At 31.9% G+C, this 57671-nt stretch carries 53 protein-coding genes, 1 tRNA gene and 1 other RNA gene (1 of these 55 running past the window's edge); 29 read left to right on the top strand and 26 right to left on the bottom strand.

Going from position 1 to position 57671, the window contains the following annotated elements; all coding sequences use genetic code 11:
• Window positions 1-627, bottom strand: partial view of a hypothetical protein gene (locus ACVCZW_RS07975; RefSeq protein ID WP_452232113.1) — the start only. 1119 nt of this gene lie to the left of the window's left edge; 627 of the gene's 1746 nt are visible here — the first part of the coding sequence; the start codon lies at window positions 625-627; its stop codon lies off the left edge, out of view.
• Between the two features lie 254 nt (window positions 628-881).
• On the opposite strand from ACVCZW_RS07975, the gene ACVCZW_RS07970 reads away from it, so the two are divergent.
• Window positions 882-1913, top strand: a complete 1032-nt coding sequence (locus ACVCZW_RS07970; protein ID WP_452228560.1) for a T9SS type A sorting domain-containing protein — start codon at window positions 882-884, stop codon at window positions 1911-1913.
• A gap of 84 nt (window positions 1914-1997) precedes the next feature.
• Here the strand turns inward: ACVCZW_RS07970 and ACVCZW_RS07965 are convergent, their stop codons facing one another.
• From ACVCZW_RS07965 to ACVCZW_RS07925, 9 genes are all read right to left on the bottom strand, one after another.
• Window positions 1998-2738: a LytR/AlgR family response regulator transcription factor gene (locus tag ACVCZW_RS07965; RefSeq protein ID WP_452228559.1), complete on the bottom strand. Its 741-nt coding sequence runs from the start codon at window positions 2736-2738 to the stop codon at window positions 1998-2000.
• Entirely contained in the window at window positions 2738-5677 is a 2940-nt protein-coding gene (locus tag ACVCZW_RS07960; RefSeq protein ID WP_452232112.1) for a histidine kinase, read from the bottom strand. The genes ACVCZW_RS07965 and ACVCZW_RS07960 overlap by 1 nt, the downstream gene beginning before the upstream one ends.
• A 312-nt stretch (window positions 5678-5989) precedes the next feature.
• Window positions 5990-6919 (bottom strand): CPBP family glutamic-type intramembrane protease, encoded by a 930-nt coding sequence (locus ACVCZW_RS07955; RefSeq protein ID WP_452232111.1) that lies wholly within the window; start codon window positions 6917-6919, stop codon window positions 5990-5992.
• 206 nt (window positions 6920-7125) lie between these two features.
• On the bottom strand, window positions 7126-7824 hold the full coding sequence (locus tag ACVCZW_RS07950; protein WP_452228556.1) for a putative metal-binding motif-containing protein: 699 nt from the start codon (window positions 7822-7824) through the stop codon (window positions 7126-7128).
• Window positions 7825-7828: 4 nt separating this feature from the next.
• Window positions 7829-8629 carry a prolipoprotein diacylglyceryl transferase gene (locus tag ACVCZW_RS07945; protein ID WP_452232110.1) on the bottom strand — a complete coding sequence of 267 codons (801 nt, stop codon included), beginning with the start codon at window positions 8627-8629 and terminating at the stop codon, window positions 7829-7831.
• 25 nt (window positions 8630-8654) lie between these two features.
• Window positions 8655-8975, bottom strand: a complete 321-nt coding sequence (locus ACVCZW_RS07940; protein WP_452228554.1) for a hypothetical protein — start codon at window positions 8973-8975, stop codon at window positions 8655-8657.
• An 11-nt stretch (window positions 8976-8986) separates the two neighbouring features.
• A complete protein-coding gene (locus tag ACVCZW_RS07935; RefSeq protein ID WP_452228553.1) occupies window positions 8987-9433 on the bottom strand; it encodes a hypothetical protein in 447 nt (148 codons plus the stop codon).
• Window positions 9434-9473: 40 nt separating this feature from the next.
• Complete coding sequence (locus ACVCZW_RS07930) at window positions 9474-10505, bottom strand: hypothetical protein (RefSeq protein WP_452228552.1); 1032 nt, start codon at window positions 10503-10505, stop codon at window positions 9474-9476.
• 4 nt (window positions 10506-10509) lie between these two features.
• Complete coding sequence (locus ACVCZW_RS07925) at window positions 10510-13062, bottom strand: DUF7619 domain-containing protein (protein ID WP_452232109.1); 2553 nt, start codon at window positions 13060-13062, stop codon at window positions 10510-10512.
• Window positions 13063-13370: 308 nt separating this feature from the next.
• Between ACVCZW_RS07925 and ACVCZW_RS07920 the strand changes: the two genes are divergently transcribed.
• Window positions 13371-13889, top strand: coding sequence for a DUF7935 family protein (locus tag ACVCZW_RS07920; RefSeq protein ID WP_452228550.1), 519 nt, complete (start codon window positions 13371-13373; stop codon window positions 13887-13889).
• 21 nt (window positions 13890-13910) lie between these two features.
• On the opposite strand, the gene ACVCZW_RS07915 is transcribed toward ACVCZW_RS07920, so the two are convergent.
• Both ACVCZW_RS07915 and ACVCZW_RS07910 read right to left on the bottom strand, forming a co-directional pair.
• Entirely contained in the window at window positions 13911-14822 is a 912-nt protein-coding gene (locus ACVCZW_RS07915; RefSeq protein ID WP_452228549.1) for a patatin-like phospholipase family protein, read from the bottom strand.
• 9 nt (window positions 14823-14831) lie between these two features.
• The gene (locus ACVCZW_RS07910; protein ID WP_452232108.1) at window positions 14832-16808 is read right to left on the bottom strand and encodes a M1 family metallopeptidase; all 1977 of its coding nucleotides are present in this window, start codon (window positions 16806-16808) and stop codon (window positions 14832-14834) included.
• A 135-nt stretch (window positions 16809-16943) separates the two neighbouring features.
• On the opposite strand from ACVCZW_RS07910, the gene recG reads away from it, so the two are divergent.
• From recG to ACVCZW_RS07895, 3 genes are all read left to right on the top strand, one after another.
• Window positions 16944-19046 carry an ATP-dependent DNA helicase RecG gene (recG, locus tag ACVCZW_RS07905; protein ID WP_452232107.1) on the top strand — a complete coding sequence of 701 codons (2103 nt, stop codon included), beginning with the start codon at window positions 16944-16946 and terminating at the stop codon, window positions 19044-19046.
• Window positions 19047-19595: 549 nt separating this feature from the next.
• Window positions 19596-22022: a phenylalanine--tRNA ligase subunit beta gene (pheT, locus tag ACVCZW_RS07900; RefSeq protein WP_452232106.1), complete on the top strand. Its 2427-nt coding sequence runs from the start codon at window positions 19596-19598 to the stop codon at window positions 22020-22022.
• Window positions 22023-22031: 9 nt separating this feature from the next.
• Window positions 22032-22220 (top strand): hypothetical protein, encoded by a 189-nt coding sequence (locus ACVCZW_RS07895; RefSeq protein WP_452228545.1) that lies wholly within the window; start codon window positions 22032-22034, stop codon window positions 22218-22220.
• Between the two features lie 109 nt (window positions 22221-22329).
• Here the strand turns inward: ACVCZW_RS07895 and ACVCZW_RS07890 are convergent, their stop codons facing one another.
• Entirely contained in the window at window positions 22330-22524 is a 195-nt protein-coding gene (locus tag ACVCZW_RS07890; protein ID WP_055442230.1) for a cold-shock protein, read from the bottom strand.
• Between the two features lie 217 nt (window positions 22525-22741).
• Here ACVCZW_RS07890 and ACVCZW_RS07885 point away from each other — a divergent pair, with 217 nt between their 5' ends.
• Window positions 22742-22978, top strand: a complete 237-nt coding sequence (locus ACVCZW_RS07885; RefSeq protein ID WP_452228544.1) for a DUF2007 domain-containing protein — start codon at window positions 22742-22744, stop codon at window positions 22976-22978.
• Between the two features lie 101 nt (window positions 22979-23079).
• Here the strand turns inward: ACVCZW_RS07885 and ACVCZW_RS07880 are convergent, their stop codons facing one another.
• A complete protein-coding gene (locus ACVCZW_RS07880) occupies window positions 23080-24705 on the bottom strand; it encodes an ABC-F family ATP-binding cassette domain-containing protein (protein ID WP_452228543.1) in 1626 nt (541 codons plus the stop codon).
• A 280-nt stretch (window positions 24706-24985) separates the two neighbouring features.
• On the opposite strand from ACVCZW_RS07880, the gene ACVCZW_RS07875 reads away from it, so the two are divergent.
• Entirely contained in the window at window positions 24986-26422 is a 1437-nt protein-coding gene (locus tag ACVCZW_RS07875; protein ID WP_452228542.1) for a TlpA family protein disulfide reductase, read from the top strand.
• Between the two features lie 36 nt (window positions 26423-26458).
• On the opposite strand, the gene ACVCZW_RS07870 is transcribed toward ACVCZW_RS07875, so the two are convergent.
• The 4 genes from ACVCZW_RS07870 to ffs all read right to left on the bottom strand — a co-directional run bounded on the left by ACVCZW_RS07870 (window position 26459) and on the right by ffs (window position 30428).
• The gene (locus tag ACVCZW_RS07870; protein WP_452232105.1) at window positions 26459-26890 is read right to left on the bottom strand and encodes a hypothetical protein; all 432 of its coding nucleotides are present in this window, start codon (window positions 26888-26890) and stop codon (window positions 26459-26461) included.
• Window positions 26891-26918: 28 nt separating this feature from the next.
• On the bottom strand, window positions 26919-29354 hold the full coding sequence (locus ACVCZW_RS07865; RefSeq protein ID WP_452232104.1) for a choice-of-anchor L domain-containing protein: 2436 nt from the start codon (window positions 29352-29354) through the stop codon (window positions 26919-26921).
• Window positions 29355-29402: 48 nt separating this feature from the next.
• Window positions 29403-30206, bottom strand: coding sequence for an SDR family oxidoreductase (locus ACVCZW_RS07860; protein ID WP_452228539.1), 804 nt, complete (start codon window positions 30204-30206; stop codon window positions 29403-29405).
• Window positions 30207-30330: 124 nt separating this feature from the next.
• Window positions 30331-30428, bottom strand: an RNA gene (ffs, locus tag ACVCZW_RS07855) — signal recognition particle sRNA small type.
• A gap of 88 nt (window positions 30429-30516) precedes the next feature.
• Here ffs and ACVCZW_RS07850 point away from each other — a divergent pair.
• From ACVCZW_RS07850 to ACVCZW_RS07835, 4 genes are all read left to right on the top strand, one after another.
• A complete protein-coding gene (locus ACVCZW_RS07850) occupies window positions 30517-31551 on the top strand; it encodes a glutaminyl-peptide cyclotransferase (protein ID WP_452228538.1) in 1035 nt (344 codons plus the stop codon).
• Window positions 31552-31554: 3 nt separating this feature from the next.
• Window positions 31555-31944 carry an acyl-CoA thioesterase gene (locus ACVCZW_RS07845; protein WP_452228537.1) on the top strand — a complete coding sequence of 130 codons (390 nt, stop codon included), beginning with the start codon at window positions 31555-31557 and terminating at the stop codon, window positions 31942-31944.
• A gap of 272 nt (window positions 31945-32216) precedes the next feature.
• Window positions 32217-32606: an acyl-CoA thioesterase gene (locus ACVCZW_RS07840; RefSeq protein ID WP_452232103.1), complete on the top strand. Its 390-nt coding sequence runs from the start codon at window positions 32217-32219 to the stop codon at window positions 32604-32606.
• Between the two features lie 98 nt (window positions 32607-32704).
• Complete coding sequence (locus ACVCZW_RS07835; RefSeq protein WP_452228535.1) at window positions 32705-34258, top strand: hypothetical protein; 1554 nt, start codon at window positions 32705-32707, stop codon at window positions 34256-34258.
• 376 nt (window positions 34259-34634) lie between these two features.
• Here ACVCZW_RS07835 and glyA read toward each other — a convergent pair whose 3' ends face one another.
• Window positions 34635-35909, bottom strand: coding sequence for a serine hydroxymethyltransferase (glyA, locus tag ACVCZW_RS07830; protein WP_452228534.1), 1275 nt, complete (start codon window positions 35907-35909; stop codon window positions 34635-34637).
• Window positions 35910-36139: 230 nt separating this feature from the next.
• Here glyA and fahA point away from each other — a divergent pair, with 230 nt between their 5' ends.
• The gene (gene fahA / locus ACVCZW_RS07825; RefSeq protein ID WP_452228533.1) at window positions 36140-37432 is read left to right on the top strand and encodes a fumarylacetoacetase; all 1293 of its coding nucleotides are present in this window, start codon (window positions 36140-36142) and stop codon (window positions 37430-37432) included.
• 68 nt (window positions 37433-37500) lie between these two features.
• Here fahA and ACVCZW_RS07820 read toward each other — a convergent pair whose 3' ends face one another.
• Window positions 37501-38346: a DUF2911 domain-containing protein gene (locus tag ACVCZW_RS07820; protein ID WP_452228532.1), complete on the bottom strand. Its 846-nt coding sequence runs from the start codon at window positions 38344-38346 to the stop codon at window positions 37501-37503.
• 303 nt (window positions 38347-38649) lie between these two features.
• Here ACVCZW_RS07820 and ACVCZW_RS07815 point away from each other — a divergent pair, with 303 nt between their 5' ends.
• From ACVCZW_RS07815 to ACVCZW_RS07765, 11 genes are all read left to right on the top strand, one after another.
• Window positions 38650-39960, top strand: coding sequence for an ABC1 kinase family protein (locus tag ACVCZW_RS07815; RefSeq protein WP_452228531.1), 1311 nt, complete (start codon window positions 38650-38652; stop codon window positions 39958-39960).
• Window positions 39961-39963: 3 nt separating this feature from the next.
• A complete protein-coding gene (locus tag ACVCZW_RS07810; protein WP_452232102.1) occupies window positions 39964-41385 on the top strand; it encodes an SDR family oxidoreductase in 1422 nt (473 codons plus the stop codon).
• Between the two features lie 228 nt (window positions 41386-41613).
• Window positions 41614-42312 carry a GTP cyclohydrolase I FolE gene (gene folE / locus ACVCZW_RS07805; RefSeq protein WP_452228529.1) on the top strand — a complete coding sequence of 233 codons (699 nt, stop codon included), beginning with the start codon at window positions 41614-41616 and terminating at the stop codon, window positions 42310-42312.
• 3 nt (window positions 42313-42315) lie between these two features.
• On the top strand, window positions 42316-42540 hold the full coding sequence (locus ACVCZW_RS07800; protein ID WP_452228528.1) for a hypothetical protein: 225 nt from the start codon (window positions 42316-42318) through the stop codon (window positions 42538-42540).
• A gap of 1 nt (window position 42541) precedes the next feature.
• A complete protein-coding gene (locus ACVCZW_RS07795) occupies window positions 42542-43225 on the top strand; it encodes an SDR family NAD(P)-dependent oxidoreductase (protein ID WP_452228527.1) in 684 nt (227 codons plus the stop codon).
• Window positions 43226-43255: 30 nt separating this feature from the next.
• Window positions 43256-43771, top strand: coding sequence for a glutathione peroxidase (locus tag ACVCZW_RS07790; protein WP_452232101.1), 516 nt, complete (start codon window positions 43256-43258; stop codon window positions 43769-43771).
• 6 nt (window positions 43772-43777) lie between these two features.
• Window positions 43778-43948: a Lacal_2735 family protein gene (locus ACVCZW_RS07785; RefSeq protein ID WP_452228525.1), complete on the top strand. Its 171-nt coding sequence runs from the start codon at window positions 43778-43780 to the stop codon at window positions 43946-43948.
• Between the two features lies 1 nt (window position 43949).
• Window positions 43950-44405 carry a TspO/MBR family protein gene (locus ACVCZW_RS07780; RefSeq protein ID WP_452228524.1) on the top strand — a complete coding sequence of 152 codons (456 nt, stop codon included), beginning with the start codon at window positions 43950-43952 and terminating at the stop codon, window positions 44403-44405.
• Window positions 44405-44869, top strand: coding sequence for an SRPBCC family protein (locus ACVCZW_RS07775; RefSeq protein ID WP_452228523.1), 465 nt, complete (start codon window positions 44405-44407; stop codon window positions 44867-44869). The genes ACVCZW_RS07780 and ACVCZW_RS07775 overlap by 1 nt, the downstream gene beginning before the upstream one ends.
• Window positions 44869-46179, top strand: coding sequence for a cryptochrome/photolyase family protein (locus tag ACVCZW_RS07770; RefSeq protein WP_452228522.1), 1311 nt, complete (start codon window positions 44869-44871; stop codon window positions 46177-46179). Before ACVCZW_RS07775 ends, ACVCZW_RS07770 begins: the two co-directional genes overlap by 1 nt.
• Before the next feature lie 58 nt (window positions 46180-46237).
• The gene (locus tag ACVCZW_RS07765; RefSeq protein ID WP_452228521.1) at window positions 46238-46600 is read left to right on the top strand and encodes a SnoaL-like domain-containing protein; all 363 of its coding nucleotides are present in this window, start codon (window positions 46238-46240) and stop codon (window positions 46598-46600) included.
• Between the two features lie 73 nt (window positions 46601-46673).
• On the opposite strand, the gene murA is transcribed toward ACVCZW_RS07765, so the two are convergent.
• The 3 genes from murA to ACVCZW_RS07750 form a co-directional block, all read right to left on the bottom strand.
• Window positions 46674-47990 carry a UDP-N-acetylglucosamine 1-carboxyvinyltransferase gene (gene murA, locus ACVCZW_RS07760; protein ID WP_452228520.1) on the bottom strand — a complete coding sequence of 439 codons (1317 nt, stop codon included), beginning with the start codon at window positions 47988-47990 and terminating at the stop codon, window positions 46674-46676.
• 6 nt (window positions 47991-47996) lie between these two features.
• The gene (locus ACVCZW_RS07755) at window positions 47997-48671 is read right to left on the bottom strand and encodes a DUF4290 domain-containing protein (RefSeq protein WP_452228519.1); all 675 of its coding nucleotides are present in this window, start codon (window positions 48669-48671) and stop codon (window positions 47997-47999) included.
• Between the two features lie 319 nt (window positions 48672-48990).
• Window positions 48991-49284, bottom strand: a complete 294-nt coding sequence (locus ACVCZW_RS07750) for a DUF493 family protein (RefSeq protein WP_452228518.1) — start codon at window positions 49282-49284, stop codon at window positions 48991-48993.
• A gap of 250 nt (window positions 49285-49534) precedes the next feature.
• On the opposite strand from ACVCZW_RS07750, the gene ACVCZW_RS07745 reads away from it, so the two are divergent.
• The 5 genes from ACVCZW_RS07745 to ACVCZW_RS07725 all read left to right on the top strand — a co-directional run bounded on the left by ACVCZW_RS07745 (window position 49535) and on the right by ACVCZW_RS07725 (window position 54073).
• Entirely contained in the window at window positions 49535-50077 is a 543-nt protein-coding gene (locus ACVCZW_RS07745; protein ID WP_452232100.1) for an AAA family ATPase, read from the top strand.
• Complete coding sequence (locus tag ACVCZW_RS07740; protein ID WP_452232099.1) at window positions 50077-51978, top strand: RecQ family ATP-dependent DNA helicase; 1902 nt, start codon at window positions 50077-50079, stop codon at window positions 51976-51978. Before ACVCZW_RS07745 ends, ACVCZW_RS07740 begins: the two co-directional genes overlap by 1 nt.
• The gene (fmt, locus tag ACVCZW_RS07735) at window positions 51978-52925 is read left to right on the top strand and encodes a methionyl-tRNA formyltransferase (protein WP_452232098.1); all 948 of its coding nucleotides are present in this window, start codon (window positions 51978-51980) and stop codon (window positions 52923-52925) included. The genes ACVCZW_RS07740 and fmt overlap by 1 nt, the downstream gene beginning before the upstream one ends.
• A 190-nt stretch (window positions 52926-53115) precedes the next feature.
• Window positions 53116-53388 (top strand): HU family DNA-binding protein, encoded by a 273-nt coding sequence (locus ACVCZW_RS07730; RefSeq protein WP_055442264.1) that lies wholly within the window; start codon window positions 53116-53118, stop codon window positions 53386-53388.
• Between the two features lie 124 nt (window positions 53389-53512).
• Window positions 53513-54073 carry a YqgE/AlgH family protein gene (locus ACVCZW_RS07725; RefSeq protein ID WP_452228514.1) on the top strand — a complete coding sequence of 187 codons (561 nt, stop codon included), beginning with the start codon at window positions 53513-53515 and terminating at the stop codon, window positions 54071-54073.
• On the opposite strand, the gene ACVCZW_RS07720 is transcribed toward ACVCZW_RS07725, so the two are convergent.
• Together ACVCZW_RS07720 and ACVCZW_RS07715 are read right to left on the bottom strand one after the other, a co-directional pair.
• The gene (locus ACVCZW_RS07720; RefSeq protein WP_452232097.1) at window positions 54066-54911 is read right to left on the bottom strand and encodes an aminotransferase class IV; all 846 of its coding nucleotides are present in this window, start codon (window positions 54909-54911) and stop codon (window positions 54066-54068) included. The genes ACVCZW_RS07725 and ACVCZW_RS07720 overlap by 8 nt on opposite strands.
• 58 nt (window positions 54912-54969) lie before the next feature.
• Entirely contained in the window at window positions 54970-55356 is a 387-nt protein-coding gene (locus ACVCZW_RS07715; protein WP_452228512.1) for an START-like domain-containing protein, read from the bottom strand.
• A gap of 126 nt (window positions 55357-55482) precedes the next feature.
• On the opposite strand from ACVCZW_RS07715, the gene ACVCZW_RS07710 reads away from it, so the two are divergent.
• Window positions 55483-55556 (top strand) — tRNA-Met (locus ACVCZW_RS07710).
• Window positions 55557-56021: 465 nt separating this feature from the next.
• On the opposite strand, the gene ACVCZW_RS07705 is transcribed toward ACVCZW_RS07710, so the two are convergent.
• Window positions 56022-57671 (bottom strand): T9SS type B sorting domain-containing protein (locus ACVCZW_RS07705; RefSeq protein ID WP_452232096.1); only part of this gene is annotated, 1650 nt, incomplete at its 5' end.

Raw genomic sequence — 57671 nt, 5'->3', positions numbered from 1 at the left:
CATGCCGTAAGACTCCAGAATACGTTCTTCGCCATTAGTATTTTCGGCTTGTAAATTACCAGGCATTATAGCATCAATATCCGGATTTGAAGGATCCAAATGATACAGGATAACATCTACATTTCCGGAATAGGCATTTCCGTTTTCATCTTTAAACGCTCCGTCAAACTTCACGGTAGTTCCATTTGGTAAGTTTACTTGACTATCTCCTCCAGAGGAAACCGTTGCAATTACATTTAGAGGAACCAACATTAAACGCACCGTATTTGTACCTTGCGTAGGCACTAGACTTTGCATTCCTTTTAGGTAACCAGGTTTTTCTGCTACAATAAATGCTTGTCTTTTTTTAACATTCGCATTACTAATAATAAACATCCCATTAGCATCTGTAGACTCCATTTTTGATCCGATAGAAACCATTACGTTTTCTATTGGAGCATTGGACTCATCCACAATTCGACCCATAAAATCATGTTGTACGCTTTGTCCTAGGTCTAAACCTATTTCGTTATTTTCTCCTGGATCATAAGACTCATTATCCTCGTTTGGATCACAGGATGTAAATAATGTACCCATTGCAATCATAAGGCTAAGTAACAATTTGAATTTGGTGTTTCTAATTTTCATAATTTATAGTTTTAAACGTTCAAAATTTATAGTTTATAGTTTTATATAAACCTATTTAAACTTTTGTTACCCTATTTTTCCGAATTTAACTTTAACCACGTAAAAAACAAAAAGCACTTATATTATGGATTAATCCTCAAATAAATAGGTGTAAAATCTGTAATTAAACAACTTTAAAACTCTTTTATTAAAAACTTTAGCTTCTTATTTCTTTTTTTTTAAATTTGATTTTAATCTATTAAAAATCAAAAAATATGAAAACAAAACTACTTTTAATTTTAACCTTATCCATTGCTCTATTCTCATTTGCTCAAAATGATATTTTATTAGTCACCGACAATGATTTTGACACTGCAGATAATACCACGTTTTACAATTCTATATTAACAACCTCTTACACCAGTGTAACAGTACACGACGCTACTATTAGTGGACTTCCTACTAGTACGCAATTAGAGAGCTATGATCTAGTTATTTGGTTTAGTGGTGACGATGGCTATGGCCTTAATTTTTGGACTGCTGGACAAGCAGGAAACCCAGTACTTACCAATTATTTAGATAACGGAGGGAAACTATGGATGATTGGTAGTGACTTAATATATGAATCTTATGGAGCAGCTCCAATCAATTTTACAGCAGGAGACTTCATGTATGATTATGCTTGGTTAGCATCTTATAACATGCAAACTTATGTGGACGATGGTGGTTTGGGTGTTCCACAATTAGACAGAAACAGTACTACGAACACAGATTATCCTAGTCCGCTTACGTGGATCTTTTCGACCTTATACTACATCGACGGTGTAACACCAAGAACTAATGGTTTAAGCATCTATGAATTTGGGCCTGCATCCTATCCTAATGCAGGAGAAACCACCATGACTTTTTACGAAAACAGTACTTTTAGTGTAATGGCATCTTTATTTAATCCTACAAGTATAAACACCTCTGTAACTACAGGAAAACTAACACCTAATAATAATTTAGATTTTTTCATTGAAGCTACTTTAGATCAAATATTTGCTAGCTCTTTATCTGTTCAAGACAACAACTATAGCCATAATACATTTAATACCTACCCAAACCCGAGTACAGATTATTTTAATATTGTTTTTAATACTGATCAATTATTAAATGATAATTATGAAGTATATTCTATTTTGGGTAAGCTTGTCTTAAAAGGAAACCTTACAAATTTCACTACTATGGTTTCTACTAAAAACCTATCTAAAGGAACTTACTTCTTAAAAGTTGGCAGTATTACTAAGAAAATTATCAAGTACTAAAATATTTGCTTTATGTAATAGAATAGCTCTTTAAAATATTTTAAAGAGCTATTTTTTTTAAAACAAAGTCGTTTTATATTCTAGTTAACTAAACAAACTTAAAAATGCCTTTTTATTGGTTTTAGATATGGGTACGCGATATTCATTATTTAAAACCACATAGCCTTCATTTTCAAAATGACGTACTTTTTCTAAATTAATAATATGCGATTTATGGCATTTAAAAAACTTGGTATTTAGTAGTTTTTCAAATTTACCCAAATTGTAGGAACTTGTAATTGTGGTATTATTTATTAAGTGGATTTTAGTATAGCCTTCATAACCCTCTAAATGTAGCACCTCATCTTGTGGTATAAAAGAAATTCCTTTTTGCGTTGGTACCACTATTTTATTTTTTTTAGAAATATTTTCTTCTAACAAGCCTACTAGTTTAGCGTTAGTTTCACTCTCCTTTTTTAATTTAATAATTTCTAGTGCCTTATTTATAGCTGCAACCAAATCATCATTATCTATAGGTTTTAATATGTAATCTATTGCCGATTTTTTAAATGCTTCCAAAGCATATTCACTGTAAGCAGTTACAAAAATGACTTGAAAGTTAACGTCTTTCAAGTTGGTAAGTAACTCAAAGCCGTTAATTCTAGGCATTTCAATATCTAAAAACAGAATATTTGGTTGCTGTTCCTTAATTGCTGCTATGGCATCTTCTGGTTTTTGATACGCTCCCGATATTTGAATATTAGGAAACAAATTTTCAATCTTTCGTTGCAAGCCTTTTAAGTTTGCAATCTCATCATCTACTAATATTGCGTTTATACTATTCATTAATTGTTTGTCTTGATTAAAAATACCGATTTATTACCTCTATCTGCTCGATCTGGATGTACTTCTTCTTCTTTATACGTTATTTCCCATTTTTCAGAATAATTTAAAAAATGTAATCTATCTTTTAAAACATTCGAAGATTTAACCTTTTTACTTTGTCTCTTTTTCGTATTTGCAAAACCTACGCCATCATCTATAATTTCTACTTTAAATGTTTGTGCATCTACATGTAAGAAATTGAGAGTTACCAAGCCGTTTTCTAATTTATTAAAAACACCATGATTTACAGCATTCTCGACTATTGGCTGCAATAACATGGTTGGTATTCTTGTTCTCTTCGTATTTAAACTAGGATCTACATGAATGCTAAAGTTTAGTTTTTCTTTAAAACGAAGTTTTTCAATTTCTAAATAATTATGAAGCAAACTAACCTCTGTAGCTAACGTGATTTCATTTTCTTTGGAAAGCTCAAAAAATTGACGAATTAATTTTGAAAACTTAACCAAGTACAACTCAGAAGCTTCAAAATCATTTTCACCAATATAATATTGTATTGCAGATAGCGAGTTAAATACAAAATGCGGATTCATTTGAGACCGTAACGCCTTTAGCTGTAATTCACTTAAGCGTTTGTCTTCAAATATTTTTTGATTTTTTTTAAATTGAGAACGTTTTACAAAAAATCTAGATATTAATGCTACAAGAAAAACACCAAACAACACAATAAATACTTTAAATGAAACGGTTTGCCACCACAAAGGTTTTATTGTAAAACTCAGCTCTTTTTTTAGGCTATTGGCAGCAATATGTAATGTGTATTCTCCTGGTTCCAGGTTATTAAAACTAAAATTGTTAGTTGTGGTGATGGTCCAATCTTTATGGATAGGTTCTAATTTATAAGCATAAGAGAAACCTACATTTTTATCTGAAAAATCGATATTAGATATGGTGAAATTTAAATTATTATTTTTTTGATATTTAAAGACAGCATTATTTATCGAAATATCTTGATTGTCATATTGCGCCTTATCGATATAAACATCTAATAATTGGGATTTACTTTTTACCTCTTTTGGAAAAATGGCTATTCCGTTATTGGTACCTACCATTAAGTTATCTTGATAAACAAAAACATCATTAACATGATTGGAAGGCAATCCATTGCTTTTATCTATCTGCATTTGCACCGTATATACCTCTTTTACTTTTGTATACTTTAATATACCAGATTCTGTTGCTAACCAAATGTTATTATTTTCAACAAAAGCATTATTTACAATTAGAAATTCGGAACCTGGAAGTTGCTTAATGGTTTTTAAATCGGTGATATAAGCCCCAAAGCCATCTGTATTTATTAAAAGCTCTTTTTCTGAAACTTTTTTTAGATTTAAAATGGATTTATTAAACTCTTGATTGGTAAATGCTATAGGTTTAAATTTTTCGTCTTTAAACTCTTTTAACCCACTAAATGTAGCTACTAAAAATCGATCATTAAATGGTAGTAATTGATTAATTCCGAGTTGATGATACTCTTTTTCGATTTCAAAATTATTTGGATTTATTTTATTTACTCCAAACGAGTATTCACCATATAAAGAATTATTAGCTACTACTAATTGTCTTGTTTTGTAATGAATATCATTGGAATCACTTAATAAACCTATCTCTTCTATTTTACCATTTTTTACTGTTCTTGAATTTAATTTAGACAGATAAAATTCTGTGTTTAATTCTTTAATATAAGAAGCGTCAAAAAGATATTCTTCTTCTTCTATAAATAATACAAACTTTTTTTTAGCATCATCATATTTATAAAATCCCTTATTAAAAACATTTGCAATAATTTTATTATTTACAGAACCAATGTTCGTTACTGTTTCTGTTGGTAAACAGTATTTAATATTTTGTTTTTCTTTTGGCAAATGGTAAATACCATCTGTAAAAGTACTTACCCAAACAGACCCTAAGCTATCAAAAAAACCAAAATGCGCATTTAAATACTCTGGTATATAGTATGTATTTGTAATGTGTAAATCTTTATCTAAAACACCTACAAATCCCTTTCCAGAAATTTGTATTTGATTATTTACTAGATTTAATCGTACATATTTTGATTGCTCTATACCTATTTCGTCTTTAAAGTATTTTTTATGCAGCTTTAAAGTATTTAAATTAAGAATATTGTATTGTTTATCATTTACCCAATAAAACAGGCTATCTGTAATTTGACCTCTTATGTGATTTTTTTTAAGTACATCCCCAAAACCAAAGGTCTTAACTGTTTTATTTGTTTTATCTTGTATTACTACAGAATCTAATAAACTAGAAGTTTTGTAATTTAAAACCGTAGGATGTTTTATATAATTATACGCTAAAGAATCTTTTGGGTGCCATCCATTTAATACTCTCCATTTCTTATTTTTTAAAACATGAAATCTATTGGAACTTGCAAGAATCAAATCATTACCAACTTGACTTGTTAAAAGAGGACTAAAAATCTCTCCTTTTATTTCACTTTCAAAAGCATAAACACTATCGTTTTTAATATAACCCAATTTTGAAGTTTTAGACAAATACCATAGTTTACCATCTGGCGTTGGAAAAATCCCCCAAACATCATTCGTTGCTAAACCATTTTTAGTAGTAAAGGTTTTCATGGTATTACCATTATACTTCACCAAACCTTTATCTGTAGCAAACCATAAAAACCCTTTCTGGTCTTGCCCTATTTTATATACAAGATTGCTTGGCAAACCATCTTTAGTTGTATAGTTTGTAAATTGTTGGGAAAATGAAATAGCAAAAGTAAAAAGTAAAATAACTAGTAAACATTTCTTCTTTGCTATTCTTTCGGGCTTATTAACTAAAATATGGGAATCAGAAAAAAAACGCCATATCCATAAGGTAATAATTGTGATATGGAGTTTTTGGTGTTTCAAGGTTTCTGTTTTTATAAAACTAATGTAATATTTTTAAATAATTAATCTGTAACCACATAATTTTCAGTACAGATCAATGTGTTTTTAGCTGTAATATTTCTATTAAAACATACGTAAATTAGTCTAGTTTTTATTGGTGTTACGTACCGTACTTACTGTGAAAAATAAGATAAAGAGTGCCATTTTCAAAATAGTTTTCATAATTATTTAGTTAAACAAACATAGCTTTTATATTAGCGAAAAAGAAGACCTATTGAAACAAACGTGTATTTGATACAAGGAACGGTCCTTTTTATTTAACGATAATAAATTTTAAAAATAAATATCAAATTTTTGAATAATTGCCATTAAATCCATTAAAAAAGCAACTCCCATATGAATAATAATTCCGCCAATAATAGATCTACTATGCAAAGAAATAATTCCTAAAAGATAACCACCAAATATGGAGCCTATAATTTCTCCAGTAGGTTTTCCTATATGAAAAAAAACATATAATGCTACCATTGGTAAAATAGCCTTTGAGCCCAAAATTTTAACCATACTTAAAACAAGAAACCCTCTAAAAAACCATTCTATAGAAATAAAATCTAATAAATACACAGGTTCATAAATAGCTAAAGCATGTAACTTATTTATAGCGTTACCTGTATTACCAATTAAAGGATATTGATTTAAAAAACTAGGCTGAAAGGATGCAATACCAATAAAAGGAATAACGATTAACAAGAGTAAAAAATATGGTTTCCAACTCACATTTTTTGTTGAAAAACCATAAAAGTTGGTGTTATATTTTTCAAATAGATAATAGAAAAATAAAATTCCGAACGAAAAAATAATGGTACGCATTGCTCTGGCGGCAATTTTAGTATAAAAAAAAGCTTTTTCTGGTGCAATATTTTCATAAATCCATTTGTAGTGTTCTAAAAACCCTAATCGTAAACTTACTAATAGAATAGCAAATATACTTGTAAACCAAAAACCACTCGATTTTATAAAGCTATAATCTGATTTTGTAAAAACTATTATTGCTATTGTTGTGTAATAAGCAAATCCAAAAAACAAAAAATAAGACAATACAAGTAACGGTGAATTTATATTATTACTTAAGAAATTTACGGCAAAATTTGTAACATGATGTATATAGATAAAAACACTTAAAAACAATAAAAAAAATAAGTATGTAGCCGTTTTATAATCTTCTTTTAGATGTGTTCTTATATATTTTACTATGGTTTTCATTTTGAAATGGATATTAAGATATATTCGTTTTATAAACTTTCACCTATCCTGTTAACAAACCTAATTTCTGTATATGTGGTTACTTGGTAAAAAAGTAGCTATTAGATAATTGGTAAATTATTGAGAAAAAGAAAAACTCCATATCAATAGTAAATAAATTGTGATATGGAGTTTTAGAGGTTTTAAAGTTTCGTTTGCGCTATTTTCTAGGTATTATCTGCACCATCACAATTACTGTCTATACCATCATTTAAAAATTCTCTAGTATATGGGTGTATATTAGCATTGGTATCATCACAATCTAAATTATTATGCACACCAGCTGCTGGTGGTGGCAAAGCAGCACCTGCACCATAACCATCTCCATCTGCGTCTGTGTAATATTCTATAATATCTGTTTCACCATCGCAATTATCATCCATTCCATTCCCTAAAACTTCATCTGCTAAAGGATTTGTGTTTGCATCATTATCGTTACAATCTCCTGCATAATAAGAATAACCACTAGGTATGCTTTCACCTACCAATAAATCTACAACTTCTGTTGTGTTTGGATTACCAAAACCATCTCCATCTGCATCTACAAATAAAGTGATAGATATGTAACCATTACAATCCTCATCAATTGCATTATCAGGAATTTCTGTTGCTCCTGGATATGCGGTTGCATCGTTGTCATTACAATCGGTGTTATCCATTACGTAATTTGCAGGAGCATCATTAGCTGTGTAAGAAGTAGGAGATACAGATGCATCGCCATAGCCATCTTGATCTATGTCTGGCCAATAATTTTCGTAGTCTTGTGGTGTGTTAACTATACCATCTCCACAGCCAGAACCTATTACAAATACTGCTGTTATTAAAAGCATTACTGGTAAAATTCTTTTTAAAAATTGTTTTTTCATAATTTTAAGTATTAATTAAGTTAGTATTCCTTTGTTTATAAAATTTAAAATAAAAATAAGCTGCAATTGCTATGAGACAAAGCCCTATAAATTGCGAATGAGACAATATGTTATCTATAATATAGCCTCTGTTATCTCCTCTAAAAAGTTCTAGAATTCCTCTACCAAAAGCATATAGCATTAAATAGATTAAGAAGATTTGTCCGTTGAATTGTTTGTTTTTTTTAATCACCATTAGGAATAGCATTATGGCTACTAATAGCGTTACCTCGTATAACTGTGTTGGATGCACCGAAATACCATGCGTAGTTGGAAAAATTAATCCTATATTACTTTCTGTGGGAGCTCCATAACAACATCCTGCAGCAAAGCAACCTAATCTACCTATAGCATGAACAATGGTTGTAGTTATTGCAAATATGTCTAGCATTGGCAAAACGGGAATTTGATGTCTTCTTAAATACCATATTACATATGGAACAATCACAACAAAGGATCCATAAAACACAAAACCACCTGAAAAATTATCAGACATTAAGCTTGCGTTTTGCATGTATTTCAAAGGATCTTGTAAATAGTAAAACAACTTTCCGCCAACAAAACCTGCAACAAAAATCCAATAGAAAAAGGAATTAGGAAGGTTTGCAATTCCCAACTCTCTCTTTGCTGTCCTTTTAGTATATAGCGCTGCTATTAATGTACCTATTGCAATTAAAGTTGCATAGGTATAAACAGTAACTTGTTCTACACCAAAAAGGTTTGCCAACACATCAGGCAGAGAGAAATCGAATAATTTTGGAAACATATTCTGTTTAGTACTTTATAATAGATTATTTATTTTTATTAGCGTTATAATAATTAAAAGCTTCTGAAAACTTAAGACCAAAGAAAGCATCACCATCCTCGTAAAAAACTATTTTTACTCCATCTACAAAATCATTTAAAAAAATGATTTCATGAAAGTCTTTTTCGTCCATTTTTTTGCCATTAATCAAATAGTATTTTACTATTTCTCTTTTTTCGTCTTCACTTAACTTCTTGGCAGTTTCCGTTATAGTTGTATTTCCTAATTGTTCTGTTTTACTTTCGTTTTTACAATTAAAAACAAGCAAACTAATAGAAATAACGAAGTACTTAAATGGTGTTTTCATATTGCTTTATTTTATAAAACTTCATCTATAATAACACAGAACTCTACTTCTATACTACCGCTAACCACATCTAATCTAATTTCATCTCCTACTGCTGTTCCTGCACGTTGACATGTTACGGTTACCAATTCCTCCACGCCGCCATCAATAGTCATTCTTCCTTCTCCTATTTCATTTAACAGTATCACATTTGTAGTAAAAAATAATGTTGTTGCACCAGTAAAAGAAGCGATTTCAATTCCGGGCGCGCCATAAGGTCCATTACTCGCATTTGGAAAATATTGTGTGTTTAATTCAGATTCAGGTATAATGGTTTGATCATTACTATTTCCATCTAAATAGGAAAATCCTTGATAGCTACAAACATTAGTATTTGTCGCGTTGTTATCATCATTATCACAATTAAAGAAGGATAATGCTAATACGAGCACTACCGTTATTTTAAATATTGATTTCATAATTAGCGTTTTTTATTTTAGTTGTTTTTATTAAATAGGATTAATTTATAATATCTAAGCCATATAAATATTTACCATTTACAGGATATTCATGGACAGTATCACTTATAAGTTTAATTTCAAAAACTATAGAATTCATTGTAAAAGGATTGGTATAATTAAAATAGAAACTGTCATCACAAGCATCATAAGCTGCATTTATTTGTCTATCTCCACCAGGAGCTAAAAGCGCATTCGCACTCAAACTAAGGCTATTTGTTAAATCTTTTATTACAGAAACTTGCGGTACACTTCCACTAATATCTACTTTTAAAAGTTCTAGCGTATAACTACTAGAAATCGTCTCGTCCGATTTCAAAATATAAAGCGTATTATCATCAACATACTCTATACTTCTATAAAAAACCTTATTGGTGGTTTCGTTATACATCTCTAAAAGATCATCACTCCAAGTATCTGTTGTTTTATTGTAAGTAAGAAGTTTCGTGTTCGCTAAATAATATAGCTTGTCTTGGTTGTTTGATGTAGATTTGAATAGAAGTAATGTACTTGCTCCAGAATTACTAATATCTACATTTTGAATTGTTTGACCAACATCATTACCTGACTCATCGATTATGGTGTAATCCGATAATACACTAGAGCCAATATAGGTGTGTTTTATAGCATATAAACTATTCCCTAAATATTCATAATTATACCCACCATTAAAAGTACTTTGCGCTACCGTATTCGAATTGATATTATACTTAAATATCGCGGGATGATATGTAAATTGATATGTAATTTCTCCTGTATTCGGATTTATTGCAGATAGCATTTCACTTAACGGCCCTCCTGTAGCATTATTCAATGAATTCCCAGAAGTAAGCGCCATTGGTGTAGCGAGCACATTGGATTTTTCGTATTCAAAAATATCAAAAACACCAACCGATGAATCCGGAATATCTACTGCCATTGTGTAGAACTTGGCATCACAAACGGTTGTGGTGTCATTGTCTTCATCAGAATCACAACTACTAATAAAAGTTGCGATTAAAAGAGTCAGTAAGCCTGTTTTAATTGCTTTCATAGTATTACTGTTTTACAATTTTTTTAGTGGAAACACCTTCACTAGTTCGTACTTGTAAAAAGTATAAACCGTTAGATAGTTTTGAAACATTTAATATATTCTCTCCCGTTTGAAGCTGGCCGTTTTTAATTACCTGACCATTTACTGTGATTAAGCCATAGCTAGCTTCTGCCTGTATAGCAATGGTAAGGTAATTGCTTACAGGATTAGGGTACATACTAAAAGTTATCTGTGCAAACGCTGAAGTACTTAGTGTTGTACACTCTGCTTGATTGTTAACGTATGTTGAAGCAGCGTCTTTATTAAGCCAGTTCACTGTACTCCAAGCGGCATCATCAACCTCAATGCAAGTAAGGTTTGGGTTGTTAGTACTATCAAAATTAGTAAAATTTGTGTTGTTACCATTCTTAACATTTAAAGAAGTTAATTGGTTGTTAAATACGGTCAAACTTTTTAAGGAAGCCTTACCAGAAAAATCTAGCGCAGTTATATTATTTTGAAAACAATTAATTATTTCTAGATTTAAATTAGAACTAATATCTAAAACAGAAAGTTGATTGTTTTGACAATATAAATTCTTTAAAGCAGCATTTTGAGATACATCTAAATCTGCACTACTTAAATTGGAACTATGACAATATAAAGATTCCAACATGGTGTTTTGACTTACATCAAAAACAATATTATTATTACTACCAATATTAAGTATTAATAATTGTGTAAAATCTGCAATACCCGTTAGATCTAAAATGCTTTTTGAGCTTACATCTAAAATTGTAACCATATTTATATTAGCTGTAGCTACATAGTTGTCTAAAGCAATACCGTTCCCCATGCTGTTCGCTGCGCCAACAGCAACAACATTTCCGCTAGCATCATGTGTTTCTAGATAGTTTTCAAAATTATCATCTGGTACATACGTTAATGGAGTAACAATTGTAGTTGTATATGTATTTGTAATTACCGGTGCATTAAAATCAAAATAAATAGCTGCATTAGCATCAAAATCATCTCCAAGAATCACCGTGCTTTTTGGTTTTATTTTATAAAAAATCCAACCATGACTTTCAGGCTCGTTAGTAGTACTATCGTCTAAATTGATATTATTAAAGTTAAAAGTTAACTCGTTTCCATTTACCAATGAAGTTGTATATGCATGTGAAGCAGAAATTGGTTGTAAAGTGGCCCAATCTAAATCTGCATCTAAAGCTGTTTTAACCGAAATATTTACTGCAGATGCTGTTCCTGTGTTTTGAAAGCGAATTCTATAGGTTAAATCATCTCCTGTTTGTGAAGGTGCAATTTCATCGCCTTCTAAACATAACACATCATTAGGGTCATAAGCATTTACAACATCTTGATTTAATGAGGATGTATTATCTAAAGTATTAGCATCCCCAACTATTGGATCCGCTATTACATTAAACGTTAAAACATCACCACTATTAACTGTTGGCGGTGCATAAAGAGTAAAAAACACATCAATAAATCGAGTTTCAAAGAAATTTAAATTTGTATAATTCCATGTTAAAGAATTACCACTAAAACCATTATCTAAAGGTATGGAAGACGTATAACTGAGTTTCGTATTATCAAAACTTAATGTTACCACACCACTAGTATTAGGCACACCCAAATTAGTATAATAAATTCTATAAGCACTACCAAAACCCGGCCTAGCAAGACCTATTGGTACGATTTGAATATTTAAATCATGTTGCGTTGTTATTGTTGTTTGCGTACAAAAATCTTGATTTGTATATGCTTGAAAAGCAGATGTAAAAGTGTTTGTAATTGAGGTTGATGTTAAAGAAGGAGATTCAACACTTGTTACAACATTCCCTATTTCATAAAACTCTTGAAAATAATCGCCATTATTATCTGTATACGTATAATAAATGTTTCCAGAGGATTGCGCCACATTTTTTATTAAAATATTGTTTAACGGTGTTGCTGATGTCGTGCAATTATCTGCATTAACATCATATTTCACATTACCTGAAACAGAATGAGGAATAACGGCATTGATTTGCACATCTTTAAATGCATAAATTTCGCTTTGCGTAAACAGAAAACTTCTTCCTACTGCTCCAGAAAACTCTAAGTAATATGATCCGTCTGGAACAGAAATAACATTACTCTTATAATAATCCACTTCAGAAGCAGGAGCTGCGCCTAATGGCCAAGGCTGCACTGTTAAGGTTAACGTTTCCACAACTGCATTTGTACTCGCGTCTTTTAATACAATATTGGATAATTGAGATAATTGATTTCCACTAAAAGTATTATCATAATGTCCGTAAATAATATCTAAACTATATACTTCACTTTGTAATAAGTTAAACGCGGAAGAGGTTAAAGCAAAAGTTTCATTAACTGTTGTGCTATTATTGATAAACATATAATCACTAGCATAAGCACCTAAGCTAATATTATTACCTACTACATTCCAGTTAGCTGTTCCGCTTGCAAAAGCCCCATTAGGAACTTGAGAATAGGACATCATACTAAATAAAAGCAAAAAAAGGATTTGTATTCTTAGTACTATTTTCTTCATAATCTATATGTTTTAAATATTAAATAAGCTTATTTTTAATAGCTTTCTAATTCTATATCAACAAAGGAGTCTAAATGTTACCTCTTTTTAATAAAAAAAATCGCCAGCAAAATAGGCTGTTATTCTACTGACGATTAGTAATGTATTAATTAATAGCAAGCGCAAAATACGGTGTAATACAAAGACTACATGTGCCGAATCAAGGAATAGTCATTTTGATTTAAGGAAAAGTCAGTTTCATTCAACCAACGGATAATTTGTCCTATTATAAAAAACAGCTTATGTTTGTAATAGTATTTTTAAAAACTATGGAACAACAACTTATAAACCTTTTGATGTATATTATTCCTGCCTTGGTTACAGGAGCAATTGCTTTTCTATTTTTTAGAGAGCATATAGAAAATGAAAACAACCGAAGAACTTTTTTAATGCACAAAGAATTGCAGAAAGAATCCTTCCCTTTGCGCTTGCAAGCCTACGAACGTTTAACGCTATTTCTAGAACGCATCGTTCCTGCAAAATTACTTTTAAGAGTGCATCCAACTTCTTCAGAAAAAGAAAGTTACGAGTCTTTATTGATAGCGTCTATAGAACAAGAAATGGAGCATAATTTATCGCAACAAATATATGTTTCCGAAGAATGCTGGAATGTGGTTAACGCTTCCAAAAATGCGACTATTCAGTTAATACGAAAAGCTACTTTATTAGAAAAAACAAATTCAGCAAACAAACTTCGCGAAGTTATTTTAACCGAAATGATGGAAGGACATCCGCCAAGTCATGCCGGTTTATCTTATATTAGAGATGAAGTAAGTAAAATGTTTTAAAGTAGAAGTATAAAAAACAGCCTAATATTTCATAGCAACCGCGCTAGAGTCTTTACCATGCTTATTTTCTGCATACAAAAAGCCATCTAACCACCAAGCAGTCATTAGTTTTTTACTGAATATCAAAGAATTTTCCGTTAATTTAGTTGGTGTATAATACAGATTAAGCTTTACATTTCTGTGCTTTGCAGCCAATTTCCCTATAGCAATATCACTTTTCTCCACCTGATCTAACAAATGACCAAACAGGTTTAACATTAACGAAAAAGGATTTTTACCAAGTACTTTATTGTACTCCATATTTTCACTTTCTAAAATAATAGCATCTATTTCTGTAGCACCACGTAAAACCGCTTCACGAATTGGTACTACACAGCCAAAAGCACCATCTGCATACTCAAAACCATCTACTTTTGCCAAAGACATAAAGGGAATATAATTACATGAAATCCAAATCCAATTACAAAACTCTTCATAACTAAACTCTTTAATAGACTTGTACTCTACTCTATTTTTAGAAAGATTAGAAACGGTAACCACCACATCTTTTCCGCTTTTCCTAATCGCATTAAACTCTTGTTCGGTAAAATTTCGTTTTATATGTCTTCGTAAACTTTTACTCTCACCAAAAGTTCTTTTCCTTTTAATAAACTGCCAGATAGAATTCATATAGTTAATAGAAACATATTCTCTTCCATCTTTTTTATGCTGCACAAAAGGGTTTACACTAAAAATATTGTGCTGACTCACATTAGTAAACATATCATACAGCTTACCTATGTCATTTAAAGCTAAATGCGGAACCAATAAGCTTCCTGTAGATGTACCCAAATACATATCGTATTCGCGTTTTTCGTGTTCTATTAAATATTGTGCTACGCCACCTGCAAAAGCACCTTTGCTTCCTCCTCCAGATATTACTAATGCTCGCATTAAATTATTTTAGTTCGTTAGTTTTTCATTATTTCTTTCTGCAAAAGCTCTCGCAAACTTTTTTAATCGCCAATTATGATGCTGCTCCGCTTCTTTATAATGCTTTAAGATATCGCTGTTTATAATTTTTAAATTCTCTAAAAACGAAAACGCTTGCATCCTTATTTCAAAATTATATGCTGGTGACGTATATGCAATTAACTCCTTTAAACGCGCTTCCTTTAACGCCACATCATAATCTGGAGTCACCAAAGATAGCGTTAACCAAAGCAATCTAACGTTTTTATTAGGCAAGCCAAGAACATTTTTTGTTTTATCTAAATATCTATTTCTTTCTTCCGGAAAATTAGTCCAAAGATTATACAAAGCAGCCTCTGCAGTTACATAGGATTTATCTTCTAAAAGCGATTCATAATCCATCTTTAATTCGGAAGGAATCTCCACGATACTTTGCGCTATTGCTTGTCTTACTGGAATACTATTTTTAAATACTTCGGAAGTAATTCGCTCTGGTACTTGTGCAATCACTTTCCTTTTTGCTTCATCTGAAATACCCGAAGTCAGATAATAATCGCACTTTGCATTAGCTGCTTCACAATCTACCATGACATATTCCGTAATAAATTCGGATTGTCTTTGCAAAGAAGCTTCCACTTCTTCATAATAAAACGTTTTGTCTTGTAACCATTTAGCAACAAAAGCACTTAAATCTTGTTTGCTAGTTTGCGCAACTTCATCTATAAAATTCGAAGTCTCCACATTTTGAAATGCATACTTCTTTAAATAATTCTTAACTGCCGTTTTAAAAGCGATATCCCCAACTTTTTCATGCAACATATGCAAAACGATAGCTCCTTTCTTATAAAACGTTGCACTACTCGCTTTCGCATTCATAACCGCAGTACTTGTCCCTAAACGATCTTGAGCGGCTAATTCTTGCGCGTATTCATATAATTTAAAATAGTAATAATCGTCCCCAAAAACGTGTCGCTCTGCAAGTAATGCGTAATACGTTGCAAAGCCTTCCTGCAACCAATGATGTGTTCCCGACGTTTCGGTCACTAAATCACCAAACCATTGATGTGCCAACTCATGCGCGTTTACATTTACATAGTTTTTATCTATAAACGCGGTTTCGTCAATCATAAAAGCATCCGAAAAAATAGTACAGCTTGTATTCTCCATTCCCGCATACAAGAAATCATGAACAGGAACTTGTTTGTAGTTTTGCCAAGGATACGCAACGCCAATTTCATCTTCTAAAAAATCAAACATCTCCTTTGTATATCTATACGTTGGCGTTACTTTTAAGGAATCTTCGGGATAATAATACATTTCTAAAGGAATGCCACTTTTAGATTTTACTACTTTTTTATCATATTTACCAACTACCAAAGCAGCCAAATAGCTAGACATTGGTTTTTGCATATCATATTTCCAAAGCATATAATCTGTGCTTCTATTTTTAAGCACCAATTTCCCATTAGAAATCACTTCATAACCAATTGGCGCCGCAAAAGTAAGATCAAACTCGATCTTATCGTTCATATCATCTATACTTGGCAACCAATGACTTGTGTTTTTCCCTTGACCTTGTGTCCATATTTGGTTTCGCGCTTCATTATTCCAACCCACAAAATACATGGCTTTTTTAGGCGAAGCGAAAAACAAAAATTGCAATTTATTTTCTTCGGAAGGCTTGAATTTACTATAGATAATTAGTTTTTTATTATCATTATTGAACTTTACTTTCTTTCCGTTTAAAGCAATATTTTTAAACTTCATCGTAATAGCATCCAAATAAATTGAATCCGTTTTTTTTAATATATCGAAGGTAATTTCATATGAATCATAAAGTGTGCTATCTATCTTAATCTGATTAAAAAACACAACAGCATCCAACTTTTTAAAGTCCACAATATCTGTCTGTTGCGCATAAGCAGCAAAAGAAAAAAGGATAAATAATAAAAATAAAATACGTTTCATAAATCTTTAAATAGCAACCATTACGCCAAAGTACACATAAGTTTTGCCATTTTAAAATTACACGAAAACTAAAATCTATTCAAACTACACTTTTTGAGATTCCTTGTTTCAAAGGAATTGTTTAATTTCGCTTTTATGAGTATAAACTTGCAAACTCCTATTGATTATTTAAAAGGTGTTGGACCAAATCGTGCAGATTTGCTTCGCAAGGAACTAGGTATTCACACCTATCAGGATCTTCTTAATCTTTTTCCGAATCGATATATAGATCGAACGCAGTATTACAAAATCAATGAACTACAACGCAACAACGCTGATGTTCAGGTAATTGGAAAAATTATTAAGTTTGAAGAAATTGCTCAGAAACGCGGAAAACGATTAGTAGCAACGCTTCAAGATGAAACAGGAACCATGCAACTGGTTTGGTTTAGAGGGCAAAAATGGATTAGAGAAAGCCTGAAACTAAATACTACCTATGTAATCTTTGGAAAAACCAATTGGTTTAACGGCAAGTTCAACATGCCGCATCCAGATATTGAACTACAAAAAGACCATGAAGATAATCTACGATCTTCAATGCAAGCGATTTATCCTTCCACCGAAAAACTATCTAATAAAGGAATTACAAATCGCGTGATGACCAAAATCATGCAACAATTATTTTTAGAAAGCAACGGGAAATTTGTAGAAACGTTACCTGAAAATATGCGCTCCGAATTGAAACTAATTTCAAAACCAGAAGCTGTTTTTAATGTGCATTTTCCGAAGACTCCAGAGTTACTTTCTAAGGCACAGTTTAGACTGAAATTTGAAGAATTATTTTACATACAATTACAGTTAATTTTAAAAAATTTAATCCATAAATCGAAGATAAAAGGGTTCCCTTTTAAAACCGTCGGAAATTATTTCAACTCCTTTTTTAAAGACCATTTACCTTTCGAATTAACCAATGCACAAAAACGCGTTTTAAAAGAAATTCGTCACGATTTAGGAAGCAATGCGCAGATGAATCGTCTTTTACAAGGCGATGTAGGTTCTGGAAAGACAATTGTAGCACTAATGTCTATATTAATAGCACTTGACAACGATTTTCAAGCTTGCCTAATGGCGCCTACTGCTATTTTGTCAGTACAACACTATGATGGTTTACGTGAAATGTGTAATGATTTGAATATCAACATAAAACTACTCACAGGTTCAAGTACTACTTCAGAAAGAAGAATTATTCACGAAGAATTAGAAAACGGCGAATTACAGATACTAATTGGCACACATGCATTACTGGAAGATAAGGTGAAATTCAAAAATTTAGGACTTGCAATTATCGATGAGCAACATCGATTTGGAGTTGCACAAAGAAGTAAACTATGGAAGAAAAACACTTCTCCTCCACACATTTTAGTAATGACTGCAACCCCAATCCCTAGAACTTTAGCCATGTCTGTTTATGGCGACTTAGACATCTCTTTAATTGACGAATTACCAGCAGGAAGAAAGCCTATAAAAACAGTACATCGATATGATGCAAATAGACTAAAAGTGTTTCGTTTTATTCGAGATGAAATCGCAAAAGGAAGACAAGTTTACGTCGTCTATCCATTGATTCAAGAAAGCGAAAAAATGGACTATAAAGATTTAATGGATGGCTATGAAAGTATAGAACGAGACTTCCCAAAACCAGAATATCAAATCTCTATTGTACATGGAAAAATGAAACCTGCGGATAAAGAATATGAAATGCAACGCTTTATTAAAGGCGAAACGCAAATCATGGTTGCCACCACCGTAATTGAAGTTGGTGTTAACGTACCAAATGCTTCTGTAATGATTGTAGAGAGTGCCGAACGCTTCGGATTAGCGCAACTACATCAATTGCGAGGTCGTGTTGGTCGTGGTGCAGAACAAAGTTACTGCATACTCATGACGAGCCATAAACTCTCAGAAAATAGCAAACAAAGAATACAAACCATGACAAGAACTAGTGATGGCTTTGAAATTGCGGAAGTAGATCTACGTTTACGTGGCCCTGGAGACATCATGGGAACCCAACAAAGCGGTATTTTAAACCTTAAAATTGCAGATATTATTAAAGATCATGACATTTTACAATTGGCAAGATTTCACGCAAAGCAGGTTTTAACCAAGGATCCTTCTTTAGCAGCTAAAGAAAATCAAAGCATTTTAAACACCTACCGACAAATGAGTAAGTATAGAAATATTTGGAATTATATTTCTTGATTTTCGCACAGTAATCGACCTTCGTTTTTCTTAAAAAAGAGAAACCTTTTCAACACAAAAAGGAAATGATTTTTCCCTAAACTTAAAGACCAACTAAAGAAACCTAAAAATCTACAATTCAACGCTGCAACACAGCTTTATCTCAAGCGAAAGTTTAACATAAATACATAACATTTATTCCCTGCTAAACTTCTCTTTTTAGAAAATAAACAACTATAAAAATTGATATATCAGCGTGTTTTTTGATTTCAATAAAAGGCACTTATTTAGTATAATCTCATAAGAGCCTATCTATAGATTAAAGATTATTTATTTAAAAACAGACGCTACAAACAACTACTTTCCACTTGTTTTTCACACCGTTTTACATCTTTTATTTACCAGAAAAAGAAGCACCGAAGATGCCGTATTCCTAAAATCTTATATAGAATTAGGTATTCCTATTTTATACAAAAATTAGATACCCATAAAAGATACCACAAAACTTATAACAATGCTTGAATGCTAACCGCATTATTTTATCTTTGCAGTTCAATTTAAAGAAGGTAAATGAAAATATCATACAACTGGTTAAAACAGTTTATAAAAACCGATTGGACAGCAGAGCAAACCGAAGAATTACTTACAGACTTAGGTTTAGAAGTAGAAGGCATTGCAAATTACGAGTCTGTTAAAGGAGGATTAAAAGGCATTGTTGTTGGAGAAGTACTTACTTGTATACAACACCCAAATGCAGACAGGCTAAAGATTACTACGGTTAATATTGGCACAGATACACCTTTACAAATCGTTTGTGGTGCACCAAATGTTGCTGCTGGACAAAAAGTACCTGTTGCTACTATTGGTACTACTTTATATACCGAAGAAGGCGAAGCTTGGACCATCAAAAAAGGGAAAATTCGTGGGGAAGAAAGCCATGGAATGATCTGCGCGGAGGATGAACTTGGTTTAGGAAAATCGCACGATGGTATTATGGTTTTAACCGAAGACACTGTTGTTGGAACGCTTGCTTCCACCCTTTTTAGCATTGAAAACGATCAGGTTTTTGAAATCGGACTTACACCAAACCGAGCAGATGCCATGAGTCATTATGGTACCGCAAGAGATCTTAAAGCTGGTTTTTTACAAAAAGATATTAATGTCGAGTTAATTACACCTTCTGTTAGTTCTTTTCATGTAGACAGCAGAACACTTAAGATGGACGTAGATGTACAAAATAAAGAATTAGCACCAAGATATTGTGGGGTTACTATTTCTGGTTTAAAAGTTGCAGAATCTCCAGATTGGTTAAAACACCGATTAAAATCTATTGGCTTAACACCAAAAAATAACATAGTAGATGTTACCAATTATGTATTACATGAGCTCGGACAACCACTTCATGCTTTTGATGCCGCAAAAATTATAGGTAACAAAATTGAAGTCAGAACCGTTGCTGCTGGAACCAAATTCACAACACTTGATGAAGTAGAAAGAGAATTACACGAAGATGATTTAATGATCTGTGATGCAGAAAAGCCAATGTGTATTGCTGGGGTTTTTGGAGGAATGGCTTCCGGAGTTACAGAACATACCACGAGTATCTTTTTAGAAAGTGCTTACTTTAATCCTATAAGCATTCGTAAAACAGCAAAACGTCATGCACTAAACACAGATGCGTCTTTTAGATTTGAAAGAGGTATTGATCCAAATATTACAGAATACGCCTTAAAACGCGCTGCACTATTAATTATAGAGCTTGCTGGAGGAGAAATCACAAGCGATATTATAGATGCATACCCAAATAAAATAGAAGACTTTCAAGTGCGTTTAAGTTTTGAAAATGCAGAAAAGCTAATTGGTCAAGAAATACCAAAAGAAATTATTAAACGTATTTTAAGTTCTCTAGAAATTAAAATAAATAACGTTACCGAAACGGGCTTGGGTTTAACCGTGCCTGCATATAGAAACGATGTACAACGTGAAGCAGATATTATTGAAGAAATTTTACGTGTTTATGGGTATAACAATATTGGTTTTACGAATAAATTAAACGCTTCTATTTCGAACTCTTCCAAATTTGAAGATCATAAATTACAGAATGTTATAGGTAATCAATTAGCATCTCAAGGTTTTTATGAAATGCTTGCTAATTCATTAACTAGTCCGGAGTATATTAAATTAGACGAACAGCTCAAAGAAGAACACAATATAGTAATGCTTAATCCATTGAGTAATGATTTGTCCGTAATGAGACAATCCCTTTTATTTTCTGGCTTAGAAGCACTTTCTTATAATATCAATAGAAAACGTAGTAATGTTAAGTTTTTTGAATTCGGAAAGACTTACCATAACTTTAGCGAAAATCGTGAAGAACATAAGCATCTTACCCTTTTAGTTACAGGAAATAGAACTACAGAAGCTTGGAATGGTTTAAACAAACCTAGTGACTTCTTTTACTTTAAAGGAAGCATTACAAGTATACTAGAACGCTTAGGCATTTCTAGATTTAAAGAAACACCTACTAAAGATGCCATTTTTAGTGAAGGACTAACTTTAAGTTTAGGAAAAAACAAACTAGTAAGCTTCGGTTTAGTCAAGAAGAATATTTTAAAGCATTTCGGAATTAACCAAGAAGTATTATTCGCAGATTTTAATTGGGATAATATTATTGAAGTAGCGAAACACAACAAAATTAAATTTAAAGAAATTCCGAAGTACCCAGAAGTACGAAGAGATTTTGCTTTATTATTAGATGATGCTGTTTCTTTTGAATCGATTCACACTATTGCAAAACAAACGGAAAAACAACTTTTAAAAGATGTAAATCTATTTGATGTATATCAAGGGAAGAACTTACCTAAAGGTAAAAAGAGTTACGCGGTTAGTTTTACAATACAAGACGAAAACAAAACACTTACCGACAAGCAGATTGATAAAATCATGAATAAGCTACAAGCAAATTTTGAAAAACAGCTTGGTGCAGAATTGAGATAAACAAAACAAATGGAAAATAAAACACCACAAAAAAGCATATTTAGCTTAATATCTGGAATCATTTTTTTAGGCCTTGGTAGTTATATTGTTTACCGATATTTTTTCGGAAACGAATTAATCACGACTTTAAGACTAGCATTATCTTTGGTAATGATTGGCTTTGGAGTATACCGATTATATAATTACTTAAGAGCTTAAAAAAATAACAACGAACAACCATGTAATTTTAAAAAATCAATATAGAATACCAACAAAAAAGCCTTTTCATTTCTGAAAAGGCTTTTGTTCTTTTAAAGAATTGTAATACTTAGTCTATTACTTTAACGTTTATTGCGTTTAATCCTTTTTTTCCTTCTGTAAGTTCAAACTCTACAGCATCTCCTTCTCTAATCTCATCGATTAAACCAGAAATGTGTACAAAATGTTCTTTGTTGTTGTCGTCTTCTACAATAAATCCAAATCCTTTAGAATCATTGAAAAATTTTACTGTTCCTTTACTCATCGTAATATAGTATTGATTAATTTATAATGACAAAGATAGTTTTTAAAATGTTATATTTCCATTTCACTGCAATTTAAGTGATATATTTTTCGTTAACTTTTAAAGAACGTAAGTAAACAAAAGAATTACCGACTATAAACACGCTTGAAAACAAGAAAATCACTTCAAAATATGATAAATATTTTGTAACTTTAAGAGAACACAAAATCTAAAAACTATGGAAGAGTCGAATTATACTAAAGTCTACACTGGAAATTTCATTATTACCCAATTAATGGTGGACAAATTAGAAGCTATTGGCATTCGTGCAATTATAAAAGACGAATCAGAATCTGGCAGATTAGGAGGTTTCGGTACCTTTAATCAAGGCACGCAAGAGTTATTCGTGAACAAAGACGAATTAGATACCGCCTTACCAATTATAGAAAGTATTACTGCAGAGATGCAAGCGTAAAATTTAGTTAACCGTTTACAGTCGCAGTAAACAGTATTTTGAATTTAAAGCAAAAAAAATCCTGAAGAAAAACTTCAGGATTTTTTTTTATTCTATTTCTTTTACGCTTTAACCAAATACATTTGATCCCGTAATTCTTTAATTTTAGCATCTTGCATATACTCATCAAAAGTAGTATGTCTGTCTATTACTCCGTTTGGTGTAAGCTCTACTACTCTATTTGCTAGTGTTTGTGCAAACTCATGATCATGTGTAGAAAACAACACAGTACCTTTAAAGTTTTTCAGTGAGTTATTAAACGCTGTAATACTTTCTAAATCTAAATGATTTGTTGGTTCGTCCAATTGTAAAACATTAGCTCTTACCATCATCATTCGAGATAACATACAACGTACTTTTTCACCTCCAGAAAGCACATTCGATTGTTTCAATGCTTCTTCTCCACTAAAAATCATTTTACCTAAAAAGCCTCTAATATAAACTTCTTCTCTCTCTTCTTCTGTAGTTGCCCATTGACGTAACCAATCTACTAGAGATAAATCATTTTTAAAAAACTCACTATTATCTAAAGGTAAATAAGATTGCGTAGTGGTAACTCCCCAAGCAAATTTTCCTGCATCTGCTTTTTCTTTATCATTTAAAATTTGGTAGAATGCTGTTGTCGCTCTAGAATCTCTAGAGAAAATCACCACCTTATCGCCTTTATTTAAATTTAAATCGATGTCTTTAAAAAGTGTTTCTCCTTCAAGGGAAGCAGCTAATCCTTCAATATTTAATATTTGATCTCCCGCTTCTCTATCTCTTTCAAAAATAAGTGCTGGATAACGACGACTAGAACGTCTTATATCTTCAATATTTAACTTATCGATCATTTTCTTTCTACTCGTTGCTTGTTTTGATTTTGCAACGTTAGCAGAGAATCTTCTAATAAATTCTTCTAGTTCTTTCTTTTTATCTTCTGCTTTTTTGTTTTGTTGTGCATGTTGTCTTGCTGCTAATTGAGAAGATTCATACCAAAACGTATAGTTCCCTGAGAAGTGATTAATTTTTCCGAAATCAATATCCGAAATATGCGTACAAACCGAATCTAAAAAGTGTCTATCGTGAGAAACCACAATGACACAACTGTCGTAATTAGCAAGAAAGTTTTCTAACCAGGAGATCGTTTCGTAATCTAAATCATTGGTAGGCTCATCCATAATTAAAACATCTGGACTACCAAACAAAGCTTGTGCTAATAAAACACGTACTTTTTGCTTACCATCCAAATCTTTCATTAAGGTATAATGTGCATCTTCTTTAATACCTAAATTAGAAAGCATTGCAGCAGCATCACTTTCTGCATTCCAACCATTCATTTCTTCAAACTTTACTTGTAGTTCTCCAATTTTTTCGGCGTTCTCATCGGTATAGTCCGCATAAAGCGCATCAATTTGTGCTTTAATTTGATAAACAGGTTTGTTTCCTTTTAAAACAGTATCTAAAACCGTGTCTTCATCATGCAAGTTGTGATCCTGTTCTAAAACAGACATACGTTTACCTGCTTCTAAATGCACATGTCCAGAAGTTGGATCTTGCTTTCCAGCAATAATTTTTAAAAAGGTTGATTTTCCTGCTCCATTGGCTCCAATAATACCATAGCAATTTCCGTTATTAAAAGTTGTATTTACTTCATCAAAAAGAATTCGTTTTCCAAATTGAACGGAAAGATTAGAAACTGATAACATATTTGTATTTAATTTTTACTCAGATATTTTTATATAATTGAAAAGGACTTATAGAACTTACAAATGAATTGGTTTTACTCCTTGACATAAACCTGTAATATAAGTTTTTGCAAAAGTAAAAAATTCTAACCATAAGAAGAAACTTCTTAGGTTAAATTAATAGGTACTAAAAGTTGTAATTACTAGACTTTGTTTTTAACTTTTAACAACGAATTAACAAGAGGTATAACTTGCAACGCATACTTTTGTTAAAGCACCTTAACTTCGTTTTTACCTAATTATGAGATTACTTTTTTCCTTACTAATATTAACACTTACCTTTTCTTCGTGCAAAAAAGACCTTGCTACAAAGGAAGGGAAAACGGCTTATATTGGTGGCGAAATAATCAATCCTATTGACAGACAAGTTGTTATACATAAATCAAATATTATTATTGATACTATTTTACTAGATAATAAAAATAGATTTCTATATAAATTTAATGATTTAGAAAGTGGTTTATATATTTTTAAACTGCAATCGCAACATGGTGAAGAATTTCAATTAGCTTTATTAGAACCTAATGATAGTGTTCTGGTTAGAATAAACACTATTGATTTCGATGAATCTTTAGTATTTACAGGAAATGGAGCAAAAAAGAATAATTATTTAATTAACATGTTTCTTGAGAATGAAGACATAAACGAGAAAATATTAAGCTACTACCAATTAGAACCTATCCTTTTCGAAAAAAAAATTGATTCCATTAGAAAACATAGAAATACAAACCTAACCTTGTTTCTTGAAAAGAATATAACTTCGGAGTTGTTCCAGAAAATTTCCAAAGCCAACATAGACTACAACTATTATTTAAGCAAAGAAATTTATCCATTTGCTTATTATGGAGATAATGAAATAAAAAATTTACAATCGTTACCAAAAAACTTTTATACCTACAGAAAAGATATAGATTATAATAGTACTGCGTTAAAAGATTATTTTACATATAAGACTTTTTTAAGATATCACTTTAAAAATCTAGCATTATCAGAACATTTAAAAACATCTAAAGACAGTATATTAAAAAGAAATTCTTACTGTTATAATTTAGATAAACTGAAACTAATTGATAGCTTGATAACAGATGAAGATATTAAAAATCCTTTATTAAGTATATCTTCTATTAATTATATAAATAAAACCAAGAACTTAAAAGAACTAGACACTTTTCTTGACTTCTATTACGAAAAAAGCACAGACGAAAAAGACAAAAATTATATTAAAAAGCTAGTCAAATCCTTAAAGCAATTAGAGACGGGAAATAAAATACCAAATGTAACTTTGGTAAATTATAAAAATCAAGCAATAGATTTACACAAATTAATTAGAAAACCTACTGCTTTATATTTTTGGTCTAAGGATTATAAATCCCATTTACAAGAAAGTCATTCTAAAGTAAAAGAGTTAATGTTAAAATATCCTGAAGTAGACTTCATTTCTATAAATATAGATGAACCTAACACAAGGTATAGCAACAACAAACTACTACAACAGTATAACTTTACTGACAAACATGAATACCAGTTTAAAAACCCAAAAGAAGCAAAAGAAACATTGGCTATAAACCCAATAATCAAGGTGTTACTAGTAAATAAATATGGGAAAATTATAGATCCTCACACTAATTTATTTTCTGTTCAATTTGAAGAAGAGCTGCTAGGCTTATTGAATCCATAGAAACTAAGATCTCGTTTTACAACTCCTTCCTATCTTCTATCCATCCATAGAAACTCCTATTTGTTTATTGTTTTCAAAATGAACAGAAAAGAAATAGTTTTTACCTTCTTTTTCCTGAAAGATCATTTCAAACCCTTCGGTATTCACAGAGATTCCTTTTAACTGAAAATGGCTATCTAAAGACACAAATTCTATTTCGGCATTGGTATATTGTTCTTGTAGCGCTTTTTCAGCTTCCAACTTTATAGTCGCTTCATTATTTAAAGCCTGCAGTAAAATTTGCTTTTGTTCTTTAAAAATCCCTTCGATATTTCCATCTATTAATATTTCAACATCTACATCTAGATATCTTCTATTAACTAGCCAACCTATCCTATTTCCGTTAGTACTAAAACTTTCTATTTCTCCAAAATCAATATCTGTAATTTTTAGCTTATCTGTGCCGAATAGTTTTTCTAATATTCCCATTTTGTTCTTTTATTGTTCGATTAACAACCTATCTTTTAAGTGTAAAATGGGCTGAAAACGCTTTCTTTGTATTGTTTAATGGTTCTAGATATTCTACGGTAAACCAATAATCTGAAGTTGGCATATCCTCCCCATTAAAAGTTCCGTCCCAACCAATACTTGAAGGGCTTAATTGTTTTATAAGCTTTCCATATCTATCATAAATATATATTTTTGCTCCCAACTGATTTTTAGTTCCTAGAATATTCCAGGTGTCATTGTACCCATCATTATTAGGAGTAAAAACCTTCGGATAATCTACAATCACAACAGCATAGAATAATTCTTCACAATTATAAACATCTCTAACTTTAACCAAATGCTCGCCACCTAAAACATTAGTAAATACTGGAGAACTTTGCCAATACCCTTCATATAAACTAAACTCATACGTACCAATTCCGGTAACGGTTACCTCGAACATACTGTTCTCTGAAAAAGCATCTGTTAAGACTTCTACAGAAATACTTTCTGGAGGATAAGAAGAAACTACTTCTGTAGTATCTATATAAGTACATTGTGAAAGTATATTAGTAACAAATACCGTATAAAAACCAATAGTTGTAGCATTATATGAAGCTTGGGTTTCCCCAGGAATACTATTTGCTGCTAAAACACCATCGCCCGTATACCATTGAAAAGTGTAATCTGTTTCACTTAAATTCGTATCTATTGGAGGCGTTTGTAATGCTGTATCCTCTTCTCCAGGAACTAGAATATTATCATTTGCGGCTAAACAAATAAGATATTTATCCTCTAAACCAATGTCTAATAAAGGATGTACAATAAGTGTTATAGGTACAACCTGAAAGCATTCATTCGTTATTGGTTGCACTCTTGCATATACAATTTGTGATGTGGCCGTTGTATTATTAAAATTTGTAGGTGTGGCTATTTGCGTAGCATTACCAAGAATTGCATCTACTTCATTTTCGTAATAATTAAACGAATAATTTGCTGCTGGTAACCCATTTAAAATATCAGATTCTGCTACTGTTAAATCGAAAGTATTAAAACCATCTGTATCTAGGTCGCAAGCACGTAATGGTAAAGGGTTTGATGCTGTTAACGAATTAAAAACATGAATATCAAAAGTAGTAATATCATAACAATAGGTGTATGTATTATCTTCTATTCTTACAAATATAGTTTCTAATTGATATGCATTTTGGTTTGTATACGGAGTCGTTATTGGATTCACACCATTCTCTGCATCATTTTGAGATAGATGGTAGCTTACCGTATAATTGGAAGCAGACTGTGTACCAAGAACAGAATCATTAAACACCTGAAAATCAAAGGTATTAAAGCCATCATTATTATCATCACAAATAAATTGGTCATCTATAGCATTCGCTATCGGAACCTGAGTAAACTCTATAGTAATTTCAGCGGTAGCTATACAAGAAGTACCATAAGCAACCGAAACACTATAATGACCAGCTATTGTAACATCTAATGTATTATTATTTTGCCCAATAATTTCATCTCCGTTTCTAAACCACGTATGTGCGGCATCTGTAATTGGTATTTCAGTTTCTAAGGTATACGTGGAACTACCACAAGCAGGGTTTCCAGAAGCAAAAGTTATATCATCTCCTAAATCTAAACCAAGATTAAAACTTCCTGCTTCTAAAAAAATAGCAGAATCGTAAGCCGAATCTCTTTGATCTGCCACTACTATTTTTATTTCATATTCTTGATTTGGTATTACTGTAGCATTAGCGGTTAAAACTTCTGTTCTTCCTCCATAGTTGGTACTAACAAGATTATATCCGTAAAAAAAATCTGCATTTGCAGTACAAACTCCTGAGTTGTTTATATTGGTTACACTAACAGGAGTTCCGTCTGGTAAAACAGCCAAATTAGCATAAGTAGTTGTACCTACTTCTCTTAATAAAAAAGCAAGACTATCTGAATAATTACATTCATCACTTCCAGTATACTCTTCGGATGCCATTAAAAACCTAAAACTAAAATCATTGGATGTTGGCGTAAAATTAAACTTGACAAAAGTAGCGTCTCTAGTATTCGATTGCGACAAAGCTATTTCTAGGTCTGTATCACCTGGTAGTCCATTACCAAAATCTGGAAAAGCAGCACTACTCGTATTTCTTACGTTTCCTGCAGGAAAAGCTCTTCCTGTGGTTAGAATAACACCACTTTCAAAAGGAAAATCACTACCTGTTGGCGTTTTAAAATACCCATAACTTTTTGTTTGCGTACTTGTTGGTAAACCCGATGCTTGCTCAGAAAAATTATCAATAACTGCACAATCACTAGCAATAAGAACATCTTCTACTAATTGCTGTAGATCATACTCCGATTCCGGATCTGCTGCATCATTTATACTAATGATTTGTGCATAATTTGTATACGCTAAAAGCATAAAAATTAACACAAAAAAGTTTCTTCTATTTTTCATTCCTTTCTTTTTTCTTACGTATTTCCATATGTTTTTTTTGGCATAATTTTATAACTTATAATGGTTTAGCAACATCTTTTCATAAACCTTATCTGGTAATATGCGTTTTAAAACAATAGAGAATTTTTGCATAAACTCTCCTACTTTATAATGCGTTTTTGGCTTTTTGGTATTCATTACTTTGTACACCGCTTTTGCCATAAGCAAAGGATCTTTACCTTCATCTACATGCGCATCCATTAATTTTAGGGTATTACCATACGGTTTTTTGTATGGTGAATTTTCTTGTATTGGCGCATGAAAACGTCCGGAAGCAATATTAGTAGCAAAATCGCCAGGAGCAATATTAGTCATCTGTATATTAAAGTCTTTTATTTCCATTCTAAAAGCTTCGGTAATAATTTCTAAAGCACCCTTACTAGCAGAGTAAATTCCTCGATATGGAAGTCCCATATATCCAGCAATGGAAGTTATATTTATTATTAAACCAGACTGTTGCTTTCGCATTTGTGGTAAAACAGCTTTAATAACGTTTATTGGTCCAAAAAAGTTAGTTTCAAAATTGGCTTTAATTTCTACTTCTGGTATTTCTTCAATTGGTCCGGTAATACCAACTCCTGCATTATTTATAAGCACGTCAATTCTTCCTTCTGCTTCCACCACTTTTTTAATAGCTGTTGCAATGGTATCGATTTTGGTTACATCTAAAGCGATAATTTTAAATATACTACTAGTTAACTTATTGGGATTTCTACTAGTTCCATAAACGATGTACCCTTTTTCTGTTAAAAATTCTCCAACAGATTTACCAATTCCGGAAGAACCTCCGGTAATTAAAACAACTTTAGACATAAATGTATTTTTAAGGTTTCAAAAATACAATATTAATGGAGAGATTCCCATTATATAGGAACTTCAATAAACCAAAAAAATCTTGATTAGCTATTGCTTTCAAGATTTGAGTTTATTGCATAAAAAAAGGCAAGCTACCTACATCACACTGCTCAACCATTTACCTTTGCTTCGTTCCCGACCTGGAGGATTCAACAGGAGCTAGTTGTGTAGGACTTGCCGAGTGCAAATATACAACCTTTTAATTTTTTCACAATGTTTTTTTTAACTGAATTTTAATAAATATCTTGCATAAAACTTTTAAGACAACATGAGAACATTCAAAATACTCACAATCATATTTTTAGCAACTTTTATTGTGTCCTGCGGAAGCAATGCAACACAGAAAAAAAAGGACTTTACCCTAGTTACTAATGCAAAAAACAATGCTTTATCGCTAGGAGAAGCCTTAAATCTGTCTATAAAAAATCCTAAAAAGCATACTATTACATCTGTAAGCTACACTTTAAATGGTGAAACTATTTCCGAAAAAAGTATTTTAGAAAACACAAAGCTTGGGGAGCATACATTAGAAGCTACCATTATATTGGATGGAGAAACACAAACGGTTTCTCAAAAGTTAACTGTTTTAAACAATACTTCTCCTAAAGTATATACCTATAAAATTATTAATGAATATCCGCATGATATCACATCCTACACCCAAGGATTAGAGTTCTATAATAACGAATTATACGAAAGCACAGGGCAACGTGGCGAATCTAAACTTAGAAAAGTGAACTATAAAACAGGAGAAGTTCTTAAAAATATAGATTTAGAAAAAGCTTATTTTGGAGAAGGCCTAACCGTTTTAAATAATAAAGTGTACCAATTAACTTGGACAAGCGGAACTGGTTTTGTCTATGATGTAGATACTTTTGAAAAAACAGGAAGCTTTAAATACAATAATAGTAAAGAAGGTTGGGGAATTTGTAATGACACGAAAACTTTATATAAAAGTGATGGAACAGAAAAAATCTGGACTATAAACCCAGAAACACTTACCGAAGAAGGTTATATACAAGCATACCACAATCAAGGAAAAGTTGTTGGACTAAATGAGTTAGAATGGGTTAACGGAAAAATTTACGCCAATCGCTATCAAAAAAATGGTGTAGCAATTATAAATCCTACCAATGGAGCAATTGAAGGCGTTATAGATTTTTCGCCATTAAAAAAGAAAGTAACACAACACCAAGGTTTAGATGTATTAAATGGTATTGCGTACAACCCGGAAACCAAAACGCTTTTTATTACCGGAAAACGTTGGGATAAATTATTTGAAGTGGAAATCATAGAAAATTAAAAGATGCAGGTTTTTGAATCTATAGTTATAGTAGAACAAAGTGATTTAGACGATCTAAATCATGTGAACAACGTACGTTATGTGCAGTGGGTAAATGATATCGCAAAACAAAACTGGGAAGAAATAGCAACGCCTAATATTAAAAACGAATATTTTTGGGTAATGCTATCCAATCATATAGATTATAAACAAGCTGCATATTTAAACGATACTCTTTTAATTAAAACCTATGTTACTAAATCTGCAGGCGTAAAATCTACTAGAATTGTTGAAATTTTCAACAAAAATACCGATGCTTTATTGGCCAAATCGGAAACGCATTGGTGCTTAATTAGTAGAAAAACACAAAAACCCACTCGAATAACTCCAGAGATTCGCAATCTATTTTTATAAAAAATAATAACGAATACTAACGTACTGATTTTAATAGAGACTACTTCTCTTGAAAACAAAATTCTTCACTCTTTAAAATAGCAACACAAACCATTTGATACAGAAGTTATTACATGATAACTAGAAAAATGGTTTTATAGCTGATTTAATTTTCAGAAACTATTCGCTTTCCTATATTTAAGAAATCATACTTTCCTAAAAGAGAGTCTTCGATTAATAGCAAACTTTTATTGAACACAATTTTTAATTTAATACGCTATTAAATGGACTTTATGAAAACCTTCGAATTTACAGTTACTGTTACCAAAGAAGATTTAGACGAACTCAACCACGTTAACAACATTCGCTATATACAATGGATTCAAGATATTGCCAAAGCGCACTGGCAACAAATAGCTACGGAAGATATATACAACGCTTACTTTTGGGTGGTTCGTAAACATCTGGTAGACTATAAGGCTTCGGCACACTTATATGACGAAGTAAAAATAACTACCCAGTTTATAGATGCACAAGGTGCAACGGCCAAAAGTATTATAGAAATGCACAATAATAGTACACAAAAATTACTTCTAAAAGCAGAAACCACTTGGTGTTTAATGGCTGTACGAACCAAACGTCCTACTCGCGTAACCAAAGAAATTGATGCTATTTTAAATTAAATAATATCAAATAGATACTAAAACCTAGTTTCAAAAGTTATATTTTTAACGTTTAAAATGCATTTAATTATTTTTGCCTTATAATCTGTTTATTATATATGAAAAAGACGCTATACTTCTTAATCTGTTTCTCCTTTCTTTTACTTTGGAGTTCTTGTAGAAAAGACTTTAACTTTTCCTCAAGTGATGGTAATCTTGGTTTTTCTAAAGACACCGTTTATTTAGATACCGTATTTACCAATATTGGTTCTAGTACTTATAACTTAAAAGTATATAATAGAAGTAGTGAAGATATTAGCATACCTAATGTAAAACTAGCTTTAGGCGAAAGTTCAGAGTACCGATTAAATGTAGATGGTATTGCTGGAAAATCTTTCGATAATGTAGAAATTCTTGCAAAAGACAGTATGTACATTTTTGTAGAAACTACCATAGACATTAATAGTTTACCAAATCTTAATGGTGCATTTTTATACACAGATAAAATAGAATTCGATTCTGGAAGTAACCAACAAGTAGTAGAATTGGTTACACTTGTTCAAGACGCTGTATTTATTTATCCAGACAAAGATAATACCACAGGAGTTATTGAAACACTTACCATAGATATTGGAGGAGAGCAAATTGAAACTGAAATCCAAGGTCGATATTTAGAGCCAGACGAATTAACTTTCACGAATCAAAAACCATATGTGGTGTATGGTTATGCCGCGGTACCAAACAATCAAACTTTAAATATAGAAGCTGGAGCACGAGTGCATTTTCATGCAAATTCCGGACTTTTAGTTGCTGAAGGAGCTTCCTTGCAAGTAAATGGAGCGCTAAGTGCCGACCAAGAATTATTAGAAAACGAAGTTATTTTTGAAGGCGATAGATTAGAACCTGCTTTTGCAAATGTACCTGGACAATGGGGAACTATTTGGTTGCTTGACGGAAGTATTAATAATACCATAAATCATGCAACTATTAAAAATGCATCTGTTGGTATTTTATCGGAAGGAAATCCAAACGAAGTCACAAACAAACTAACCATCACAAATTCTCAAATTTACAACACGAGTAATTTTGGTGTTTTAGGAAGAAATACGTCTATTGAAGCAAATAATTTAGTAATCAATAATGCTGGTCAAACTTGTTTTGCTGCTACTTTAGGAGGAAAATATAATCTTACACATTGTACCATTGCTAATTATTGGAACAATAGTTTCCGTCAGTTTCCTGCTTTATTAATTAATAACTTTCAAGAAACTGAAGATGCTACTTTTTTAGCGAATCTAACCGAAGCTAATTTTAATAACTGTATTATCTACGGAAATGATAATCCGGAATTCATAATCGATGAAATTGAAGATGCTTCTTTAGCATTCCACTTTAAATTCACCAATTGCTTAGTTCGATTTAGTGATACTGGGAATACGTTTTCTGGAGCTAATTATGACTTTAGTGATGAAACAAAATATAAAAATATCATTCGTAATCAAGATCCAGATTTTAGAGATTCTAGTGAAAATGATTTCATTATTGGTGCTGATTCTGCTGCTAACAATCAAGGAGACGCAACCTTTGCTTCTCAAGTTCCTTTAGATATTCTTGGAGTAAACAGAACGGCTTCACCAGATTTAGGTGCTTATCAACATATTACTTTTGAGTAGTTACGGCTATGTAGACCGGTTCGGTCTTCTTGGGCTTGCACTACTTCTTAGCTAAATTTGATTTTAACCCGCTCCTCTCTTTGGCTAAAGAGAGGTGGATTTATTGAAAATAAATTCGGAGATTTTGACATAAAATGCGAAGCGATTTTAAAACTTAAGCCAACTCCTTTATCTTCTGGTTAAGAAAAGTTCATAGTGTTAGAATAATGCTTTCTTAACTCCTCTTTCTTCCAATTTTCTTTAAGGAAACTTAAAATTCATTCTCCCTTAAAATAAGAGGAGAGCCACATACTCAGAAAATTTTTATTAAGCACAAAAAAAGCCTACTAAACAGTAGGCTTTTTATTTCCGCGAAAGCGAAATTATTTTAATAAATTTAATCTACAAAAAGAGGTAAATCATGCATCATAGCATTTACTTTACCTGCAATAGTTTCTAATTTATCTTCATCTTCATGGTTTGTAATTACTTGATCAATTAGATCTACAATACCTTCCATATCTTCTTCTTTTAAACCTCTAGTTGTAATTGCTGGCGTACCAATACGAATTCCTGAAGTTACAAATGGGCTTTTATCATCAAAAGGAACCATGTTTTTATTCACGGTAATATCAGCTTTTACTAAAGCATTTTCTGCGTCTTTACCTGTAATATTTTTGTTACGTAAATCGATTAACATCATGTGGTTATCTGTACCTCCAGAAATGATATTATAATCTCTCCTTACAAAAGCTGCCGCCATTGCTGCCGCATTTTTCTTTACTTGTAACATATAGTGCATATACTCTTCTGTAAGTGCTTCACCAAATGCAATTGCTTTTGCTGCTATAATATGTTCTAACGGTCCTCCTTGATTTCCTGGAAAAACTGCAGAGTTTAAAAGGGAAGACATTTTCTTTAAGTTTCCGTTCTTCAATTTTAAACCAAATGGGTTATCAAAATCTTGCCCCATCATAATCATTCCACCTCTTGGTCCACGTAATGTTTTATGTGTTGTTGTTGTAACAATATGGCAATGTGGTAAAGGATCGTTTAAAATTCCTTTTGCTATTAATCCTGCTGGATGTGAAATATCTGCTATTAAAATAGCACCAACAGAATCTGCTATGGCACGAAAACGTTTAAAGTCCATATCACGAGAATATGCCGAAGCTCCTGCAATAATTAATTTTGGCTTTTCACGTTCTGCTACTTCTGCAACATGGTCATAATCTATTAATCCGGTTTCTTTTTTTACACCGTAAAATACAGGATTATATAATTTACCTGAAAAATTTACTGGAGAACCATGTGTTAAATGTCCACCATGAGATAAATCGAAACCTAAAATAGTATCTCCGGGATTTAAACAAGCAAAAAATACTGCGGTATTTGCTTGACTTCCAGAATGTGGTTGCACGTTTACGTATGCGGCACCAAATAAGGCTTTTGCTCTATCTATTGCAAGTTGTTCTACTTCATCCACAACTTCACAACCTCCATAATATCTTTTCCCAGGATAACCTTCTGCGTATTTATTCGTTAATACAGAACCTGCAGCCTCCATTACTTGGTCGCTTACAAAGTTTTCTGATGCTATTAATTCAAGACCATCAAGCTGTCTTTCTTTTTCAGCTTGAATAAGTTCAAAGATTTGTTCGTCGCGTTGCATATAGTTTAATTTTAATTTTCTTAAAGTTGAAAATCTAGTTATAGTTAAATATTTATCAAAAATAACAATTAGATTATTTAAATACATCAAAAAACATATATTTACTTCTAGAATATGTTATTTTTTTAAATAGCATAATAGGAACCTACTTTTATCTTATAAAATTAGCATTAATTTAAAAAGTTATGTAGGTTTGAATAGATTTAATAATTTTTAATTTAAAATATACTATGCCAATTTCAGCTAACAATCCAGATAGAATCTCCTGGTTGCATGTAGATAAAAACTCAGATTTCCCTGTTCAAAATATTCCCTTTGGTGTTTTTCTTACAAGAGATGACATCATTACTATTGGAACAAGAATTGGAGATACAGCAATAGACTTAGGTGCTTTACATCAACTAGGTTACTTTGAAGGTATTCCATTAACAGACGATATTTTTCTTCAAGATACTTTAAATGATTTTATTGCAGATGGAAGAAAAACCTGGAGAGCTGTTAGAAACAGAATTGCAGAAATTTTTGATGCAGATAATGATACGCTTAAAAACAATGTAAAACATAAGGAAATTGTATTATTTCGTTTAGACGAAATTGAAATGCAATTACCTGTTCAAATTGGGGATTATACCGATTTCTACTCTAGTATAGAACATGCAACTAACATTGGAACCATGTTTAGAGGAAAAGAAAATGCTTTAATGCCAAATTGGCTGCACATTCCTGTTGGTTATCATGGTAGAAGCTCTTCTATCATTCCTTCTGGAATTCCTGTGCATAGACCAAAAGGGCAAACGCTTCCTCCGGATGCTACAGAACCCGTTTTTGGACCTTCAGAAAGAATTGATTTTGAATTAGAAATGGCGTTTATTACAACCGATGCTAATGATTTAGGAGAACCAATTCCCATTGAAGAAGCGGAAGAATATATTTTCGGATTAGTTTTATTAAATGATTGGTCGGCAAGAGATATACAGAAATGGGAATATGTACCATTAGGACCTTTCTTAGCTAAAAATTTCGCTTCCAGTATTTCTCCTTGGATAGTTACTTTAGATGCTTTGGAGCCTTATAGAGTAGAAAGTCCGAAACCATTAAAACCACAATTAGAATATTTACAATATAAAGGAAAGAAGAGTTTCGATATTAATTTGGAAGTTGCTATACAACCACTAAAAGCGAAAGAAACAGTGGTAAGCAAATCTAACTTTAAATATATGTATTGGAATATGGCGCAGCAATTAGCACATCATACGGTTAATGGTTGTCCTATAAACTCTGGTGATATGATGGGAAGCGGAACGCTTTCTGGGAAAACTCCAGATAGTTTTGGATCTATGATAGAACTTACTTGGGCCGGACAAAATGCTATTAAAATGGCAGATGGTTCTGAGCGTAAGTTTATTAATGATAACGACACTGTAATTATGCGTGGTTATTGTGAAAAAAATGATACTAGAATAGGTTTTGGAGAAGTAAGTACTAAGTTACTGCCAGTATTCAATCCTAAAAAAAGCAAGTAAACTTTCAAAGATATTAAATAAAAAAAGCGACCAATTGGTCGCTTTTTTCATGTGTACTTGTCACTATATTATTTAGTCCACTCTGCAATAGACTCCTCATTCATTTTAACGTAATCTGTATTACCAGCTTTTTCAGCTAATGCTAATGAAGCTTTGGCAGCTTTAACAGCTCCTTTTTTATCCCCAGATTTTGCATAGATTAAAGCTTGTCTTCTTAATTGCCAAAATTTAGGATCTTCTTTAGACATATCGATAGCTTTATCAATCCAAACTTTAGCTTTAGAGATATCTTTTCCTTCTTCTAAATAATACGCTGCAGCAGCATAATAATCACCTGCTCCTGGTCCTGCCATTATTTTATCAATGCTTTTAGATACCGCTGCATCTGTAGGCACTGTAAAAGGTACACCAACATATGTTTTTGCCCAAAGAAATTCTAAAGTTCCACCATTATTAGATAAGTTATTAATATCCATAGTGAAAGATTCTACATTAAAAGGAATTTCATGAACATCAGCAGAAACTCTTGCTGCAACTTTAGTTTCGTCTAACTCAGCTGGAGCGCCTCCTCCTGCATAATCTGTATAAAAAACAACTTCCCATGCATTTGCTTGTGGAATAGTAAAGATAGCGTAAGTACCCGCTTTAAGCTCTTTTCCTCCTACAGTAATAGGGTTGTTAAAAGTTATTTTAGTTCTTGAGTTTGCTCCTGTTCTCCATACTTTTCCGTAAGGTACAAGGTCTCCAAAAATGGTTCTTCCTTTTACTCCCGGACGAGAATATTCAAAAGTAAAATCGGTTAAACCAACCTTCTGCTCTACTTTACTAGTTGGACTTGGTTGTGGTGTTTCAATTTGTGCATTTGCCGTAAATGAGAGTGCAAATACTAAAGAAAGTAATAAAATTTTTTTCATTGTTTTTAAGTTTTAATGGTTGCTAATTGTAATAGCCCATAAAATTACGCATTACTAAAACTATATTTGTTAACAAAAGCTTAAATAAAAAGGATGTTTTGCCATAAAAAGCAATCTATACAGGTGGAAAAAAAACGCCATTTCTTGCAAGTTTTCATATATTTTATCAATTCATATAAGCTTTACTTATAGTGCTATATTAATTTTGTCTAGTTTTTAAATGAATAAGTTGGACAATTTTGTATATTTGCTTCAAGCATAACAAATTATGCCTATAAAAAGTAATTAAGCATATTCCAACTAATGAAAACGATAGATAAAATACCAATTTCAAAAATACAACGTGCTTCTAAACTAGTAAGCACAGGAGCTAAAGTTGGTGTAAATTACATGAAATATTATGGAGATAAAATGGTTAATTCTAAGGAAGAAGCCAAAGAACGTCTTAATAAAAATAATGCCGAAGATATTTACAACAGCTTGAAACAACTTAAAGGGAGTGCTTTAAAAGTGGCACAAATGCTTAGTATGGAAAAAAGCATTCTTCCACAGGCTTATGTTGAAAAATTCTCTTTATCGCAATTCTCCGTTCCTCCTTTATCGCCTGCACTCGTAATTAAAACATTTAAAAAATATTTTGGGAAATCTCCAAACGAACTATTTGATACTTTTAATGCAACTTCTGTAAATGCTGCTAGTATTGGCCAAGTCCATATAGCAGAAAGAAACGGGAAAAAACTTGCTGTGAAAATCCAATATCCAGGAGTTGCAGAAAGTATCTCATCAGATTTGGCTATGGTTAAACCTATAGCAATGAAAATGTTTAATATTAAAGGAAAAGATTCAGACAAATATTTTAGTGAAGTAGAAACCAAATTAATTGAAGAGACGAATTACATTTTAGAAATAGAACAAAGCATAGAAGTTTCAAAGGCATGTGCACATATTCCTAATCTTAAGTTTCCAGAATATTATGAAGAACTATCTTCTAATAGAATTATTACTATGGATTATATGGATGGTAGACATCTATCCGAATTTACAGCAATAAATCAAAATGAAGACACGGCAAATAAAGTAGGCCAAGCACTTTGGGATTTTTATATGTACCAAATTCATGTGCTTAAAAAAGTACATGCAGATCCACATCCAGGAAACTTTTTAGTTTCCGAGGAAGGAAACTTAATTGCTTTAGATTTTGGTTGTATGAAAAGCATTCCAGATACTTTTTACAAACCATATTTTGAATTAGCAAAGAAAGAAAATATTGAAAATGAAGCGGTATTTCTTTCCAAATTATACGAATTAGAAATTTTAAAAGAGGAAGATACAGAAGAAGAAATTGCCTTTTTCACAGAGATGTTTCATAAAATGCTAAGCCTATTTGCAAGACCATTACAGGATAAAACTTTTGATTTTTCAAATCCATACTTCTTTCAAGAAATAGCAGCACTTGGAGCGCATTATTCTAAAAGTACACAATTAAGAAAAATGAATGGAAACCGAGGTTCTAAACATTTTATTTATATTAACAGAACCTTTTTTGGACTCTATAATCTTATGTTCGACTTAAAAGCGAAACACATTAATATTAATAATTTTCACACCATATAAAAAATGAAAATTCTTGTAACAGGCGCAACAGGCTACATAGGTAAACGTTTAATTCCTTTATTGGTAAATGAAGGGCATCATGTTATTTGTGCGGTTAGAGATAAATTACGTGCAGATAAAAGTTACTTACAAGAAGAACATATTGATGTTATAGAAGTTGATTTTTTAAAACCAGAAACTTTAAAAAACATTCCTAAAGAAATTGATGCTGCATATTATCTTATACATTCAATGTCTAATACATCAAATGATTTTGAAAAGTTAGAAGAAGCCTGTGCATCTAATTTTAAATCCTATATTGAAAAAACGGAAGCAAAACAAGTTATATACTTAAGTGGTATTATTAATGATGAAAACTTGTCTAAGCATCTTAAATCTCGTAAAAATGTCGAGCACACATTACAATCCAACAGCTATGCCTTAACGGTATTTAAAGCAGGAATTATTGTCGGCTCTGGTAGTTCATCATTCGAAATCATTAGAGATTTAGTAGAAAAACTACCTTTTATGATCGCTCCTAAATGGTTAAATACTAAAACCCAACCTTTAGCCGTTCGTGATGTACTTTCCTTTTTATTTAAAAGTTTAGGTGTAAAAGAAACCTTCAACAAGTCCTTTGATATTTTTGGCCCAGAAGTTTTAACCTACAAGCAAATGCTTTTACAATTTGCGGAAGTAAGACAGCTAAAAAGATATATTTTAACGGTTCCAGTAATGACTGCAAAACTGTCTTCCTATTGGCTCTATTTTGTAACGTCCACGTCCTATAAATTAGCTTCCAACCTAGTAGATAGCATGGGCGTTGAAATAATTGGCAAACCAAGTGATATCAATACCATATTAGATGTACATCCCTTAAGTTATAAAGAAGCTGTCGCTTTGGCATTTGAGAAAATAGAACAGAATAGTATTATATCTAGTTGGAAAGATTCTTTTATTAGTAGCGGAAGATTAAAAAATAGCTTTCATAAATATATTAACGTTCCTAAATACGGTTGCTTCCAAGATTATAAAGAACGCAAAGTAAATGACAGCAAAAAAACAATAGATAAAATATGGGCTATTGGCGGACAAACAGGTTGGTATTACGGTAATTTTCTTTGGAAATTAAGAGGTTATTTAGACAAGCTTTTTGGCGGTATTGGTTTAAGGCGTGGTAGAACTAGTGCTACAGATTTAGACGCGGGAGATGCTTTAGATTTTTGGAGAGTGATATATGCAGATAAAGAAAAACAGAAACTCCTACTCTATGCAGAAATGAAACTTCCAGGAGAAGCTTGGTTGGAATTTAAAATAGAAAATGGTATATTAAAACAAACGGCGACTTTTAGACCTAGAGGAATACTTGGTCGCTTATATTGGTACAGCGTTTTACCTTTTCATGGGGTTATTTTTAATGGCATGATAAATAAATTAGCGCTTTAATGAAATTAAATAGAAAAAAAACAGACAAACTTTATGAAATGGCTTGACTTTTGAGGGTACATCCTTAGAAATTATACCTAAAGATAAAGGTGTAATTCATCTAATGCGTAAATAAATAAAATCTAGTAGCTTTAAGCACCCTAGATAACGCGCATAACACCGTTTCTAAACGATAACGTTGCTTTGCTTTAAAAACAGTTTTAAAGACAGCACATAAAAAAGATTATAATGAAAACAGAAACATTAAAAAAGAATGCCGAAGATAAAATCGGACTAAATGGCTATAGTCATGACGATATTGGTGATGACCATTTATATACTGGATTACAAACACCAATGAAAGCAGATGCTTTTAAATTAACGGATACCGAAAAAAAAGAACGTATAGCAATACTTTTTGAAGAGATTATGGATGTTATAGGATTAGACCTTACAGACGATTCTTTAAAAGGAACTCCTAATCGAGTTGCTAAAATGTATATAGATGAAATATTTTCAGGATTAAATCCGAAAAACAAGCCAAAAATAGCATTATTTGATAATAAATATCAATACAACCAAATGCTTGTTGAAAAAAACATTACCTTTTACTCTAATTGCGAACATCATTTTGTACCAATTATCGGAAAAGTGCACGTTTCATACATTTCTTCGGGAAAAGTTATAGGATTATCTAAAATAAACAGAATAGTTCAGTATTTTGCAAAAAGACCGCAAGTACAAGAACGATTAACAAACCAAATTGCAGAAGAATTAAAAACAATTTTAAAAACAGAAGATGTAGCAGTAATCATAGACGCCAAACATTTATGCGTTTCCTCTAGAGGAATTAAAGATGATACATCTGCTACTGTTACCACATATTACGGAGGAAAATTTAATACTCCACATAAAGTTACCGAATTACAAAATTATTTAAAAAACTAAGTCATGGATATAATAGACAAAGCATTAGAATTTGAAAAACAAAAATTAAACTCTTTATCTACAAGCGATAGAGTTATTATTGTTAGAGAAGCAAAAGCCCTAATTTTAGGTTTAAACGAAATTTATAAAGAGAAAAAAGATACAGAAATCATGGATATCATGAAAAGACTTACTGCTATTAAAATAAAAGTAGAAAAAAGGTTAAAAGGAAGACCTTTAACTGCTTAGAATGAAAACGTACATAGTTATTGGAGGTAGCAAAGGTATTGGTAAGGCTATTATTGAAACGTTAGTGGAAGATAATACCATTATTAATATTAGTAGAACTGCTCCTGGTTTCCATCATGATAATTTAACACATTATGGTTGTGACGTTTTGGTGGATGATTTGCCCGAAATAGAAAAAGCCGATGGCTTGGTATATTGCCCTGGTAGCATCAATCTTAAACCAATTTCTCGATTAAAAATAGAGGATTTCAAACAAGATTTCGAAATAAATGTTATCGGAGCTGTTAAAGCTATTCAAAAGTATTTACCTACTTTAAAGAATAGCAAACACGCCTCCATATTATTATTTAGTACCGTAGCATCCAAATTGGGAATGCCATATCACGCCAGTATTGCAACTGCAAAATCGGGTGTAGAAGGCTTAGTAAAATCACTTGGAGCAGAATTAGCTCCAAGTATTAGAATTAACGCCATTGCTCCTACTGTGACAGATACCGCATTAGCTTCTAAGCTATTGCGCAATGATAAAATGATAGAAAATATCACAGAACGTCATCCATTAAAAAAATATCTAAAACCAAAAGAGGTTGCAGATATGGCTGCTTTTTTACTGTCTGAAAAAGCTTCTTCTATGTCCGGACAAGTATTTGAAATGGATTGCGGAATTGTTTCTTTCAAGATATAAATAACGAAACACATACTAATTACTTACATTATGCTAAATTTTCTTAAGAAAACAAAAGGGCCAAAAACACCATCTACTTCTGTTTATGATATAGAAATTAATGGCTTAGATGGAAATGCCATTCACTTATCCCATTTTAAAGATAAAATGTTACTGATAGTTAATGTTGCTTCGGAATGTGGTTTTACAGGCCAATACGAAGATCTTCAAAAACTATATGATACATATTCTGAAAATTTAATGATTATTGGCGTGCCTTGTAATCAATTTGGTAATCAGGAATCTGGAACTCCTAGCGAAATTCAAAGTTTTTGTCAGAAAAATTATGGGGTTACCTTTTTAATGACCGAGAAAACCGACGTTAAAGGAAGTAACCAACATCCGCTTTATAAATGGTTAACGCAAAAAAAAATAAATGGAAAATCAGATTCTACTGTAAAATGGAATTTTCAGAAATATCTTATAAATAATGAAGGTCAGTTAGTGGATTATTACTTTTCTACAACAAACCCAATGAGTACTAAAATCACAAAACATTTAAACTAGAAAATTATGTTCGGGTTATTTAAAAAGAAATCACAAATAGAAAAACTTCAAGACAAGTACAATAAATTGATGAAAGAATGGCATCAACTTTCTAATATAAACCGATCCGAAAGCGATAAAAAATATGCAGAAGCAAATGCTATTTTAGAAGAAATAGATATCCTTAAAAAAGATTAATATGCAATTTATCAAAGTATTCTTACCGTTCTTAATCTTAAATTTTGGTGCTCTCGGTATTGGTCGTTGGCTTATGGCTAATGGACCGCAAAGCGAATGGTACAACAATCTTAACCAAGCACCTTGGACGCCACCAGGCTGGGTTTTTGGGGTAGCTTGGACTATCATTATGATCTGCTTTTCTATTTATATGGCGCAGTTATATCATAAAGTCCCCATCAAAGAAGTAGTTACTCTTTTTAGTATACAGTTTATTCTTAATGTACTCTGGAATTATGCTTTTTTTAACCAACATCAAATTGCTTTAGGTTTATTAGTAATTATATTACTAACCATTATTGTATGTTATTTCTTTTTTAAATTTAATACCGTACAAACTAGATATCTCGTACTACCATATATGATTTGGTTATGCATTGCTACATCCCTTAATGCCTACATTTTTATAAATAATTAATGAAAATTTACACACTACATAAAAAGCAAAATCTTCCAATTTCTGTAGATACAGCTTGGGCATTTCTTTCCGACCCAAAAAATCTAAAAGTAATTACTCCAGAATATATGAGTTTTAAAACGCTTTCAGGAGCGGATAGGCCAATGTATGCAGGGCAAATTATTCAATATATAGTAACTCCAGTTTTAGGAATTAAAACCAAATGGGTTACCGAAATCACCCACATAGTAGATAAACAGTATTTTGTAGACGAACAACGTTTTGGTCCTTATGCGCTTTGGCATCATAAACATTTTATTAAAGCAATTGATGGCGGTGTAGAAATGGAAGATATTATAGATTATAAAGTCCCTTTCGGATTTATTGGACGCTTGGTACATCCTTTTTTAGTAAAACCAAAGCTGGAAGAAATTTTTGCCTATAGAAAAGAAAAATTAGAAGCTCTTTTTGGAACCTACAAATAATGAAAGAATCTATAAACATATTTTGGTTTCGACGCGATTTAAGATTAGCAGATAATACTGGATTATTTCATGCTTTACAAGCAGGAAAACCAGTACTACTACTATTCATTTTTGACACAGAAATATTAGAACAACTACCCAAAAACGATGCGCGTGTTACTTTTATTCATAATACCTTACAAAAGATAAACAAGGACTTACAAAGCAATTACAATAGTAGTATTGCGATGTATCATGGTAAACCTATAGACGTTTATAAAAATCTATCCGAAAAATATACCATAGATTCCGTGTTTACCAATCGGGATTATGAGCCGTACGCTAAAATTAGGGATACGGAAATTTCAGCATTCTTAGAAACCAAAAACACAGCCTTTAAAACCTTTAAAGACCATGTTGTTTTTGAAAAAGACGAAGTGGTAAAAAAAGATGGTAAACCATATTTAGTGTATACACCATATATGAAAGTATGGAAGACAACTTTTAGAAATAAGAATTTAGAAACATACGATTCTAAAAGTTTATTAAATAATGTATTCCAAGAAAAAAACCTTCCTAATTTAGGTTTGGAGGCTATTGGTTTTACGCCATCCAATCAGGAGATAAAAGGATATGAAGTTACTTCTAATTTGATTCAGAATTACGAAGCAACTAGAAATTTTCCAGCAAAAGATAGCACTTCCAGATTAGGTCCGCATTTAAGATTCGGAACCGTTAGCATTCGCAAAATGATGCAAAAAGCAATAACTGAATCTAATGAAATATTTTGGCAAGAATTAATTTGGAGAGAATTTTTCATACAAACGCTTTGGCATTTCCCACAAACACTTACCACAAGTTTTAAACCCCAATACGATAACATTGCTTGGCGTAATAACGAAGCAGAATTTCAACTTTGGTGTGAAGGTAAAACCGGCTATCCTTTAGTAGATGCTGGCATGCGAGAATTAAATGAAACAGGCTTTATGCACAATCGCGTGCGTATGTTGGTTGGCAGTTTTTTATGCAAACACTTACTAATTGATTGGCGTTTAGGCGAAGCTTATTTTGCCGAAAAATTACACGACTATGAAATGGCTAGTAATATTGGAAATTGGCAATGGGTTGCTGGTTGTGGTGTAGATGCCGCTCCTTATTTCCGAATTTTTAATCCTACCACCCAAATTCAAAAATTTGACAAACAATTAGAATATATAAAAAAATGGGTTCCAGATTTTCAAGAACTTACCTATCCAAATCCAATGGTAGATCATAAAGAAGCTAGAGAACGTTGTTTGATAACGTACAAAGCGGCCCTAAACGCAAACTAAGAATACCTGAACACATTTGGATACAGGATTTTTAACTTTAAAAAATAATGCAAAAAATATGAATACAAAAGAAGTTGCCAATACCTGGTGGAAAATGTGTAAAGAAGAAAAACATATAGAATGTGTTCATACATTGTATGCAGAAACGGCTATTTGTAAAGAGATGCCTGGAACGCCAGGTGAATTAACTATTGGAAAGCAAAACATTTTAAATAAAAGTCAAGAATGGCTAGAAAGCGTAGAAGATTTTCATGCTAGCGAAGTTAGCGAGCCTATAATAGCAGGTAACTTTTTTACGGCTAAAATGACTTTTGATTGTACCTTTAAAGGAAAAGGAAGACAAAAGATGGAAGAGGTTTGTGTGTATGAAGTTAAGGATGGCAAAATTACTAGTGAACAATATTTTTACGACATAGATTAATCTAAGAATTAAGTATATAAAAAAAGCTTCGAAAGTAATTTCGAAGCTTTTTTGTTTTGTATAATTTGTAGTTTTAATTTCCTTCTACACGTTCAATCTTTGCGCCAATAGCACGTAGACGTTCGTCAATATTTTCATAACCTCTATCAATTTGCTCAATATTATGAATAGTAGAGGTTCCTTTAGCAGATAAAGCTGCAATTAATAAAGAAACTCCTGCTCTAATATCTGGCGAAGTCATTGTAGTAGCTTTTAATTGTGATTTAAAATCATGACCTATAACAGTTGCTCTATGTGGATCACAAAGAATAATTTTCGCTCCCATATCTATCAATTTATCAACAAAGAACAAACGTGATTCAAACATTTTTTGGTGCACTAAAGCACTTCCTCTTGCCTGTGTAAGTATCGTTAAAACAATGCTCAATAAATCTGGTGTAAATCCTGGCCAAGGCGCATCAGAAACAGTTAAAATAGAACCATCTATATAACTTTGTATCTCATAACCATCGGTATGCGCTGGAATATGAATATCATCTCCTCTTCTTTCCACGGTAATACCTAGTTTTCTAAAAACATTTGGTATTTGACCTAAGTCATCCCAACTTACATTAGTAATGGTCAGTTCACTTTTTGTCATAGCAGCTAAACCAATCCAACTACCAATTTCAATCATATCTGGAAGCATTCTATGTTCTGTTCCACCTAATGCGTCGACGCCTTCAATAGTTAACATATTAGAACCAACACCTGTAATTTTTGCTCCCATTCGGTTAAGCATTTTACAAAGCTGTTGCAAATAAGGCTCACAAGCTGCGTTATAAATAGTTGTTGTTCCTTCTGCTAAAACAGCAGCCATAACGATGTTTGCGGTACCTGTCACTGATGCTTCATCTAGCAACATGTATGCTCCTTTTAGTTTATCTGCTTCTACACCGTAAAAATAATCTTCTTTATTATAACGAAATTTTGCTCCAAGTTTAATAAAGCCTTCAAAGTGTGTATCTAGTCTTCGTCTACCAATTTTATCTCCTCCAGGTTTTGGAATATACCCTTTTCCAAAACGAGCTAAAAGTGGTCCAACGATCATAATAGAACCTCTTAGTCCACGACCATCAATCTTAAATTGTTCCGACTCTAAGTAATTTAAATTTACTTCATCTGCTTGAAAAGTATAAGAACCTTTTCCTAATTTATTAACTTTTACGCCTAATTTTTTTAATAATTCTATAAGCTTATTAACATCTACAATATCTGGAATGTTATTTATAGTTACTAACTCTGGAGTTAGTAATACAGCACATAAAATTTGTAAGGCTTCGTTTTTTGCTCCTTGAGGTTGAATTTTTCCTTTTAATTGGTGACCTCCTTCAATTTTAAATGTTCCCATGAAATACTAGTAGCGTTTTCTGCTTCGACTTTGGTTTGTGTTACTGTTACTTTTTTTATAATGCGTTTTCTTAGTATTCGTATTGGTATTTGTATTCGCATACTTCTTTTTGCTTCGCATTAAACTTGTAGAATCTGATAAATCTTCTTCCGATTCTTTCAAGTTAATTTTCCCATCTGATAATTCAAATAAATGATTAAAAATAATATAATCTTCTACAGTATCTTTATTCCAATTTAAAAAACACTTTTTCATATGATTAGCAATAGTATAGACTAAAGCTTCTTTCATTTCACCATCTTCCCAAGTGTTAGCAACATCAATCATGGTTTTTATATTATTACCATAAAATCTATATTTAGGAAAATTCTGAGGATATTCTAAAGTATCAGGTCTTGCGTATAATTCTTCACGAGAAGGTTCTGGGTACGGAGAATCTACATCGATATCAAAATCAGCCATAATAAAAAGCTGATCCCAAAGTTTATGTTGAAAATCTGGTACATCACGTAAATGTGGTTGCATGTTTCCCATTACAGATATAATGGCTTTTACTAACTTATTACGTTCTTCTTTGGTTTCACGTGTTTTAGCATGTGCAATCATTTTCTGCATATGTCTTCCATACTCAGGAATAATTAAATGCTCGCGTTCTGTGTTGTATTCTAAAATATCTATCAAAATTTAAGTGTAGAGTTATATTATTTGCACGTAGTTATTATGCTTGTGCAAAGTACAAAAAATATTTAAAACTGGAGTTCGACTTAATCTTTGTTTTCAGTTTGAATGCATTTTTATTCCATTCGCAGTTATTATTTTGAAGGACGAACTAGTTAATTTGAAAAATTAGGACAAATGCATCCAACCTTTTAAAAACCCTAAAAAAATGCAATTTTATCGTATATTTTTTTTACAATATCTCTATATTTTAATAATTTCACGCTTCAAACCTCGCCTTTTCTTAGGCTTCTGAAAATTAAATTTTAAGCAAACCTCAGGTTTAAAGGCTAATAACTCCTTCTACATTTTCTGCAACTTCTTCATATTTTGCAATTACTGCTTCTGGATTTTCCATAACTACATGAATGGAAATACTTGTGTATTTTCCGTTTTTTGATTCCATAGTATTAAGAACAGCACCAATATTATCAAATAAAGCTTCAATTTCTGCAATTTTGTGCAAGTCTGATTCTACTATAAATTTATATAAATATTTGGATGGCCATGTTGCAGTATCATACAATTGCGCCTTTAATTTTGTATAAAATTCTTCTGGGTTTTGTTTTTCGCTCATGATTAAAAAATATGTGGTAAAGATACGGTTTCCTTTACATTTCTGAAATGCGTTTAACATTTTTTGGGTAAACGAATAATCCTATTTTTGAAACATATAAGCCTTTTTTATAATGCATTCCATCGCTACAGAATGAAAAAAGACAAAGCATCCACTAAAAACAGCATTTCACAACCAATGTAAAAAAGTGTAAAGGAGTTCTTTATTTAAAATTTAAATTCCGATTTTTACACCCAAAACCTTGCCAAACTTGAATACAAAGAAAATTATCATAACTGGAGGACCAGGAACAGGAAAGACTTCTATAATTAATGAGCTTATTAAACGAGGCTATAATTGTATTGAAGAAATATCTAGACAAATCACCTTAAAAGCACGAGAAGACGGTATTGAGCAACTTTTTTTAACAGAACCTCTTTTATTTAGTGAATTACTTTTAAAAGGAAGAAAAAAACAGTTTGAAGAAGCAAATACTTTTAAGGAAGACTTTATCTTTTTAGACAGAGGAATTCCTGACGTCTTGGCATATATGGATTTTATTGGTGATGATTATCCGGAAGAATTTAGAAACGCATGTAAAGACAATATGTATGATCATGTGTTTATTTTAGCGCCTTGGCAGGAAATATTTAGCAGTGATAGCGAACGCTACGAAAATTTTGAACAAGCTATAGAAATACACAAACACTTATTAAACACCTACAAAACCTATAATTATAGCTTAGTAGATGTACCATTTGGGTCTATTGAAAGTAGAGCCGACTTTATTTTAAATGTGGTAAAAGCATTGTAATGCAAAATGCGATAAACATATTAGAACGTTATTGGAACTTTACCAGTTTCCGACCTTTTCAAGAAGACATTATAAATGCAGTAATTGCAGGAGAAGATGTGATGGCTTTAATGCCAACTGGAGGAGGAAAATCTTTATGTTTTCAAATTCCTGCACTTGCAAAAGATGGTATTTGTATTGTTGTTTCGCCATTGGTTGCTTTAATGAAAAACCAAGTACAAACGCTAACAGATAAAGGCATTAAAGCGATTGCGCTTACTAGCGGAATACATTATAAAGAACTAGATGCCCTTCTTGATAATTGTATTTATGGTAATTATAAGTTTCTTTATCTTTCTCCAGAACGTCTACAACAAGAACTCGTTCAAGACCGGATAAAACAAATGCATGTAAACCTTATTGCTGTAGATGAAGCACATTGCATCTCACAATGGGGAAATGATTTTAGACCATCCTACAAAAACATCGAATTATTACGACAAATAAAACCTAGTGTTAATTGTATTGCACTTACAGCATCTGCAACACCTTTGGTGGTAGATGATATTATAAAAGAACTCGATTTTATAAATCCTAAAATATTTAAACAATCTTTTGCAAGACCAAATTTAGCATACATGGTTTTTCATGAAGATGATAAATATTACAAAATGGAAAGCATTTTAAAAAAACAGAATGCGCCTTCCATTATTTACGTTAGAAATAGAAAATCTACGGTAGAGATTTGTAATATGCTAGCCAAACAAAATATAAGCGCTACCTATTATCACGGCGGACTAAGTAATAACGAAAAGGACAAACACCTAAACGACTGGTTACAAAACAAAAACCAAGTAATGGTTGCTACCAATGCTTTTGGTATGGGAATTGACAAGCCGGATGTGAAAACCGTTATTCATCTAAACTTACCAGAAAGTATAGAAAGTTATTTTCAAGAAGCTGGTCGTGCTGGAAGAAACGGTAAAAAAGCATTTGCCGTTATTTTAAAAAATAATAGCGATGAGGCTTTAGTGAAAAAGCAATTTTTAGACGGGTTACCGACGGTGGATTTTGTAAAGTTGGTATACCGAAAGCTCTGTAGTTACTTTCAAATATCCTATGGTGAAGGTGTCGATACCACCCATCAATTTAATTTTAATCAATTTTGTAAAACCTATACGTTCAATACCATTTTATGCTATAATGCTATCCAATTTTTAGACAGAACAAGTGTCATTAGTTTATCCAAACAGTTTAATAGACAAACGCTAGTACAATTTATTATAAGTAATAATAGTTTATTTGCTTATCTAAAAAGTAACAACCATTTAAGCCTTGTTGTAAAATCTATTTTAAGAACGTATGGTGGTATTTTTGATCAAGAAATAAAATTAAATACAACGCTAGTAGCAGATAAAGCTTCGGTGAATGAAAACATCGTTTTAAAAGTTTTAGCACAATTAGAAAAAGATGAAATAATCACGCTAAACACCTCTAAAACCGATGCTGAAATCACTTTTCTAGAACCTAGAGAAGACGACAAAACGATTAATGTAATTGCAAATGTTTTAAAACAACAAAACACATTAAAGCAAGAACAAGTTGCTGCTATTTTAAGCTATGTTAAAAAAGAAGACCTTTGTAAAAGCATACAACTCCTCTCCTATTTTGGAGAAAAGGATTTAAAACCTTGCGGTATTTGTTCGGTATGTATTACTAAGAAAAAACCGGAAGTAAAAGAAATAAAATCCGTTAAAAACGCAATCATTAGCTTATTAGAAAACGGCGATTTATCCTCCAGAGCAATTTTAAAAGAATTACCATTTTCTGAAAAAGAAATGAATAGCATGCTACAATTATTATTAGAGCATCATATTATTACCATTACAAAAACGAACACCTACAAATTAGCACATTTATAATGAGAGATTTAAGAATAGTATTTATGGGAACTCCTGATTTTGCAGTTGCCACTTTACAAACATTAGTAGAAAATAATTATAATATTGTTGGTGTAATTACTGCACCAGACAAACCTGCTGGGCGTGGTAGAAGGCTGAACGAATCTGCAGTAAAAGCATATGCCAAATCGCAAGGTTTACATATTATGCAACCCACCAATTTAAAAGCAGAAAGCTTTACCGAAGCATTAGCAGCCTTAAACGCTAATTTACAAATTGTAGTTGCTTTTAGAATGTTACCTAAAGTAGTTTGGCAAATGCCAGTATATGGTACTTTTAATTTACATGCTTCTTTATTACCAAACTACCGTGGCGCAGCGCCAATAAACTGGGCCGTTATAAATGGGGAAACAAAAACAGGTGTCTCTACTTTTTTTATAGACGAAAAAATAGACACTGGTGCAATGATTCTTCAAGAGGAAGTTACCATTGAAGAAAACGAAAACGCCGGAAGCCTACATGATAAATTAATGAACCTAGGAAGTAATCTCGTTTTAAAAACTGTTGGTCTTATAGCAGAAGGAGATGTGCAAACAACACCACAGCCTGAAAATGCAGAAATAAAAACGGCATACAAACTAAATAAAGACAATTGTAAAATCGATTTTAACGACACTTTAGATAATATCTATAATAAGGTAAGAGGATTAAGTCCGTATCCTGCCGCTTGGTGTATTTTACAAAATAAGGAAGAAGCATTAGACATTAAAATTTATGCTGCCGAAAAAGAAGTTGAAGCGCATGATTTAGAAATAGGAAAAGTAATAACTACAAAAAAAGAGATAAAGGTTTCTGTTAAAGAAGGTTACTTAATTATAAAAGAAATTAAGCTTCCAGGAAAACGAAAAATGGATGCAAACTCCCTTTTAAACGGTTATAATTTTGATGAAAACGCAAAAATGCTGTAAAGCCTTATGCTTGTTGACTTGTTAAAAAACCGATAAAATACACTAGCTTTATTAACAAAACGCATAAGTTATTAACAATAAAGCGTATTTCCCTTGCTATTACTTGCGTGGTTTGAATTTCCGTATAATTTTGTAGAGGATATAACAATAATGTTTAACCAACAATTTATTAATAATTAAAATAAAAATTATGAACAAAACAGATTTAATCGATGCAATGGCAGAACACGCAGGAATTACTAAAGCAGCTTCAAAGAAAGCTTTAGAATGTGCGTTAATAGAAATTGAAGGTGCTTTACAAAAAGGAAACAGAGTTTCTTTAGTAGGGTTTGGATCTTGGTCAGTTTCTAAAAGAGCTGCAAGAGATGGAAGAAATCCTCAAACAGGAGCTACTATAAAAATTAAAGCTAAAAACGTGGTTAAGTTTAAAGCAGGTTCAGATTTATCTAGCGCTGTAAACTAATTCTTTTTTAGAATATTTTAAAAAAGCCTTCTTACTTAAGAAGGCTTTTTTTTATGTTAATTTTAATAAATATTGGTTAATTAATAAAATTTTACTAGATTTAGTACAGTCAAAATAAATCTTTATGATTTCAACCAAACCAAAAAAGGGCAATTTACTTATTGCAGAACCTTCTATTATTGGAGACATGTCCTTTAATAGATCTATTGTTTTACTCGCAGATCACAATTCAGATGGCTCTATTGGCTTTATTTTAAATAAACCATTAGAGTACACCATTCACGACCTTGTACCAGGAATTGATGCAGATTTTAAAGTATACAATGGCGGTCCTGTAGAACAAGACAATCTTTATTTTATTCATAAAGTACCCGAACTTATACCAAATAGTATAGAAATATCTTTAGGTATCTTTTGGGGAGGAGATTTTAGTAAAGTAGCAGAACTTATTGCGGATAAAAAATTAAATAAAAAGCATATCCGTTTCTTTTTAGGATATTCTGGCTGGCAAGCCAACCAACTGGATGATGAACTTAAATCAAACTCTTGGGTGGTTACAGAAAATGTATACAAAAAAGAAATTATCGAAAAAAACTGTGAAGCTTTTTGGAGAGAAAAAATGCTAGAATTTGGTGGCGAATATAGTATATGGTCTAATGCACCAGAAAACCCAAGCCTTAATTAGATAATCTAATTTTCACATTTAGTTTTTTTATTAAATCTTGAGCTATAGCGCTATTAAATGCTTTCTTTCTGTATTTGGTGATCGACTGTATTCCTGTAATCACATTGGTTATAAATAATTCGTCTGCTTTTTGCAATTCGAAAGGTGAAATAGAAACTTCCTCTAAAGTATACTCTGGTATCAAATCTATAGTCTCTATAATTTGCTTACGCATAATTCCTTTTAAACAACCATCTGTTAACGGTGGCGTTTTAATGGTTTTTCCTTTTACTAAAAAAATATTTCCATTTAAAGCTTCTACAACGCTCTTATTGGTGTTTAGTAGTAAACAGTTGTCTAAACTATTTTCGTTTGCATAAATACTTCCTACTACGTGTAATGCTTTATTATTTGTCTTTAGTGTAGATAATAAACTTGGGGACACATAATAATCTTTAAATAAGTCTACCTCATATTTTTCATCATGAATAAGATAAAAATCAGTATCTAACTTAGCAGCACTTATTACATAATCTACTTCATTATGCTTTGGAAAATATAAACCACCTGCTACTCTATTTACCAGCAACTTCACTCGAGCAGAAACAGTAGATAGATCATTGGATTTTAAGGTTTCTAGAATTTGTTCTTCTAGAAATTCCATGGTAAAATGCATAGGTATTTCCATACGCATAATACGCATCGAAGCCATTAATCTAAAGTAGTGATCTTCAAAAAACAATAGTTTACCATGCGAGCATTTTATAGTTTCAAATATAGCGTCACCATAATTAAAACCTCTATTGTTAAACGAAATTATATTGGTTTCGCTAGTAATATTTCCATTAAAATTTATCATAAAAAAAAGTCCCGAAAATGAATTCGGGACAAATATAAGTTTAATAATTGTATTCTTTTTAAGCGGAACCTAATACTTGCTTTAAATCTGAAATTTGATTTTCCCAAAGCATTTTAGATTCTTCCACCTCATCTTCATCTGCAAAATCGGTAATCATGATAGAAACATCTTTAGTAATTTCGTCTACTTGAATTCTAATTTCAAAAAAAGTAGAACTATCTTCATCATCCAACCATTTAAATTTAATGCGTTCGCCACTCTTTTTACTTAATAGTTTGGCTTCTTCTTCTGAACCATCCCAAATAAATTTAAAAAACTCTCCTCGAGAATTTACATTTTCTGCATACCATTCTGATAAACCAGAAGGCGTAGAAATATATTGATATAACAGTTGCGGTGATGCATGTATAGGGAATTCTAATTCGTATTTAACTTTGTCGCTCATAGAAAAAATAATATTTTGTTCAATATATACATTTAATTATAAAGTTCTAAAATTTATTTTTAAAACTTTTTAATTTGTTTGTTTGCGTGCTTAAGAATTGTTTATATATTTGCAAACTCAAATTATGGCGAGGTAGCTCAGTTGGTTAGAGCGTTGGATTCATAACCCAGAGGTCACGAGTTCAAATCTCGTTCTCGCTACAAAACGTAACGTTTTACTAATAAACGGTTTAGATATTTCTAAACCGTTTTTTTTATACCTATACGAAAGGGTTTTCTTGAGGATTAAAGCGTTTTACCAGACCAATTAGCAAAGATGGATCCCGAACAAAAATGAATATTATCTGCGTTTTATGTTCGATAGAGACCTATTCGGGATGCAAAAAAAATAGTTTTTCGTTATAAAAAGGTAATAATTTTAAAACTATCCTCCTCCTACATCTTATTTTAGAGTGCATTTTTTAGATCAAAAAATATCCAAATCCCAAAAGAAGTCATTACTTTTCTGTAACATGTATACCTATTTATTTCGACACTTATCTGACCACCTTCCATTATTCCCTATTAGAGCATCGACTTTAATAGCCGTTTTTTTTAGTCACAAATGCTACTCCAAGTTAAGAGGAACAAATTTCATGTAAACGCTAATTAGCATTTGGAGAATAATTAACGTTTTAAAGTAATATGTCCCTTAAACTGCTGTTCTCCTATGATAATATGATACCAATAATCTGAAGACGGTAATTTCTTGTTTTTAAATGTTCCATCCCAATTTACATTACTGTTTATAGCAGAATATAATAATTTGCCATAACGGTCAAAAATATAAACCTCTGTAGAAGCAAAATAATTAGATATAGCTAAGGAGAAAGTATCATTATAAGAGTCATTATTTGGCGTAAAAACCTTAGGAATATAGAAATGTAAATGCGCAATAGAAACCGTAGTATCACAATCAGATGATTTCACATAAAGGATATATTGACCTGCAACTACATTATAAAAGGTAGGGTTTGTTTGAAAAGAAATGCCATCTAAAGAATATAAGAAATCTCCTGTACTTGTCATTTCGACAACAATATCACTCCCATTGGAAGTTACAGCTTCAATAACGGGTATATCTATTTGCGAAACATAAAAATTAATAATGGTAGTAGAGCAACTATCGGATACTTCAACAGAATAATCCCCTGCACTACTAACCGTTATGCTATCTGTAGTTTCGCCCGAATCCCACAAATAATTAGGAGTTACTATCGTGGTGTTTGCATATAATATAATGGTTTCCCCTTCACAAAACATTACAAATTCTTCCACGGTATCTAATGGTTGTGTTCCCTGATTTACATACATACAAGAAGTTGCATCCAATTGAAAATCATCCCAGCAAGTTACGTTTCCTGGATTAGTTGGTGCAGTTCCTAGATTGACATACATGCAAGAAGTAGTATCTAATTGAAAATCATCCCAACACGTTACATTCCCTGGATTAGTAGGTGCCGTTCCCAGATTTACATACGTACAAGAAGTAGTATCTAATTGAAAATCATCCCAGCAGGTAATGTTTCCTGGATTAGTAGGTGCCGTTCCTAGATTTACATACAAACAAGAAGTAGTGTCTAATTGAAAATCATCCCAACAAGTTACATTTCCTGGATGATTAGGTGCCGTTCCTAGATTTACATACAGACAAGAAGTAGGGTCTAATTGATAATCATCCCAACAGGTAACGTTTCCTGGATTGGTAGGTGCAGTTCCTAAATTTACATACAGACAAGAAGTAGCGTCAAATTGATAATCATCCCAGCAGGTCACGTTTCCTGGATTAGTTGGTGCAGTTCCTAGATTTACATACAGACAAGAAGTAGGGTCTAATTGATAATCATCCCAGCAGGTTACGTTTCCTGGATTGATAGGCGCAGTTCCTAAATTTACATACATACAAGAAGTTGCGTCAAATTGAAAATCATCCCAACAATTTACATTTCCTGGATTAGTAGGTGCCGTTCCTAGATTTACATACATACAAGAAGTAGTATCTAATTGAAAATCATCCCAGCAGGTAACGTTTCCTGGATTAATAGGAGCCGTTCCTAGATTGACATACGTACAAGAAGTAGCGTCTAATTGAAAATCATCCCAACAGGTGACGTTTCCGGGATTAGTTGGTGCAGTTCCTAGATTTACATACATACACGATGCAACGTCATATTGAAAATCATCCCAACAGGTTACATTTCCTGAATTAGTGGGTGCTGTTCCTAGATTTACATACATACAGGAAGTAGCATCTAATTGAAAATCATCCCAGCAGGT

It is taken from the genome of Lacinutrix sp. MEBiC02595 (assembly GCF_053601555.1).
Note: the sequence above shows the minus strand (reverse complement) of the source record. Positions and strands in the feature narration are given on the sequence as shown.

Excerpts from the sequence above, each read along its gene's own strand:
- ACVCZW_RS07780 (WP_452228524.1), top strand. The coding sequence starts at position 43,950 with ATGCAATTTATCAAAGTATTCTTACCGTTCTTAATCTTAAATTTTGGT.
- pheT (WP_452232106.1), top strand. The coding sequence starts at position 19,596 with ATGAAAATATCATACAACTGGTTAAAACAGTTTATAAAAACCGATTGG.
- ACVCZW_RS07950 (WP_452228556.1), bottom strand. The coding sequence starts at position 7,824 with ATGAAAAAACAATTTTTAAAAAGAATTTTACCAGTAATGCTTTTAATA.
- glyA (WP_452228534.1), bottom strand. The coding sequence starts at position 35,909 with ATGCAACGCGACGAACAAATCTTTGAACTTATTCAAGCTGAAAAAGAA.
- ACVCZW_RS07835 (WP_452228535.1), top strand. The coding sequence starts at position 32,705 with ATGAAAAAGACGCTATACTTCTTAATCTGTTTCTCCTTTCTTTTACTT.
- ACVCZW_RS07840 (WP_452232103.1), top strand. The coding sequence starts at position 32,217 with ATGAAAACCTTCGAATTTACAGTTACTGTTACCAAAGAAGATTTAGAC.
- murA (WP_452228520.1), bottom strand. The coding sequence starts at position 47,990 with ATGGGAACATTTAAAATTGAAGGAGGTCACCAATTAAAAGGAAAAATT.
- ACVCZW_RS07810 (WP_452232102.1), top strand. The coding sequence starts at position 39,964 with ATGAAAATTCTTGTAACAGGCGCAACAGGCTACATAGGTAAACGTTTA.
- ACVCZW_RS07790 (WP_452232101.1), top strand. The coding sequence starts at position 43,256 with ATGCTAAATTTTCTTAAGAAAACAAAAGGGCCAAAAACACCATCTACT.
- ACVCZW_RS07880 (WP_452228543.1), bottom strand. The coding sequence starts at position 24,705 with ATGTTATCAGTTTCTAATCTTTCCGTTCAATTTGGAAAACGAATTCTT.
- ACVCZW_RS07795 (WP_452228527.1), top strand. The coding sequence starts at position 42,542 with ATGAAAACGTACATAGTTATTGGAGGTAGCAAAGGTATTGGTAAGGCT.
- ACVCZW_RS07965 (WP_452228559.1), bottom strand. The coding sequence starts at position 2,738 with ATGAATAGTATAAACGCAATATTAGTAGATGATGAGATTGCAAACTTA.
- ACVCZW_RS07875 (WP_452228542.1), top strand. The coding sequence starts at position 24,986 with ATGAGATTACTTTTTTCCTTACTAATATTAACACTTACCTTTTCTTCG.
- ACVCZW_RS07930 (WP_452228552.1), bottom strand. The coding sequence starts at position 10,505 with ATGAAAGCAATTAAAACAGGCTTACTGACTCTTTTAATCGCAACTTTT.
- ACVCZW_RS07860 (WP_452228539.1), bottom strand. The coding sequence starts at position 30,206 with ATGTCTAAAGTTGTTTTAATTACCGGAGGTTCTTCCGGAATTGGTAAA.
- ACVCZW_RS07785 (WP_452228525.1), top strand. The coding sequence starts at position 43,778 with ATGTTCGGGTTATTTAAAAAGAAATCACAAATAGAAAAACTTCAAGAC.
- ACVCZW_RS07940 (WP_452228554.1), bottom strand. The coding sequence starts at position 8,975 with ATGAAAACACCATTTAAGTACTTCGTTATTTCTATTAGTTTGCTTGTT.
- ACVCZW_RS07970 (WP_452228560.1), top strand. The coding sequence starts at position 882 with ATGAAAACAAAACTACTTTTAATTTTAACCTTATCCATTGCTCTATTC.
- fahA (WP_452228533.1), top strand. The coding sequence starts at position 36,140 with ATGCCAATTTCAGCTAACAATCCAGATAGAATCTCCTGGTTGCATGTA.
- ACVCZW_RS07715 (WP_452228512.1), bottom strand. The coding sequence starts at position 55,356 with ATGAGCGACAAAGTTAAATACGAATTAGAATTCCCTATACATGCATCA.
- ACVCZW_RS07815 (WP_452228531.1), top strand. The coding sequence starts at position 38,650 with ATGAAAACGATAGATAAAATACCAATTTCAAAAATACAACGTGCTTCT.
- folE (WP_452228529.1), top strand. The coding sequence starts at position 41,614 with ATGAAAACAGAAACATTAAAAAAGAATGCCGAAGATAAAATCGGACTA.
- ACVCZW_RS07925 (WP_452232109.1), bottom strand. The coding sequence starts at position 13,062 with ATGAAGAAAATAGTACTAAGAATACAAATCCTTTTTTTGCTTTTATTT.
- ACVCZW_RS07955 (WP_452232111.1), bottom strand. The coding sequence starts at position 6,919 with ATGAAAACCATAGTAAAATATATAAGAACACATCTAAAAGAAGATTAT.
- ACVCZW_RS07800 (WP_452228528.1), top strand. The coding sequence starts at position 42,316 with ATGGATATAATAGACAAAGCATTAGAATTTGAAAAACAAAAATTAAAC.
- ACVCZW_RS07725 (WP_452228514.1), top strand. The coding sequence starts at position 53,513 with ATGATTTCAACCAAACCAAAAAAGGGCAATTTACTTATTGCAGAACCT.
- ACVCZW_RS07920 (WP_452228550.1), top strand. The coding sequence starts at position 13,371 with ATGGAACAACAACTTATAAACCTTTTGATGTATATTATTCCTGCCTTG.
- ACVCZW_RS07945 (WP_452232110.1), bottom strand. The coding sequence starts at position 8,629 with ATGTTTCCAAAATTATTCGATTTCTCTCTGCCTGATGTGTTGGCAAAC.
- ACVCZW_RS07740 (WP_452232099.1), top strand. The coding sequence starts at position 50,077 with ATGCAAAATGCGATAAACATATTAGAACGTTATTGGAACTTTACCAGT.
- ACVCZW_RS07890 (WP_055442230.1), bottom strand. The coding sequence starts at position 22,524 with ATGAGTAAAGGAACAGTAAAATTTTTCAATGATTCTAAAGGATTTGGA.
- ACVCZW_RS07865 (WP_452232104.1), bottom strand. The coding sequence starts at position 29,354 with ATGAAAAATAGAAGAAACTTTTTTGTGTTAATTTTTATGCTTTTAGCG.
- ACVCZW_RS07765 (WP_452228521.1), top strand. The coding sequence starts at position 46,238 with ATGAATACAAAAGAAGTTGCCAATACCTGGTGGAAAATGTGTAAAGAA.
- ACVCZW_RS07775 (WP_452228523.1), top strand. The coding sequence starts at position 44,405 with ATGAAAATTTACACACTACATAAAAAGCAAAATCTTCCAATTTCTGTA.
- recG (WP_452232107.1), top strand. The coding sequence starts at position 16,944 with ATGAGTATAAACTTGCAAACTCCTATTGATTATTTAAAAGGTGTTGGA.
- ACVCZW_RS07850 (WP_452228538.1), top strand. The coding sequence starts at position 30,517 with ATGAGAACATTCAAAATACTCACAATCATATTTTTAGCAACTTTTATT.
- ACVCZW_RS07895 (WP_452228545.1), top strand. The coding sequence starts at position 22,032 with ATGGAAAATAAAACACCACAAAAAAGCATATTTAGCTTAATATCTGGA.
- ACVCZW_RS07910 (WP_452232108.1), bottom strand. The coding sequence starts at position 16,808 with ATGAAACGTATTTTATTTTTATTATTTATCCTTTTTTCTTTTGCTGCT.
- ACVCZW_RS07935 (WP_452228553.1), bottom strand. The coding sequence starts at position 9,433 with ATGAAATCAATATTTAAAATAACGGTAGTGCTCGTATTAGCATTATCC.
- ACVCZW_RS07820 (WP_452228532.1), bottom strand. The coding sequence starts at position 38,346 with ATGAAAAAAATTTTATTACTTTCTTTAGTATTTGCACTCTCATTTACG.
- ACVCZW_RS07770 (WP_452228522.1), top strand. The coding sequence starts at position 44,869 with ATGAAAGAATCTATAAACATATTTTGGTTTCGACGCGATTTAAGATTA.
- ACVCZW_RS07915 (WP_452228549.1), bottom strand. The coding sequence starts at position 14,822 with ATGCGAGCATTAGTAATATCTGGAGGAGGAAGCAAAGGTGCTTTTGCA.
- ACVCZW_RS07750 (WP_452228518.1), bottom strand. The coding sequence starts at position 49,284 with ATGAGCGAAAAACAAAACCCAGAAGAATTTTATACAAAATTAAAGGCG.
- ACVCZW_RS07720 (WP_452232097.1), bottom strand. The coding sequence starts at position 54,911 with ATGATAAATTTTAATGGAAATATTACTAGCGAAACCAATATAATTTCG.
- ACVCZW_RS07885 (WP_452228544.1), top strand. The coding sequence starts at position 22,742 with ATGGAAGAGTCGAATTATACTAAAGTCTACACTGGAAATTTCATTATT.
- ACVCZW_RS07870 (WP_452232105.1), bottom strand. The coding sequence starts at position 26,890 with ATGGGAATATTAGAAAAACTATTCGGCACAGATAAGCTAAAAATTACA.
- ACVCZW_RS07845 (WP_452228537.1), top strand. The coding sequence starts at position 31,555 with ATGCAGGTTTTTGAATCTATAGTTATAGTAGAACAAAGTGATTTAGAC.
- fmt (WP_452232098.1), top strand. The coding sequence starts at position 51,978 with ATGAGAGATTTAAGAATAGTATTTATGGGAACTCCTGATTTTGCAGTT.
- ACVCZW_RS07730 (WP_055442264.1), top strand. The coding sequence starts at position 53,116 with ATGAACAAAACAGATTTAATCGATGCAATGGCAGAACACGCAGGAATT.